Below are 57,671 nucleotides of genomic sequence, written 5' to 3' on the forward strand. Positions count from 1 at the left end.
TCTAAACACCCAACAGCAAAATTATTGTTACTGATGGTAAAACTCCACTTCTTCTAAACGATTGATTTCATCAATTATTTACTTAAAAAAAAGCATCTGTTTTACTACAGATGCTTTTCTAAATTAAACTACGATAAACTAACTAAACTATATATTTTTAAAATTCGTTTTTCCCAAATTCACTTTCAATAAACTTAGATTTGTTTCTTAATTTGTTAAAGGTATACGTTAAGTTTAAGCTTACAATATCTACTTCGTATACATAGTTAGTGGTGGTATAAAACTCATCAGGCCTCCATGTAGTAATACGTTGTTCGTTAGATTTTAACAAGCCCATGTCTATGTTTTGCCATTGTAAAGTAGCAGTTAAACTATCATCCAAAAACGATTTTCTAAAGGTTAGATTTGGTGTGTAAAACCTTGAATCTTCTCCCATCGCTGTATTTCTATCCGATATGTAATTCAATGCTAACTGTACAGAAGCATTTTCCCAAAAATTGTAGGTAGAGTTAAAGTTTACAGAGTAAATGGTCGATTCACTATCAATTGTATACGATCTAGTGTTTCCATCTCTATGATCAAAATTAAATACACCATCAATTGCGTAATTGTACACGTTTGCACCAATAAAATTGGTCCAGTTTTTCGTAGGCTTTAACGTTGCCCCTACTTCTATACCAATAGCGTTGCTCTTTCCTACATTTGAAAACACACGGTTGATGATGCTATCATTAACCACATAATTCCCCGGATTGTTTGCATCTTCTTCATAAGCCAAAGCATTTACACGGTTGATGACATTTTTGGTATGTCTGTAATAAGCCGTTGCATAAATAGAATTTCCTCCTTTAAACTTTTTATTTACTCCCAATTCTACCAAATCGATAAACTCAGGTCTCAATTGGTTGTCCCCTTGCTCGTACACTTCTGAGTGCTCACGCTCTGCAAAACTGTTCATTTTAAAGGTGGTGGTACGCTGAACTCTTTTACTATAGGCAGCTTTTACGCTTGTTTTTTTGTTGATATTGTACTGCAAAGATGCCGAAGGAAACAATTTGAAATAATCGTAATTATACACGTTGTTTTCTGTATCTGAGGCTAATTTCTCTTTGTACTCTCTGTCCATATATTCTCCACGTACACCTGCTGCATAATCCCAGTTATTTTTGCTTCCAGACAATTGCGCATAAGCAGAGTGAATGATTCTTTTCAACTCAATATCACTAGAGAACTCTTTCACTTGGCTAAAATCACTTACAGGTCTTCTGTCTCCTGAATTATTTCTTAAGTAAGTAAAGTCTCCCTCGTGGTTTAAATGTCTAAACTGGTATCCTGTTTCAATTTTACCAATTGTCATGGGTTTCCATTCATAATCTAAGTTGTAACGGATTCCATTTAATGGATTGTCGTTGGTGTTGTATTCTTGCTGGTAAATGGTTTGGTAGTCAGTATCATTTACGTTGTCATTTTCGGTTGGCCCTCCTAAAAACGTGTACTCGTACAAGAAAGAAGTTGACAGTTTAGATTTGTTATCAAATGTATGTGCATAATCAAAACTACCCAAAGCAAAATCTCCTTTACGAGTTCTTAAGTTGTGGTTGTAGTAGGCAAACCTTGATGCAGGGTCTATAGTTGCTGCTCCTTTAGGATCGTTTACTGTGTAATTATCGTAGTAAATGTCTGCCAAACGATCTTTTTGTTTTTTCCCAGCATACACCCCAACAGAAAACTCATCTTTGTCATTTGGTGTATAATCTACTGTAAAACGACCGTTATAACTAACATCATCAAAACTACGCTCCCCATCCGAAGGTAAAAAACGTTGAGTATCGTCCGAAGTGTCGTTTGGTGTTCCTTGATTGTTGTAAATATTCAATCCTCCTTCTCTTCTACCCGATTTGTCGTTTCGTTGGTAACTTGCTCCTACAGAAAAATTCCATTTGTCTGTTCTAGTGTTATACGTTACATCAGCACCATAACGTTGTGGGTACTCTTTGGTATCATAGTCTTGTATTGGAGGAAAACCACCACGTACACTTACTTGAAAATAATCACCGTTAGTTGCTCCTTTCTTAGTGATGATGTTTAAAATACCTCCCGCTCCTTCTGGATCGTATTTTGCAGACGGTGCTGTAATTAGCTCTACTTTTTCTAATGCGTTGGCAGGCAATTGTGCCAAAATAGAAGCTGCATCTCCTTGGGTAGGTTTTCCGTTTAACAACACCGCAAAGCTATTACTTCCTCTTACGCTAATATCGCCTTCTACATTCATGGTAACAGAAGGCAAGTTTTTAATTACATCCACAGCACTTCCTCCTTGGCTCGCTTGGAACTTATTGGCTTCAAATACTTGTCTGTCAATTTTATTTACCATAGTGGCTGCTTCTGCTTTTAACACTACAGCATCCAGTTCATTTCCGTTAATTCCCAATGCAATTGTACCTAAATCTACAAAAGCATTGTTTTTAGCAACTACCACATTACTTATAGTTTGTGGTAAATATCCCATAAAAGAGGCTTCTACTTTATAAGTTCCTTCTTTAATTCCTTTTAATAAAAAATTTCCACTAGCTTCACTTATCGTTCCTGTAACTAGCTGTCCACTTTCAGTGTTGAATAAAGTAATGGTGGCATACTCTAATGCTTGATTGTTACTTTTATCAACTACTTTTCCTGCAATTTGTGCTTGTGCCCATCCTGTAAATAAAAAAAAGGCTGCAAGCAACCATACGGTTCGTATCAAACCTTCTTTTGTCTGTTTCAATCTATTCATTTTTTTGTTTGTTATTTTTTATGCTACAATATTACAAAGCATTCTTAGCTAAACCATGGTGTATTTGTAAAAGCTAAGGTATATTATTGTATGGCGTTTTTAAACTGTACAGGAGTTAGCCCTGTATGCCTTTTAAAGTATTTTACAAAGTGAGATACGTCTTTAAAATTTAAATCAAACGCAATTTCTCCAACAGATTTATTAGTATACACAAGCAATCTCTTGATTTCTTGCACCATATGATCAGCAATAATCTGTGAGGCCGTTTTACCAAGTTTTCTTTTGCAGATTTGATTTAAGTTTTGAGCACTAATATGTAGTTGATCTGCATAAAAAGCCACGTTGTTTTTTAAGCAATCGTTGAGTAAATTTACAAACTGAGTCATTTTATCCTTTTTGTCTACCGTAGTAATGTCTTGGGTATAAGAGAGTATTTTAGACAATAAAGCTTTTAACATTCCCTCTATCAGCTCTACAGAACTTTTAGGATTTTTATTTTCTTGGCTCAACATGTCAAACAACGAGCAAATGACAGCATCTTCTTCGTGAATTTCTATTTTTTGATTTTCTGATAAACGTAACAACTGAGTATTGATGTGTTTGTCTAAAGTGTGAGCTAAAAAATCTTCTTTAATAATCATTACATAGCCTTCAGGTTCGCTAGTAATCTCCCAATGATGTACTTCTTCTTTTTTGATGAGAAATACCACAGGCGGAGCAATTTTATAGCTATTTAAATCCATATGATGAAAACCTGTTCCTTGAGTAAAATAAACCAACTCTAGATATTTGCTATGCCTATGAGGTTTTGTGTAACGTTTGCTTTTGTCAAAAGGTTCTATTTTAATATTTTCTACAGCGGCTAACTTATTGTATGTAATAATTTCAGAAGTCAAAATAAAAGTGGGGATTAGTGTTTAAAACAAACGAATATCTTTGATTTGATGTAAGACGTTAATTATATGCAAAGGTTTAACATAAAATGGTATTTATTTTTTAATGTACACTCCTGTTTCTTTATAAAAAAACAATGGTTTGGTAAACCACCAAACCATTGCTGAAAAAAGAAAATAAAAATTTTTTGAAAAAATTTGTATTGCTATACAAACGTATTAGTCGTAAAATTATTTGATTTCTAACACATTTTTTTTCACTTTTTGTTTGGTCAAGGCTATTTCAATTACTTGTTTCATTTCTGTAACATAATGAAATTTTAGACCTTTTAAATAGGATTCTTTTATTTCTTCAATATCTTTTCTATTAGCTTCGCACAATACAATTTCTTTGATATTGGCTCTTTTTGCTGCTAAAATTTTTTCTTTAATTCCTCCTACAGGCAACACCTTTCCTCGCAAAGTAATTTCTCCTGTCATCGCTATTTTAGACTTTACTTTACGATTGGTAAACACAGACACTAAGGAAGTAAGCATGGTAACTCCTGCACTTGGACCATCTTTTGGAGTAGCTCCTTCTGGTACGTGAATGTGCACTTTGTTCTCATCCAACGTCTTTTGTTTAATTCCAAACTCTTCTGCATTAGCTTTTATGTATTCCAAAGCAATTGTAGCAGACTCTTTCATTACGTTTCCTAAATTTCCTGTAATACTAAGGCCTTTCCCTTTAGATAATATCGATTCAATAAACAAAATATCTCCTCCAACGCTAGTCCAAGCCAAACCAGTTACAACACCCGCAACATCATTGTTTTCGTATTTGTCTCTTTCCAATTTAGCAGCTCCCAAAATTTCTAGTACTTTTTCTTGACTTAAGCTACTTTCGTACTCTTGTTCTAAAGCGATGGACTTAGCTGCGTAACGCACCAATTTGGCAATTACCTTTTCTAAGCTACGGACTCCAGATTCTCTAGTATATCCTGTAACAACAAACTCTAAAACTTGTTTGTTAATTTTTAAATGACTGGATTTAAGTCCATGCTCTTTTAACTGTTTTGGTAACAAGTGACGTTTGGCAATTTCTATTTTTTCTTCAATGGTATATCCAGAAACATTAATCATTTCCATACGGTCTCTTAAAGCCCATGGAATATCTCCAATACTGTTTGCAGTGGCAATAAACATTACTTTAGACAAATCGTAACCTATTTCTAAAAAGTTATCGTAAAATGCTGCGTTTTGTTCAGGATCTAATACTTCCAACATTGCAGAAGAAGGATCTCCTTGAATTCCAGAAGCCATTTTATCTATCTCATCCAACACAAATACAGGATTGCTGGTTCCTGCTTTTTTTAAGTTCTGAATCAATCTACCTGGCATTGCACCAATATAAGTTTTACGATGACCTCTAATTTCAGACTCATCTCTTAATCCTCCCAAGGCAATTCGTACATATTTTCTACCCAAGGCTTCTGCAACCGATTTTCCCAGAGATGTTTTTCCCACACCTGGAGGTCCGTACAAACAGATAATCGGAGATTTCATATCACCTTTTAACTTTAGTACAGCCAAATGTTCTATAATTCGCTCTTTTACTTTTTCAAGCCCAAAGTGTTCGCGTTCTAAAATTTCCTCGGCAGCATTCAAATCAAATTTGTCTTTAGAATAAGTATCCCAAGGCAAATCTAACATCAATTCTAAGTAATTTCTTTGAATAGAATACTCGGGCATTTGTGGATTTAAACGTTTCATTCGGGCAACTTCTTTCTCAAAAGTTTCCCTTACCTCTTTGCTCCACTTTTTCTTTTTTCCTTTAGTGATGAGTTCTTGTACCTCGGCTTCCTGAGAATTTCCACCCAATTCTTCTTGAATGGTTTTTAGTTGCTGATGCAAGTAATACTCTCGCTGTTGCTGATCTAAATCTACGCGGGTTTTGTTCTGTATATCGTTACGCAATTCCAATCGTTGCAACTCTACATTCAACTTTTTTAGAGTAGCAATTGCTCGGTCTTTTAAATTGTTGATTTCTAAGAGTTCTTGTTTTTCATCAACTGACAAATCAATATTAGAAGAAATAAAATTAATTAGAAACGAATTGCTTTGTATGTTTTTAATTGCAAACGTTCCTTCGGTGGGTATGTTTGGATTTTCTTCTACTACATTTAAAGCCGTTTCTTTTACCGTTTCTATAATCTCTTTAAACTCGTTACTATCTTCTACAAACAAATCGTCTAGCATTTCTACAGCAGTTGCTTTTAAATAAGGCTCTTGCTGCACAACTTCTTTAATTTGCATGCGTTTTTTTCCTTGAATAATTACCGTTGTATTTCCATCGGGCATTTTTAGCACACGTAAAATTTGTGCCACCACTCCTGTGTGGTAAATATCATCAAAGGTTGGATTTTTACTTGCAGGATCTTTTTGTGCAACAATTCCCAAGGTCTTGTCTCCTTTATTTACCTCTTTGATTAACGCAATTGCTTTGTCTCTTGTTGCTGTTATAGGAATTACAACACCCGGAAACAAAACCGTGTTTCTTAAAGGCAAAATGGGCAGTATTTCAGGAACCACCTCTTTGTTCATTTCTGCTTCGTCTTCTGGAGTTAATAAAGGTATTAAATCCGAATCTTCATCAATGATGTTGTGCATAGACAAGGTGTTTATTTTTATGTTTTTGTATTTACTCATAGGGCATAATGTCATTTTGACACAAAAAAGTTAAAGAACCACTTGGTCGATTTGCAAAAGTACAAAAAAACAAGCATGTATCTGTGTCTACCATAGGTAATTCAATATTAATGCCAATTGTCAAGAACTGACAAAATGTAAAATCACCTTATATTGTACTTTGGCTTTTGGTTTGAAAGCGTATTTTTGCTTTATGAAACGAGTTTATCTAGACAATGCTGCAACCACTCCCCTATTGCCACAAGTAACAGAGGCTATGGTGCAAACGATGCAAACTATTTTTGGAAACCCTTCTTCTACACACGCCTTTGGAAGAAGCGCAAGAGCTGTTATAGAAAATGCTAGAAAAAGTATTGCTCTTTATATGGGTTGTGCTACTTCCGAATTGGTATTTACCTCCGGAGGCACCGAAGCAGATAATTTGATTCTAAAAAATGCCGTTTACCATTTAGGGGTGGATCACATTATTACCTCAGCCATTGAACACCACGCGGTACTACATACTGTTGATTTTTTAGCAACTAAGGGAGTTCACGTTTCTTATGTAAATATTTTGCCTAATGGTACCTTAGATTATCAACATTTAGAGCATTTGTTACAAAAACCATCTACAAAAACCCTTGTTTCTTTAATGCACGTAAACAATGAAATAGGAACTATTTTAGATTTAGAAAAAGTCATACAACTAAAAAAAGATTATCAAGCTTTGTTTCATAGTGATACTGTGCAATCTGTGGGGCATTTTAACATTAACCTAACTAAAATAGACATTGATTTTATTGCTGCCTCTGCACATAAATTTCATGGACCTAAAGGAATTGGTTTTGCTTTTTTTAGAAAAGGTACTGCCATACACCCCGAAATTTTAGGAGGGGAACAAGAACGAGGTACCAGAGCAGGTACTGAAAATATCGCTGCAATTGTAGGAATGGAAAAAGCATTGAGCTGTTGTGTAAAAAACTTAGATAGTGATGTTGCTTATTTAAAAGATCTTAAAAGCTACTTTGTTTCTCAAATCCAAAAAGAGCTTCCCAATATTCGGTTTAACGCCAACAGCAACAACCTAAATTCTAGTACACACACCATTGTTAATATTCAGTTTGCAAAGGACTTTCCTATGTTGCTCTTTCAGCTTGATTTAAAAGGAATTGCTGTTTCTGGAGGATCTGCTTGTCAGAGTGGAAGTCACAAAGGATCGCACGTATTGCAAAGCTTTTTAGAGGATGCTGCACAACAAAACACATCGGTTCGTTTTTCGTTTTCTAAGCTCACCAACAAAGAAGAAATTGATCATACCATCACTATCTTAAAAGAATTAAATTTATAAGCTAGCTAATTCTTATTTATTAGTTGCCTTTACCCTTTTTTTATTATTCCTGCTTCTTGTACTTACTATTAATCGTGCTTGATGTGCATAAGAATTTAAGCTAGTTTCATCAAAGGGCAATTCCATTACCTGTTTCCAATCTCTTAAAAAATGTCTGTAATGATAATACCCTATGTCTTTCCAGTGCAACTCGGGTTTATAAAAAGCCAATGCCTCTATAAACTTTTTGTTTCTTAAATATTGTTTGGGGGTAATTCCTATCTTTTTTTTGAACTCTTTTTCTATATACCTTGTAGAGCAATTTAAGTAACTGGCCAGTTCTTTAACCTTTACTTCTGTTTTTTGTGTATTGACAATATATTTTACTGCTCCTAAAAAAGAAGAATCTTTGTACTCAAAGTGATTTATAAATGTTTGTAAAGCCTCAAACTTTTTTTGTTGACAAGCGTGTTTTAAAATTTCTAAAACTTCTTTAGGATAATAATTAGCCAAATCTACCACTTGATTCTTGGGTGTAATATGCATACGATATACTCCATCAATAGGCAATCTTACTCCGTATATTTTACAAGGTTTTAGGACTTTATATTTTAATGCTCTAGATAAAATAGGTTGTACATATATACTTGTAGTTTTAATTTTTTCTCCTTCTAACTCTATTGTATCTTTTTCAAAAAAATACAAGTAGCAATTGTTAGACATTAATATTCTTTCTAACAATATCAACTCTTTAGAATCTTGCTCAAAACTGACACTTTTTATATTCATTGGCTTACAAACAACAAAAACCCCAACATTCATGTATTGGGATCTTTGTTTGACTAAATTACCTCTTTTTTATAATATTACCTTTTTACCAATTTATAGGTAAAAGCGGTCTTGCTACCCTCCACAAACTTTAGCACATACAAACCTGCTGGCAAATTGGAAATTGCTATTTCATGTTCATTCTTTCCTGACTTTACTATATTTCCAAGCACATCATACAATTGGTACTTAAAAGAAAGAACTTCTGTCTGAATTAAAATTTGTTCTAATTTTGCATTATAAATAACCTGAGCTTTATCCTTTTTTAATGTATCTGTGGTTAAAGAACTGGCATACTTCCAAACAAAAGTATCTAAAGCAAGGTAGTCTATGTCTCCCGAAGCAGTAAAAATCAATTCGTCTATTTCTTTAGTGGCATTGTTTACTCCCCCTTCTATTTCAAAGTCAATATACGTAAATCCGTTGTTAGGACTAAATGTTTCAGTATTCGAAAAGCCTGTGTTTTTTTGAATAGTATACACTGTTCCTCCATTTTTCTTTCCAGTAATGGTTATCCCTCCTGTTGAAAAATTATTCAATTTTCTGTCAGAACAAAACAAATACAAACTGGCAACAGTTATTTTGGTTCCATCATTTGTTTTAATACCAAAACTAGTCCCATCATTCCACCTAAAATCTATCTCATTAGAATTATCTATAAAAACATTATCGGCTGTAGTTCCTCCCCATCCGCAAGCAGTACACTCTGATGGTTTGTTATAAATATCAAAAGTTTCGTCTGTTATATTGCTTAAAATATCAAACTGAAGTCCATCACTAATAAAGATAGTACTAGCACTGGTTTCATCTTCAAAATTTTCGGTTATTTGCCCGTAGGCTGTATGTGCTGATATCCATAGCAGCCCAAGTATACAGTGTAATTTTCTTTTCATTTTATTTTTTTTTGATTTATTCTCTTGATGGATAAACACCTGCTATGGCGATACAATAATTTAAGCCCAGATAAGGATTTCTATTGTTAAAAGGAGTCCCATTACCTGTATTGTTTATCGCAATTGATTCTTGATGCAAAGAAGTATTAGGTGATGATTGGTTGTAATTTTCTATGGCATTAAAAGTTCTTCCTTGATGCGTTCCACTTGTTGCAATAGAGGCATTGGAAGTTGCCGCATTTTGAGATGCATTTTGGTTGCTTACTTTGAGGCTTGCCGTATGATGATGTGCTGGTAAATTTTCTTTTAGAAGTACCTGATGATCCTTCCCTCCTTTTTCTCCAAAATTAATTGTTTGCAAACCCGTACCTGAACCAAAACCAACAGGAGTTCTTCCTCTTAAATCTGGCAAAGCAAACGTAGTTCTTCCATCACCTCCGTACGTTGTTCCTAGTAAAGAAAACAAAGCCTGATTTAACGTAATTGACATTAATTGTCCTTTGCACTGTACCCAACCTCTGGGTGTAAACCCAAATCCGAACAATCTTATTTCTCCTAATAATATCATGCTTAGCTATCTTTAATAATTAATTCATTCAATTCAATCTCTATCAACGTTCCATTGTTACCTTTTACAGAACATCCTCCGTATTTATCAATTACGAGTTCTAAACTTCCCAGATTGTCAAATCGATAATAAACTTCAGAAGTGTGTACACGCAACAAAACTCCGTATTTTTCTATAGGATATTTTTCGTAATTAGAAATTTTTTCTTCTCCTAAATACGTAAAGTTTACCTGACCAATTCCTGGAATTGCAATATAACCATTGGTTAAATTTTGATATGTAAACTGATAGTGTTTGTTGATAATAGCTTGTTGTTGATGTCCATCCTTATCATAGTAAAACAGACATTCGTAATAGTAATTGTTGACTACTTTTAATTGAAACATACGCTCTATTTGGTGATTTTTTATAACATCTATCACCAAAGTTATTTCAAGTCAAATACTTTGTTTAAAAAAACACGAACAAACTTTTCTTTCAATAAAAAGATAAAACTCTTACACCAAAGCTTCCCTTAATACCGTTACAGGATGTAAGCTAGTTCTTTGGGTTCCATCTTTTATCTGATGCCTACAACTTGTTCCTGCTGCAACCAAAATAGTTTCCGAAGATGTATTTCTAATTTTAGGGAACAAAGTATCTTCTCCCATTTGCATACTAATAGAATAGTGTTCCTTTTCATAACCAAAAGACCCAGCCATTCCGCAACAACCCGAATTGATTAAGGTGACTTTGTAATTAGGTATTACATTTAGCATATCAAACGTAGACTTGCTAGTGCTTAAGGCTTTTTGATGACAATGAACGTGAATTTTTACTTCTCTTGACTTTTGAGTAAAAGCGGTTTCATCTATATTTCCTAGTGCTATTTCTTTGGCTAAAAATTCTTCTATTGTAAAAGTGTAAGTAGCTAGTTCTTTTGCTATTTTTGGGTCATTTGCAAGTTTTAAGTATTCATCTCTAAAAGACAAAATTGCCGATGGTTCTATTCCCACTAATGGATTTTCTCTTGAAGTTACGGAAGAAAAAATACTGATATTTTCTTCTGCTACTTGTTTTGCTTCTTTTAAAAAACCTTTAGACAAATAAGCTCTTCCGCTTTGTTCATGATTGATAAACACAGATTGATATCCCAACCGTGTCAATAACAACAAGGCATCTTTCCCTACAGATACATCGTAGTAATTGGTAAACTCGTCATTAAAAAAGTAAATGGTTTTTATAGGGTCTGTTACCTGTAATTCTTCTTCATTATTTTCAATCCAGTCCCATAAAGTTATCCTTTTTAGACTAGGTAATTTTCTTTCTTTGGCAATTCCCACAAAAGACTTAGACAATTTGGTATTGCTAATAAAATTGACACTCCTAGCTCCAAACGTTAAATATTGGTTGATTTTTACCAAATTAGCAAAAAGACGATCTCTTAACCGATATCCGTTTGCTTGCTGATATTGATACAAAAACTCTGTTTTTAATGCTGTTACATCTACATTGCTAGGACATTCGCTTGCACAAGCTTTGCATCCCACACAATAATCGAAAACCTGCTTTAAAGTTTCGCTATTAAATTTATTCTGATGCGTATTGTTTGTTAAAACCTCTCTAAGGGCATTGGCTCTGGCTCTTGTTGTGTCTTTCTCGTTTTTAGTTGCTCTGTAACTGGGGCACATTACTCCGCCAGCAGCAATTGACTTTCTGCAATCTCCAGATCCATTGCATTGTTCTGCCAAGCTTAGAATTCCGTTGTTTTCAGAAAAATTTAGCTTGGTTTTAACTATAGGCTCTATTCTATCGGTTTCGTACCTTAGAGATTCATCCATTTTAAAAGGATAGACTATTTTCCCATTATTAAATATGTAATCGGAATCAAAGACTTCTTTTAGCTGAACTAGAAGTGTGTAGTTTTTTTCGTCTATCATTGTCGGAATAAACTCTGCTCTTACAATTCCATCTCCATGTTCTCCGCTTAGAGACCCTTGGTATTTTTTTACCAACAAAGCTACACGTGTGGTAATGGTTCTAAATAGAGCAACGTCCTCTTTTATTTTTAAATTTAATATAGGTCGTAAATGAATTTCTCCTGCCCCTGCATGTGCATAGTACACTGCTTTTTGCCCATATTCTTTCATCATTTTTGTAAAATCTGCAATATAGTTGGCTAAGTCTGATAATGCAACCGCTGTATCCTCAACACAAGCCACAGCTTTTTTATCACCTACCATATTACCTAAAGCTCCCAAACCTGCTTTTCTTAGCTCGTGTACTCCTTCAATTTTTTTGCCTTTTATAATAGGATGTGCATAACCAAAATTGGCTGTTTTTAAATCGTCAATAAGTACTTGTGCCTTTTCTAATGCTTTTTCTAAACTATCGTCCGCTACTTCTAACATTAGAATTGCCGATGGATTGCCTTGTAAAAAACTTCTATTCTGTTCTTGAGATCGAATATTTTTTGTGCAATCTAAAATAATTTTATCCATCAATTCACAATTATACAGTTCGTGTTGCATAGCCACGTTTACTGCTTGTAAAGAGCTTTCTATAGACTTAAAATGTGACGCTACCATAACATGATGTTTGGGCGGAAGCACATCTAATTGTAACGTAATTTCCGTAATAAAAGCCAAGGTGCCTTCACTACCACAAAGCACTTTAGCCAGATTGATGTTTTTTTGTGTTCCACCAAATAGTTCAAACTTTAAAAACTCATCTATGGCATATCCTGTGTTTCGTCTGTGAATTTCGGGTTTGGGAAACTTTTGATGTATTTCTTGCTGAATCTCTTTTTGCTGATAGGTTTCTAATATATGTCTATAAATTTTACCTTCTAAGTTCTGTTGTTTGGCTTTTTGTAAAAATTTTGCAGCGTTTACCTCTTCAAAAACCACCTCACTAGCATCACTTAGCAAGGCTTTCATTTTTTGCACTTTATCTCTTGTTACTCCATATCGGATGGAAGTGGTTCCAGAACTATTGTTTCCGACCATCCCTCCTATCATACAACGATTGGCCGTAGAAGTATTAGGTCCAAAAAACAATCCCTCTTGTTTTACCATTCTATTTAAGTCGTCTCTAATAACACCTGGCTGGACTGTTACTGTTTTGTTACTAGGGTTGTATGATACTATTTTTGTAAAGTATTTAGACACATCTACCACCAATCCCTCTCCAACACATTGTCCTGCTAAGGAAGTTCCTGCAGTTCTAGCAATTAATGTTATTTGTTGTTCTTTGGCAAAAAGAATAATTTTTTTTAGATCTGAAATGGATTTAGGCAAGGCCACTCCCATTGGAATCTTTCTATAAACGGAAGCATCCGTAGCATATATTTTTTGATGTAAGTCATCTGTGTGTAATTCCCCTTCTAACTGAGTGGAAAGTGAGTTTAGTGCTGTCTCCATGAATATCAAAAATAAGAAACCTAAACTTTTATAGTTCCATTAAACAGATAAAATCCATCGTTTAGACCTTTTGTTTTGTGTAGTGATTTAATTTTACACCAAGCCCTATCATTTTTTATAAAAAAAGCCCCATCGCTAAAATGGATGAGGCTTTGTGAAAAAAGTAAAATTTATTTAAACCTTATTCTGCTGGTAACAACAAGTTTGGATTTAAAACGGTTTCTGTATCTGGTATTGGAGTAAACCAAAGACTATTGTCATATGGATCTCCAACCAATGGAATGTCTGCTGTATCTATTGGGTCTCGTAAGTCATTAACAGGTCCTACCAATTCATGTCTAACCAAATCAAACCATCTTACTCCTCCTATCTCTCCTAAAAACTCATAGGCTTTTTCAGTTAAAATTGCATCTACAATTGCATCTTTGTCTGGCAATGAAATCGCCGTGTAGTCAATAAGAGCATTTGGTAATTTCCAAAATTCAGTAGGTAACAATGCTACATCTGCTTGTTTTGTTGCCCCACCAGCGTAAGCTCTTCTTTTTACATAATTCAGTTTTTCCCTTGCTTCTGGCAAATCTCCTGTATTGGCACAAGCTTCTGCATAGATTAACAAAATTTCGGCATAACGAATGGCTATGTTATCATTTGAAGTTTGCCACCTATGTTCAAAAACATGATCTACTGGATCTGTTGAATTAGGAGCTTGTGTTCCCCAAGTAAATTTAGTTACTACAGGGTTTCCAAACTGATCAAAAAATGGATTTCCTGTGGTAGCTGTTGAATATTCTTTTCTATACCCTTCAGGAAAATTGTTAAAGTAGGTCCATTCCATATAAAAGTCCATCCAATTAGCCCATCTTAGACCATAGCTTCTATTATGAGTTGCAAAAGGCCAAGGATCTTTTTGACAATAGTGCGAAAAAATAACCTCTTTGTTAATTTGGTGTGGATCCTGAAAACTATGTGCAAAATCATCTGTAAGTGAGTACACTCCACCATCTATAATTTCTTTAGTTAATTGTTTCACTTGAGCCCACTTATCTGCTTCATTATAGGGCCAACCAGTTAGGTGTAAATAAACTTTCGCTAGATAAGCTTTGGCCGCTGTTTTAGAAGCATGCCCATCAGCTACCATTGGATCTGTATCTCTTGGGTTTGCAGCCCATTGCATTGCAAAAGTTAAATCATCTATAGCTTGTTGCATTACTTTTCTTTTCTGTGTCTTTTTAATCGTTAAATCTACAGCAGAAACTAAAGGCATAGGAACATCTCCAAAAGTACTAGCTAATTTGTAATAAATTACTCCTCTTACAAACCTAGCATTTGCAATATAATAGTTTAACACATCTTCCTCTAAATCCGTTATTTGCTCTGCATTTTCTAATACAGAATTACAATTAGCAATAGTTTGGTAGCTTGTGTTCCAATTGTTTGTTACCCACGAATTTCCTCCTGTTAATCCAAAACGATCAGCTTCAATTAAAGGAATTTTATTACTTCCTGTTCTAGATGTCAAATCATCAGCACCCATATAAGATGAAAGCATTTCTAGAGACCAGGTATTTCTATGCCATACTCCAAAAATCCCTACCAATCCAGACTCTAATGTCTTATCATCAGAGTAATAACTTTGAGGAATTTCAACTCCTGACAAATCTTCATCTAAATCCTCACAACTTGTTAATGTAATACTACAACTTGCTAAGGCAACGTATATATATTTTAATATTTTATTTTTCATTTGTGTCTCTTTTTAGTTATTTAATGAATCTTAGAATGACAATTTAGCTCCAAAAGATACTGTTCTTGTTAGTGGATAAGAAAAAGCATCAATCCCTGCCTGTGCATCACTATTGATAGCTGTACTAGATGCTTCTGGGTCTAAACCACTGTAATTTGTAAAGGTTACTACATTGTCTACACTTCCATAAAACCTTAAAGAGCTTATTTTTAACTTATCAGTAATTGTCTTCGGAAAATTATATCCTAATGTGATATTACTAATTTTAAAGAAAGATGCATCTTCAACATACTGACTTACCACATAATTCCCCGTATAATCATTCCCAACAGGATAACTTTGTTGTGATGAACCAGTGTTTGTAGGTGTCCATCTATTTCTATAATCTGCATGAGATAACATTTGATTCATAAAATTTCTTGACCAATTGTAAGTCTCATTTCCAATAGAACCTACGCACTGGACTGCTGCATCAAATCCTTTGTACGACATATTGGTTCCCAATCCAAAAACAACATCTGGCATTGTATTACCAATAATCTGTCTATCGCTTGCTGAATAATTTCCACTATTATCTACATCTTCGTACTTAACCTCTCCTGGTTTTGATCCATAGTTCGCTGCTTCTGCAGCCTCATCTTCTTGCCAAATTCCTATAGCTTTTAACCCATACAAACTTCCCATTTCTTCACCTTTTTTTACAATAAATTTAGAATTTCCTCCTACCAAACTCCATATACCTAATGGCTCTTCATTGGCTAAAAAGGTTTCATCTAAACCACCTAAATCTTTTACTATGTTCACATTTCTAGATACATTTACGTAAGCATCCCAATGTAAATCTTGACTATCCATTACATTAAAGTTTACCCCTAACTCAATACCATTGTTATGAATTTCAGCTAGGTTAGCTCCAAACGATGGACTTCCTGTATATCTTGGGATCGATTTTTCCAATACAATATCTGATGTTTGTTTTGAGTATAAGTCTAACGTTACACTCAAACGGTTGTTCAACATTCCTGATTCCACACCAAAATTGTACTGAGTTGTTCTTTCCCACTTAATAAATGGATCTGTTGGGCTTCCTAAGATTTTACCTGTTGTTGTATTTTGTCCGTCTAACAAAGAAGAACCAAATCCTGCTGCAACGTTGGGATCTGTTTCAAATTTTGTAAACCTATAATAATTATCTACAGAGCTGTTTGCTGTTGAACCAAAACCTACTCTTAACTTTAACCTACTTAACCACTCAGAATTTTTTACAAATTCTTCTTTTGTAGCATTCCATGCCAATGCTGCTGATGGAAAGTAATCCCATCTGTGATCTGGATGTAATACAGAGTGCCCATCTGCTCTTAACGAAGCTGTTAGCAAATACTTCCCTTTGTAACTGTAATTTAAACGTCCCATATAAGATCGTATTTTTCTTGCCCCTCCTAGCCCTGTAGAAACTATTCTTGAAGGCTCTGCACTTCCTAAAAAATACCATTCGTTAGAAAGTGTAGGCAAGTTGCTAACGTTTGCTAATGTATTTTGTCCTGTTGTTTTTTGATATTCATAAACAACTGTTGCTTTAATTTTATGATCTCCAAGCTCATTTTCATAATTCAGCATACTTGTGGTCATGTATCTTTTTCCTCTTCTGTATACGTGTTGAGCAGTTACATCATCTCTATCTACATTTACATTATCAATTAAAGTTCTTTGTCCTGTAAACCCGGTGGTAAACCTACCTGAATTGTTAAAATCAAAAGAAAATCCATTTCTTAAGTTGAAATGCAAATCTAAATTAGATAATAAACTCTCATTTTCAGTCTCTTGATTTTGCTTAATTGCTTGTTCAGGATGTACATCACGCCCTACCAAAAATGCTCCATTATAACTGTTGTAATTATTAGGGTTCATTATATTTCCTTGATCATCTCTTGCAGGCCAAAACTGAGGAAAAATTACAGCACGTCCTAAAGCATTATTTCTACCTCCTGTCCCTACTCCATTTGCCTGACTATCAGTCATTGTTCCATAGGTATTGAATTTAAAATCTATGTTTTTCCCAATTTTTCCTGCAATATTAGATCTCAAAGATTTTCTTTTATAAAAAGAGTTCTTAATTACTCCCTCATCATCTAAGCTATTAGCAGAAAAATAATATCTTAGATTCTCACCTCCACCATTTAGGGTTAATGTATGATTTTTTCTTATTCCATCTCTTGTTACTAAATCTTGCCAGTCAGTTCCCCCGTTTTGTTTAAAATAATCTACCTCTTCTGGAGTAAAAGCTGCTGGATTTCCTAAAGCATCTCTTTGTTCATTAATCAATTCAGCCATTTCTCCTGCTGAAAGTAATTGGTATTTATTGACCATATTACTAATGCTGTAATTGGTATCAAAAGTTACTTTAAAAGGTCCACCTTCTGGTTTTACTGTAGAAATCAACACAACTCCGTTTGCTCCTAAAGAACCATAAACTGCTGTTGCTGAAGCATCTTTTAAAATATCAATCTTAGCTATATCTGCAGGGTTTATTGTAGAAATATCTGCACCAATAAAACCATCTATTACATACAAAGGCTCATTAGACCCATTAATAGAACCTGCTCCACGTATTCTCATCTTCATTCTTTGTCCTGGTGCACCCGTATTTTGCTTAATTGCTACCCCAGCCACTCTTCCTTGCATTCCTGTTTCCATTTTTACAATAGGAGCTTTTAATAATTTTTCTGATGTAATAGAAGAGATAGCTCCAGTAACATCACTCCTCTTTTGTGTACCATATCCCACCAACACAATTTCATCTAAATCTGCGGTAGAAGCTTTCATAGTTACATTAATAGTGTTGCTATCTTTTACCAAAACTTCTTGAGTTACATAACCCATAAAAGAAAAAATCAGTACTGCTGGCTTTTCATTTACAAGAATAGAATAGTTCCCATCAAAATCAGAATTTACTCCTAAAGAAGTTCCTTTTACCATTACGGTTACTCCAATCATTGGAGTTCCTCCTTCATCCGTAATGGTTCCAGTAATTTTTTGACTTTGTTCATTAGCAAACCCAGACAGGGCATACATTTTTTGCGCATTGCTTGTCAACACAATCTGCTTGTCTAACACATCGTATGTAATTTGTGTGTCTTTAAAAATTCTGTCCAAAACTTTATGCACACGTGTTTCTTTAAAATCAACAGAAACTTTTTTGGCATAATCTACTTCATTGTCGTTGTACAGAAATTTGAATTCCGTTTTAGATTCTATTTCATGCAGCACATTTTCAATACTAGTATTTTCTAACTTTAGAGTAATTTTAGTGTTTTGCGAATACGTATTGGCATGGATTTGAAACAGAGAAAAAATGAATAAATAAATAGTTAGTTTCATCTTTAAATCCAACTTTAGGGTGTAGCGAGTACTCCTCACTACATTAATGAGATTTTTCATACTTTTGTTTTTTCGTTTAGTGTTTAATTAATTGTTAGTTAGCACTATAATTATGGATCGGGAAATGTGGCCGCATTTCTCGATTTTTTTTATAGCACTTAAAGTGATTGGTCATCTCTTATAAGTCAAGTCATAAAATTTAGTTTTTAGGTTTGTAAATGTGAATGATATTCTCTTCTTTGGTATAGTCAATTTTAAAACTTTTGCTAAAAGTATTTAACACCTGTTCAATGGTTTCTATATCAAACCTTGCAGTAAACCTTTTTTCAGACAATTCTGTGTAGTGATTGTTAATTTTCACATTGTAGTGTCTTTCTAATTTTTTAAGTATATTTTTAAACTTTAAGTGTTTAAAAACTATTTTCCCATCAATCCAACAAGTATATATAGAAGTGTCATACACATTACCTACTTTCATCACTTTTTTAGTATTTATCCAACTAGCTCTTTGATTGGGGTATAGGGTAAATGGTTTTAGTACAGATTTAGATTTCTTGTCATTGTACAAGCTTACTGCTCCCTCTACCAATACTGTATTGATTGCCCAGTCTTCTGGATAACATGAAACATTGAATTTTGTTCCTAATACTTTTATATTAAGATCATTAGACTTTACTATAAACGGATGCTTTTTATCTTTATAAACTTCAAAAAAAGCTTCTCCTACCAAAGAGACTTCTCTTTTTTGATTGGGTAAAAATCGGATTGGATATTTTAAAGTGGTACCCGAATTTAAGTAAACTTTTGTGCTATCGGATAAAAGCAATTGAAATTGTTTTCCGTAAGGAACTGTAATGACATTAAACTTCAGCTCCGTTGTTTGTGTATCTCCTATATATGCCAGTTGTTGCCCTTTTTGTACCCCAATCACTTCGCCCTTTTTGTTGACTAAAGTTCTGGTTCCATCCTCAGAAATTACTTCTACTTTACCATCATCGTGTTTTAGTATAATTTCATTTTCTGCATATTGATACGTTTCTGGAGCTGTATAATAATAGTCATAAAAAAAGTAAGAAACACCAGCCAGCCCAACAAACACAGCTGCATACTTTACACTTTTTTTTAAGTAGTAAAGTTTTGTTTTAGGAGCCACCAGTTCTTCAATTTCTTTCCATTGTTGTTTTTTATCTTGTTTTAGTTTTTTGATAAACGAATTTCTTTGGTCTTTTTCTTTTTGATTGCTTAGCCTGTAAAAAATTTCTTTAGTATCTGCAGGATTGAAAAGACTTCCTATCTCATCTTCATTCACCTTTTTGTCCTTTAACATAGACAATGCTATTTTTTTAGCAAGGACAATAATATTTTCTATTCTTTTCATTTTTCAGCTTAAAAATTAACACATTCTTAAACTAAGACGACAAAAAAAACGAATAGGGTTAAAAAAAATGTTTTTTTATAGAAAAAATAAAAAAAGAAAGAATTATACAAATAAATACCAAAACAATCCTAGGATAGATTCTTTTAAAATAGGTCGCAATTTTTGGTACGCAATTCTTTTTTGTGCTTTTACCGTATTGATAGAAAGAGACAATTCTTCTGAAATCTGCGCATTTTCTAGGCCACTTAAACTCAGTTTCATAATTTGCTTACAACGTTCTGGTAAGGTATTAACAGCTTTGTAAAGTACTCTGTTTACTTCTTCAATCATTACTTCTTTTTCAAAATAATTTTCTGAAGTAAGTAAAGTCAGCTCATGTTCAGATAGCAGAGCTTTATTTTTATAAGCTTTACTTTTTAGCAAATCTAAACACTTATTTCTTACCGAAGTATACAAATACGTTTTTACAGCCAATCGATTCTCAAACTCTACCTCTTGTTTCCAAACCTTTACAAAAACATCCTGAACCACATCTTTAGAATGTTCTAAGTCTTCTACATATTTGTTCGCAAACAAACACAACGAGTAGTAGTACGAATGATAGAACTCTTTGTATTCTTTAAGTGATAGTTTTATTTTTTTAGAGGATGATGTCAAATTAAAATCAATTGAATTACTAAAAAAAAGCTTCTTTAGCTACATATTTATCAAGCGGTTTGTAAATATATTTAAAAAAAACCAACAATCAAGCATTCTGTTTTAATTCTGTTTGCTTTCAACACACCCAGCCCCTACTTACTTTATTATCTTTGCTTGCATAAATAAACCTTGTATTTAATGAATCAAACTAGCTTAAAATCTTTTTTAGATCAGAAAGTAATACAATACAATAACACCGATTTTATTGATAGCGACCCCGTTCAAATTCCGCATAGATATACACAAAAAGAAGATATTGAAATTGCTGGTTTTTTAGCAGCTACTATCTCTTGGGGCAAACGACCTATGATTATTAAAAACTGCCTAAAAATGATGGAACTATTAGAAAACTCTCCTTATGATTTTATCCTCCATCATCAGCAAAAAGATTTAGACACTCTTTCTGACTTTAAACACAGAACTTTTAACGGTATCGATTTGCAATTTTTTATACAAGCTTTACACCACATCTATACACATCACTACGGATTGGAAGCTGTATTTAACAAATTCCGAACAGATAATTCTTTACAACCTGCTATACACCAATTTAAGAATCTTTTTTTTGAAATACCTCATCCTGCAAGAACCACCAAACATATTTCTGACCCCAATAAAGGTTCTGCTGCCAAAAGAATTAATATGTTTTTACGTTGGATGGTTAGAAAAGATCCTTTGGGTGTAGATTTAGGGATTTGGAAAAGCATTCCCACCGCTTGTTTATCTTGCCCGCTAGATGTGCACACAGGCAATGTAGGAAGAAAACTAGGGCTAATTACGCGTAAACAAAACGATGCCAAAACTCTTGCTGAATTGGATGCCAATCTAAGAATATTAGATCCTATAGATCCAGTAAAATACGATTTTGCTTTGTTTGGATTAGGAGTTTTTGAAAACTTTTAAAACACAACCATTTTCTCCCAATTATTCTAATTTTACACTTGTCTTTAGTATCTTGGTACTACTTATAAACCTTCTTTAAACAATTGTTTTACACTAAAAACACATTGCTATTTATGAAAATAGATTTTAAGAACACCTTTCAAATTTTAGTACAGACATATCAAAACTGGATAAAAAATGATCCTTTTCAAATGAGTGCTGCGGTAAGCTATTACGCATTGTTTTCTTTTCCTGCTTTGTTGATTATTATTGTACAATCTATTGGTTTATTTTACAGCAAAACAGAAATTAAATCTAAAATAATTGATGAAATTTCTTCAGTATTAGGTCAAGAGACTGGAGTTTTAGTCGAAAATATCTTACGCAATTCTTTTGACGAACACCAAACTAAAATTGCATTGTATATAGGAATAGCTACATTAATTTATGGGGCAACTGGATTGTTTATTTCTCTCCAAAAGTCGTTGAACAAAATTTGGGGAATGCCCAAAAACACAAATCAAAGTTTTTTTAAGTTGATTAAAAACCGTTTGTTTTCTTTAAGTCTAATACTTATCATTGGTTTTTTATTGTTGACTTCTTTGGTACTAACTTCCATTATCAATGCACTAACAGATTGGATTCGTGGTTTTTTACCAGAATTTGTTATCCTTTTATTCCAAGTAATCAACTTTGTAATTCCTCTGTTGTTAATTACGGTTTTGTTTGCTTTAATTTTTAAAATCTTACCCGATGCCATCATCAAATGGAAAGATGTTTGGCTTGGTGCGTTTGTAACTAGTTTGTTGTTTAGTATTGGAAAAATGGGATTGGGAATTTATTTTGGAACCGCCAACCCCGAATCTTCTTTTGGTGCTGCTGGATCGGTTATTTTAGTATTGCTTTGGGTTTCGTATTCCAGCATTATTTTGTTTTTTGGAGCTGAGTTTACTAAAGTTTATGCTTCTAAATATGGTGATGGTATTATTACATAAAAAAGCTAAAATTAAATGTAGTATTACCAGTCCTATCCCCCTTATCAAAATGCAATAGCAGAAAGAGTGTATGGTATTTTAAAACAAGAGTTCTTAAGCAATACTTCAAAATTGAATATTAGATTAATGTCAAAGGTTGTAGAAGAAGCTATTGAAATATACAATACTCAAAGACCTAAGTTGTCTTGTTTGATGAAGACTCCTGAACAAATGCATAAACAGGATAGAATAAACATAAAATCATATAAAAACAAAATATCATCACAAAACATGATTTGTGATGATATTTAATAAATTTTATCTTTTATAAAACTATAACGCTTTTTTAGGACGTTACAGAATTATCAGAATTAATTCTGTAATCTTTTGTTTTCTTCTTCAATACGCTTTTTTTGTTTTCCATTTAAGCCCATTTTGTAAAAGAATTCGGGTTTTAAATAAACATGATTCTTTTTCATATCCAGATCGTTTACGTCTTGGCTTAAATCACAATCAAATCGAGCTAAAATAGCATGATTGGTTTTCCACCCATTTACTGCTGTAAAATGGCATATACCCCAAGTAATTCCTCTACCGTTTTGTGTATCTGTAAATGCATCTGGAATAAAAGGTCCTGCTGCATTAGGCAAAAACTCTGTTATAGAAGCAACTTTAAAGTTCACCCCATCTTCTGCATATTGAATGGTGTTGTGTTCATTTCCATCTCTAATAACAATAGAAGCTATTCCTTCTTTAAAAGGGAACATTGTTGTTTCATGACCTGAACTAGAAATTGGGTTTAATGGATGTTTTTTAAAAGGCCCTAAAGGATTGTCTGCAATAGCTAAACCATGCATACGAATTAAATCGGGTTGTCCGTTTGAATCTGATTTGTAATACAAGTATATTTTACCATTGTGCACCAACGGATAAGGATCATGAATAGAGTATTGATCCCACTCTCCTGGTTTACCATTTGGTATTACAACTTTATTATAGGGAGTCCAAGGTCCGTCTGGTGAATCAGCCCAAGATACCGCTACAGGGCAATCGTCTCCTCTTTTCCCACTAGCTTCCATAAATCCTTGATAGTACAAGTAATACTTTCCTTTCCACTCTAAAATATCAGTAGTCGTTACAGATCTCCATCCTACGTTAGGTTTTGGAGGTCTTGGCACAGCCACTCCTTGTTCTTCCCAAGTAAAACCATCTTTACTTGTTGCATACCAAATTTCACACAAATCCCAGTCTGCCGATGGAATTTCATCCGTTGCTAAATGTGCATTTCTACCTCCTACAGGTGGTGTTTTGGTATTTCTATAGGTATACCAAACATAGTATTTTCCGTTCTTAAAAATCACTTTTGATGGATCTCTACGTGTAATCGTTCCATCGTGATTGCTATAATCTAAACCTTTAATTTCTGTATACTTAAACTGAGAATACAATTCATTATCTTGTGGTGTTGCTCCATATACATCATAACTTCTTTCCATAGAAGCACTCAAGGGTCTATTCGGTTTTTCTTTAGGCAATTTAAAAGGAAAAGCTTCTGTTTTTTCTTGAGAGAATCCTCCCAAACTCATAAAACACAAAGCAGCAAAGGCAGACACTTTCGTCAAATCCAGTTTTATCATTTTATCTATTTTTAATTATTGATTCGATACAAAAAAAATGAAATTTGTCTTTTTTCTCCAAAACATATTCTTATTTATCTAAACCATATGTTTAGAACTTAGGCATCTTTGCTTTGGGTAACTAGACAACAACACAACTTAGTCTTTAGTTACATGACTTCCCCACCAATCAGCATTAGGTTGATAGTCTTTTTTTAACATGTTTAAACGTTGTTTTTCTAAAGCTTGTAATTTCTTGGTTGCTATTTTTTTTAAGTATTTTTGTTCTTTTTGTACATCGTACAAAGGGTCTTTTTCTGGAAATTTTGCTCCTACCTTGTGCAAGTATTCAAATAGTTCTTTATGTAAACTCGCTACTAAATCTGGATGTTTTTGTGATACGTCTTTCTGCTCTCCCATATCCTTTTTTAATTGATACAATTCATTCCTTCCATCTTCGTAATAGTGAATCAATTTCCAATCCCCTTTTCTGATAATTGACGAAGGTTCTCCTCCTTGGTTTCCATAGTGTGGGTAATGCCAAATCAAAGATCTTTCTGTCAGTTTTTTTCCTTCTAGCACAGGCTTTAAACTCACACCATCTTGATGTGCATTTGGTTTCAAATCAACCCCGACCAAATCTAACAATGTAGGATAAAAATCTACCCCAGAAACAGGAACATTGGTTTGTTTTACCTGACTTTTCATCCAAGGAACTTTAATAAAGTAAGGTTCTTTAATTCCACCTTCGTATTGGTAACCTTTACCTCCACGTAAGGGCAAATTAGAAGTAGAGAATGCATCTCCGGCTGCCACCCCTCCATTATCGGATGTAAAAACAACCAAGGTATTTTCATCCAAACCTAAATCTTTTAACCCTTGCAATACACGCCCTACAGCATCGTCCATACTTTCCACCAAACCAGCATACACGGGGTTGTCTTGTGTGTGCCTTATGGGTAAATATTTCCCCATTTTATAAGAGTTGGTTGCAATTCCATTGACTGCTGCTTTATTTCTGTATTTTTCCCATTTTATTTGAGTAGTTTCTATGGGACCATGCACAGCATAAAAAGACAAATAGGCAAAAAAAGGTTGTTCTTTGTGTGTTTTCATAAATTGTACAGTTTCTTCTGCCAAACGCATGCTTAGGTTTTCTCCATCAGGTCCATCTTTTAAATTTGGATTTTTGTACGGAGCAAAATACCCTCCTTTAGGACCTCCTGCATGGTAACCACCAACATTAATATCAAATCCATGATCTTCTGGCCAAGAACCTTTTTCTCCCAAATGCCATTTTCCTGCAAAAAAAGTAGTATAGCCGGCTTCTTTTAACGCCTCTGGCAATGTAATATTTTCTTTGTTCAACTCGTGCTTATATTCTGCTGGCAACAATTTTGAAAATCGTTTTTTTTCTCTCCATTTTTCTCCTGATCTAGCTCCTATCCAATCCGTAATTCCGTGACGTGCCGGAAAAGTCCCCGTTAAAATACTTGCTCTAGAGGGGCTACAAACCTGACAAGCCGCATAGCCTTCGTTAAATGCAGTACCATCTTTTGCAATTTGGTCTATATTGGGTGTTTCATAAAATGAATCGTTTCTAAAACTCACGTCATTGTATCCATAGTCATCAGCCAAAATAAATAAGATATTTTTATGTGCTTTTTTTTGAGAAGAGGGAGTTGCTTCTTTTTTATTGTTGCAAGCCATCAAACTAGACAAGACAACTACTCCTAAAATAATTTTCATTGATTTCATTGCTATTCTTATTTATTTTGTGAATTCCACTGTATTGGAATGGCAATATTACCATTCACATTTTTATCGTAAACCGCCACGTATATCATTATGGGTTGCCCATTTTTATCTGTCAATACAAAAGGACGTTCTACACGTTTTGGTTTCCATACAGTACCATCGGTTAAAACAAATTCTTTTTTCATAAATACCGATCTTTTATCTTCTTGCCACGCTTTACCGTTGGTAGAACTAAACAAAGCCAAGTCTCTTTTGCCCATTACATGGCATACCATAAAATATTTTTTAAGAATGGTATCGTACCACAAAGTTGCATCTTCCGTTTGTGCCTTGGCATATACGGGTTCTGGATGAAATTCAAAGGGTCCTTCAGGGGAATCTGCATTTCCTACAAGCTGAATTCTAAATGGTTTTTTGTGTTTTAAATCGTCTCCTTTTACAATCATTTTATATTGCTTGTCTTTATAAATTACTGCTGGATTGACAGCAATTTTCTTAAAGAGCACATCATCAGGAGCCACCACCACTTTTTCTGATCGTACAAAAGGTCCATTAGGGTTATTTGCTAGAGCAACTCCTATACGCTGGCGATCTCTTACTTCCATTCTGTGCGCATCAAACCAAGTTTGGTCTGGATACACTAACGTATCACTAGACTGAAACAAACCTCCTAGATCATTAGCAATATAATATAAGGCAATTTTTCCATCTGCAACTACAGCGTAAGGATTGTGTGCATTGTTGGCATCCCATCCATTTTGTTTTTTACTCTCTAAAACCACGTTAACAAACTCAAAAGGTCCTTGTGGTGCATCGGCCACTGCATGCGCTATTTCACAATGAGTCATCCAACCTTTGTGTTCGTATTCTTTTTTCCAACGTGCATAATACGCATGGTATTTTCCCTCCCATTGTACTACGGAGAGTCCCCATACATAATAGCCTGGTTCTACCAAAACTTGTGCTTGTTTTTTATGGTTGAAAAAATTAGCAACAGCAGTTGTATCCAAAGGTTGAAAACTGATGTCTTGGTAATTGTTGAGTACCGTTTTTTGTGATTGACAAGCCGCAAATATACAAGCTAGCACACTACATACAACTAAGGATTTGATTTTCATTTTATGATTTTCATTTTTAGAATTGAATTCAAAAATAAAGCTTCAATATTTCTATACAGAACACCCTAGTCTAAAACTAGAGGACATATGATGAAAACAATCTAAAAATTAAAATCAACGATTACTCAACAACCTCTTCTGCATGGTAATACAAATCCAATATTTTTAAGCGGAATAACAAATTGTATTTTACACGTAACAGTTCTGTTTGACTTCTTTGGTAGTTAATTTTAGTTTGTGTATAATCTAGTAGATTGCTTTGACCAACATCAAAACGAGTTTGTTGGTATTCAAAGGCCAATTGTTGGGCTTGTGTATTTTTTTCGCTGGCCAAAAAAGTTTTATACATAGCTTGAGCATTTAAATAGGCCTCATACACATCTTGAGTAATACGTTGTTGACTTTGTTTTAGTTGGTATTGCGACTTGAGTACATTGATTTTACTTTTGGCTACTGCATTCTGAGTTTGAAAGCGATTAAAAATAGGAATGTTGAGTTGAAAACCATACACCCATCCATAGTTATTTTTTAATTGATCTATGTACGATATATCAAAAATATCCGATTCTCTGGTGTCAAAATTTAAAAATCCCGTTAGCGTAGGAAAATAAGCCGATTTTGCAATTTCCACTCCTTTTTCTGCAATCTGTATGTTCAGTTCTGCCCATTTTAGCTCATTTCTATTTTTCAACACCTTGGTAACTATGCTATCTATTGGTCTTTCCATTTGAGCTCTATCATCCAAATCAATCTCTATTTCTTTAAAATCCATCTCTTCATTTAACTCAAGATTTAACAACCTTTTTAAACTCAATTTGGCAATGGTAAAACTGTTTTCTGCCTCAGCAATTCTTTGTACATCATTGGCTGCAGTAGCTTCAAGTTGTAACACTTCTCCTTTAGCCAAAGTTCCTGCTTCTACTTGTTGCTGAGCTTGCTGCAATTGCTCTTGTGTTAATTGGTATTGATTTTCTAAAATAGCAACGTTTTCTTTTTGCAATAAAACTTCTAAAAAAGCATTGGCTACTTGCAACATTAAATCATCCTTACTTTTGTCTATGTTAAACTGTGCTGCTACTTGTTGCAACTTAGCTTGTTGTAATTGATGATAGTTTCTAAACCCTGTAAACAAAGGAACGTTGGAATTAAAACCATAGCTAGAATTACGTGTGGTTTGATTTTGCAACACTCCTGTTGTAACATTCTGACTTAGTCCGTTATTCCAAGCATTGTTTGCCGAAGCCTGCAAATTGGGTAAGAAAGCCCCTTTAGCACCTTTTATATCAATGGCAGCTTCTTGCAAGGTTAGCAATTGCTGTTGTATCTCTATATTATGCGTTATGGCATATTGGATGCAATCTTCTAATGACCATTTTTTGGTTTGTGCCACCCCAGAAGTCAATCCACAAAGCAAAAACGCAGTTCCAGTAATGATTTGTTTCAACTTCATACTACTTCTTTTTTTCTTTTTTATCATTTGGGATGATGGCATTCCAATCTTTGATTTTATCTTCTTTAGAAATTCCACTTTTAATTTCTACAGTAATTCCATCACTTACCCCTAAAACCACATCTTTACGTTTAAACTCTTGTTCGCCAATAAGCACCTCTACATAGGGCTTTTTTGTTTTTTTATCAAACTGCAATAAAGATTCTTTAATAGCCAAAACTTTTTCTGCCTTATCTAAAATAATAGAAGCATTGGCACTTAATCCCGCACGAATAACCGTATTACTTGGTATTTTTAAAGCCGATTCAATATCAAACTGCACTGCTCCATTTTCTTCTACTCCTTTGGGGGCAATATAGTCTAAAGTAGATTGAAACTTTACATCTGGCAAAGCTCCAATGCTAATATCAATAGGCATTCCTTCTTTAATTTTTCCCACCTCACTTTCATCAATAGTTCCTTCAAAAATCATTTTATTACTATCTGCTATGGTAGCTAGTTTGGTTCCTTCATTAAAATTGTTACTTGGAATTACCTGAAAACCATTCTTTACGGGTACTTCTAAAACCACACCTCCTATGGTTGCTTTTACTAAGGTATTGGCTAAATTTTCAAAACCACGTGTAGTTCCTGTTTTAATGATTTGGTAGTTTTCTGTGGCAGAAACCCATTTTTGTTTTGATTGTTGATAGGTAGCTTTGCTCTTGTCATAATCGTTTGCCGAAATCACTCCTTTGTTGAACAAAAGTTGCTGACGATCAAAAATCTTTTGTTGGGCATCTAAATCTATTTTAGCACTAGACACCGCATTGGCAGCAGCTTGTATATTATCTACCGTTGGAATGACTTTAATTTTAGCAATCAAATCTCCTATTTGTATAGTATCTCCTGCTTCTACATAAATTTCATCAATAATTCCCGGAATATTAGGTCGGATAATAACCTCTTCTTTGGGAGTAATTTTCCCCGAGGCCACTGTACTCTGAACAATGGTTTCTACCGTAGCTTTTTTGGTTTGATATACCACTGGTTTTTTCTGGTCTCTTTGCCACAAATAGCCCAATGCTAATACAAATACAATGACAATGATGAGAAGGATAAAAATAGTTTTTGATTTTTTCATGTGCTAGGTTGTTATTCTGTTCTTATTGCGTCTATAGGTTTCATTTTTACAGCCTTTCTAGCAGGAATCATTCCTGCAAACAAGCCAAAAATAATTAAGATACCAAACAGTAACAATACAGTAGATATTGATACCGTAGGGTTGATGACCATAATTTCAAAAGGATCCAAACCATCAATCCAAATATTGACTAGAGATAAAAGTAGGGTAGCAAAACTAATGCCTCCCATACCTGAAAGTACTGTTAAAAAAACGGATTCTAATAAAATTTGTTTTTTAATGACATAGGGGGTTGCTCCTAACGCTCTACGAATTCCTATTTCTTTGGTTCGTTCCTTTATAACAATCAACATAATATTGCTAATTCCAATAACTCCAGACAATAAAATCATCAAACCGACAAAAAAAGACACGGCCGTTAATGTGGTAAAAAGCAGGTTGAATTTTTCAAATTGACTGTTCAAATCAAAATTACCAATAGCTCTTTTATCCAAAGGATTGATTTTATGATTTTTCTGTAAAACATCTATAATTTGCTCCTTAAGTTTAGACACAGACTGTCCATCTTCGGCAGTTATAAAAAAATAATTTACCTGATCGGCCATGTTAAAAACCTGAGAAAAAGTATTGAATGGTATGTGTATTTTTTGCTGAGCCTGTACATTGTTATTTCCTTCTATTGAAGTATCTTTATACACCCCAACCACTTTAAAATTCACCCCTTTTATCTGAATATAGCTTCCAATAACAGGTTCGTCTTTTTCATACAACTCATCAATCAAGGCCCACCCCAATACGGCAACTTTACGTTTTTGATCTATATCTTCTTGGTTTACATAGCGTCCTTGGGTAAGTTTGATTGCAATTTGAGTTAAAAATTGAGCTGTATTTCCTTCAACATTAAAGCTTCCACTTTTTAATCCGTGTACAATGTTGGTGTTAAAATCGTTTCTAGGTGAAACTACTTTAAGACCTTTTACATTTTCTTTGATAGCTTGCTCATCTTTTAAATTGAAACGATACCATCTATTTTTGGGCATTCCCTGATATTCCATAGAAGTTTTTTGAGCCCACACAAAAAGTGAGTTGGTCGCAATTCCACTAAACTTATGTTTGATTCCTGTTTCAAAACCTCTTGAAGCAGCCAACAAGAGCACCATGATAAAAATTCCCCAAAAGACACCAAAAGCTGTCACCATAGTACGCAACACGTTTGATTTTAACGAAGCGAGTATTTCTTTCCATAAATCTCTATTCATCATGCTACTCATCTCTTAAGGCAATTATAGGTTTTATTTTAGAAGCATATTTGGCAGGAAAATAACCTGCTATCACCCCCGCAATAACTAAAAGAATTACGGTAGAAATGGCTATAGAAAAATTAACAGAAGGTTGATAAATAAAATCGGTTTGTAAGTTTTTTCCAATCAACTCCAACACCAAAAAACCTAAAAACAAGCCCGATACACCAGAAAGAGAAGTTATAAATATAGCTTCGTGTAAAATCATCACCACAATAGCTTTTGGTTGTGCTCCCAAAGCTTTTCTAATTCCTATCTCTTTGGTACGTTCTTTTACAATAATAAGCATAATGTTGCCCACCCCTACAATACCTGCTATAAGCGTTAGAATACCTACCACCCAAAAAAATAGTTTCATTCCAAAAATCAACTGATACAAATCCTTACTATTCTTTACTGAATTGAAATAACGAATACCTGTAGGATCATCTGGATGCACTTGATGGATTTTCTGCAATTTAGCTTTTACTTGGGCTGCAAAAGTTTCGGATTTTGCCAAAGCATCTTCATACCTTTCTTCAGGATGCAACGTATATAAGAAAGAGCTTCCTTGTCTTTCTCTATGATACAACTGTAGCATGGTACTATGTGGCAAATAAACTCGTTCATTTTCACGTTCATTTGGGTCTTTAAAAACGCCCACTACAACAAATTGTATTTTATTTACTTGCACTCGTTTTCCTAACGCTTGTTGATGAGTTTCAAAAAGCGTTTCAGACACTTGAGTACCAATAACAATCGTCTTATTTTTTTGATCGTAATCTTTTTGGTTGATGAATCTACCTGCAACCAAATCGGCACTTTCTAAAAACTGTCTATCGGGCATAACTCCAGTAAATTGGTAACTTCCCGATTTATCTTTGTAATTAAATGTCATCCCAAAACGACGGTAATCTGCCGATTTGTACTCGATATATTCCTGATATTGTTTTTCTATCAGCTCATAGTTGTCTATCGTTAATTTAATAGACCTTCCTGCATTAAGTCCGTTGTATTCTTTAGAAGTATTCCCCGACCAAAAGTGCATCAAAGTTGCAGCATCTCTACTAAATTGTTTTTCAGTTCCTTTTTTAAACCCATTGGCAACTCCAAGAAGAATAATCAAAATAAAAATACCTGAGCCTACAGAAACTCCCGTTAAAAAAGTACGGAGCTTGTTTTTTGCTATTGCATCAAATATTTCTTGCCAACGGTCTATATTAAACATAATCTTTTGCTAAAACAGGTTCAATACGCTTATCACTTATCATAATTCCGTCACGCAGTTCTACATTACGTTTGGTCATCTGAGCAATGTCTGGCTCGTGGGTAACGATAATAATGGTTTTGCCTTCGTTATTTATTTTTTGCAAAATTTCCATGACTTCGTACGACGTTTTGGTATCTAAAGCTCCTGTGGGTTCATCGGCCAACAAAACCTTTGGATCCGATGCCAAAGCACGTGCAATAGCCACACGTTGTTTTTGTCCTCCAGACAGCTCGTTGGGCAAATGGTGTGCCCACTTGGCCAACCCTACTTTTTCTAAATAATATAGTGATCTTTCTTCTCTTTCTTTTCGTGATACACCCTGATAGTACAAAGGCAAACTAACATTGTCTATTGCGGTTTTGTAATTGATAAGATTGAAAGACTGAAAAATAAAACCTAAAAATTTATTTCGGTATTGGGCTGCTATTTTTTCGTTTAAATTTTTTACTTCTAAGCCATCTAAATGATAGGTTCCTTGGTCTAGCTCATCCAAAATTCCGATGATGTTTAGCAAGGTAGATTTTCCAGACCCCGAAGACCCCATGATAGAAACCATTTCGCCTTTTTGTACACTAAAATTAATTCCCTTAAGTACAGGCAATACATTTTTTCCCATTTGATAGGATTTGTATAGGTCTTTAATTTCTATCATATCTAAGAAGTTACTTGGTAGCGAATAAAATAAGATGCACTAAATTTATTCTTTTTTTGATGAAAACCTAGTGTTTCCTATGTTAAAATGATGTAAAATAATATCTTTGAACTACTGACAAATCCCCATTATTTTGATTTCATTTCTTATCAAAAACATCTTAAAAGGCATTTTGAGTTTATTTGGAGTAGCCACACTCTTGTTTTTTCTATTTCATTTGTTGGGTGATCCTTCAAGAATGTTGCTAGACCAAAGAGAAGATGAACAGCAATTAAAAAACATCAAAGCAAAATATGGTTTGGATTTGCCTATTTTATCACAATACAGTCATTACATAAACGACCTGTCCCCTATCTCATTCCACAGCAAAAACAAAGAAGATTACAGTTATATAGCCCCTGAAAAAACAATTTTAATTTGGTGGCAAACCTCACAAAGCATGGCTGTTGTTAAATTGCCCAATTTGAGAAATTCATTTCAAAAAAACGACAAACCTGTTATTGACATACTCTCAGAAACACTTCCCAACACTTTTTTACTTGCTACAAGTGCCATAACTATTGCTTTTTTTATAGGCTTGCTACTAGGAATTGTTTCTGCTTTAAACGCAAATACTTGGTTAGACAGAAGTATTATGGTGGTAAGTACTTTGGGAATGAGTCTGCCTTCTTTTTTCTCTGCTATTTTAGTTGCTTGGCTATTTGGCTTTGTACTGCATAGTTATACAGGTTTGGGGATGACAGGTACTTTATTAGAAGTTGATGATTTTGGTGAAGGCACACACATTGTTTGGAAAAATGCCATTTTACCTAGTTTGGTTTTAGGAATTCGTCCTTTGGCTGTTATAGTACAGTTAACAAGAAACTCTCTTTTAGATGTACTTAACAAAGACTACATACGTACAGCCAAAGCTAAAGGACTTAGTACTTATCAAATTGTAAAAAAACATGCCTTAAAAAACTCACTAAACCCTGTAATCACTACACTTTCAGGATGGTTTGCTTCTTTGCTGGCAGGAGCTGTTTTTGTAGAATACATCTTTAACTGGAACGGTTTGGGCAAAGAAATTGTAAACGCACTCAATTCTTCCGACTTACCTGTTATCTCAGGGAGTATCCTGACCATTGCTGCATTTTTTATTTTCCTTAATATTCTGGTAGATATTTCTTACAGTATTTTAGACCCAAGTGTAACATTAAACTAACTCATTATATGAAACATTGTTTTCTTTTATTTATCGGATTTTTATTTCTTAGCTGTCATCCACCCAACAACAAGCAGTTTAGCACCAAAGCTTTAAAAGCTCCTTTGAAAACCCTTGATGGACAACAACAAACTTTAGAAAATGTTTTAAACCAATATCAAGGAAAAACTATTTTGATAGATGTTTGGGCCTCTTGGTGTGGAGACTGTATAAAAGGCCTTCCTTTGCTTAAAGAACTTCAACAAAAACATCCAGAACTCAGTTATCTTTTTATTTCTTTAGACAAAAATCCATCGGCCTGGAAACAAGGTATCAAACGTTATCGTATAAAAGGAACACATTATTATGCAGAAGGAGGTTGGAAAAGTATATTTGCACAAAACGTAGATTTGGATTGGATTCCTAGATACATACTCATCAATAACAAGGGTGATGTGGTACTTTACAGAGCCATCCATGCAGACGATAAAAAACTACTAGAATTTATAAACACATCCATATAAAACAAAATAAAATGAGAAGCAAAATTGTAGCAGGTAACTGGAAAATGAACAAAAACGTAAGCGAATCTAAAGCTTTGGCAGAAGGATTGGTAAACGAATTAAAAGATGTTACTTTAGAAAACACACGAGTAATTGTAGCTCCGACTTTTGTAAACCTTACCACAGTAACGGCTGTAACCGAAAATTCTGCTGTTGAAGTTGCTGCACAAAACATGCATCAAGAAGCTAGTGGTGCTTACACAGGAGAAATTTCTGCAGAAATGTTGACTAGTATTGGAGTGAAAACTGTGATTTTAGGTCATTCTGAAAGACGTGAATACTTTGGTGAAAACGAAACTTTATTAGCCAAAAAAACCGATGCTGCCTTGGCAAACGGATTGGAAGTAATATACTGTTTTGGAGAAGTAAAAGAAGAAAGAGAATCTAACACTCAAGAAGCTGTGGTGAAAAAACAAATTTCTGAAGCTTTATTTCACTTAGATGCAGCTGCATGGTCTAACATTGTATTGGCTTACGAACCCGTTTGGGCTATTGGAACAGGGTTGACTGCTTCTGCAGATCAAGCTCAAGAAATGCACGCTTTTATCCGTGGATTGATTGCTGATAAATACGGAGCTGATGTTGCTGAAAACGTATCTATTTTATACGGAGGATCTTGTAAACCATCAAACGCAGAAGAAATTTTTTCTAAACCAGATGTAGATGGTGGATTGATTGGTGGTGCATCATTAAAAGCTGAAGATTTTGCTGCAGTAATCAAAGCCATTTAATTAAAAAATATTTTCAATTTAAGAATAGCTAAAAGTGTTTTGCTTTTAGCTATTTTTGTATGCCCAAAACTGAAGACATGAATTATATAGGATATACTTTTACCATTAGTCCACTACAACCTGCTACAGAAATTTTAATTGCCGAACTAGCAGAAGTTGGCTTTGAAAGCTTTGAAGAAACCTCCGAAGGCTTAAAAGCATATATTCAAACTGAATTTTGGAATGAAAATGTATTGGATGATCTATTTGTATTGCAATCTAACGAATTTGACATTGAATACACTCATCAAGAAATTGCTCAGGTAAACTGGAACGAAGAATGGGAAAAAAACTTTGAACCAATTCATGTAGATAACAAGGTTAGTGTAATTGCTCCTTTCCATAAAAAAACTGGAATGGATTATGAAATAATTATTGAACCTAAAATGAGTTTTGGTACAGGACACCATGAAACCACCCATTTGATGTTGCAGCATTTGCTAGCATTGGATTTGACAGATAAATCAGTTTTGGACATGGGAACTGGAACAGGTATTCTAGCTATTTTTGCAGAAATGAAAGGTGCAAAAAAAATTGATGCCATTGATATTGACGAATGGTGCTACATAAACACTCAGGAAAACTTAGCTAAAAACCACTGTAAAAACATTATTGCTTATCAAGGTGATGCCACGCTACTGACCACTCAAAAATACGAAGTGATTATTGCCAACATCAACCGAAATATTTTATTGAATGACATGGAGACATATGTAAAATGCTTGGTAGAAAATGGTCAAATTTTATTCAGTGGATTTTACACAGAAGATCTTACATTTATAGAACAAAGAGCTAATGATTTAGAATTGACACTAATAAAAACCTACACCAAAAACAATTGGGTTGGTGTGTTATTTAGCAAATAATTTCTAATTTTGTATTGGTTATGAGCACTATAGAAAAAACTTTAGAAGAATTAGACCTCCTTGAAGAGTTAGTAAAGGAACACGAAATAATTTTATACAACGACGATGTAAATACGTTCGATTTTGTAATTGATGCCCTTATGAATGTCTGCGATCATGATCCCATACAAGCAGAACAATGTACCATGCTCGTTCATTACAAAGGAAAATGCACTGTAAAAACTGGGGCATACCAAGATTTAGAGCCTAGATGTACCAAACTTTTAGAGTTAGGTCTTTCTGCAGAGATTCAATAAAACTTATGGAACAACTTTTAGCTTACTACAACTTTTCACCCTTTGTGAAAGATAAATCACGATTCTTTGATCACATTGCCTATGTGTCTATTAAAGACGATTTATATTTGTTATTTGAAAAAAAAGACAACCTAATCAACTTACATTTTACCAGTTACGCTAATCCTGATTTTATTGGAAAACAAAAACCATCGGGCTTAAATACCCTGATTGAAAATTTTGAAATAGACAATAATCAACATAGAAAAATAGTACAGCAATATCTGGATTATAATTAAAATTCTGCGGTAATTGTAATACCACTAAAACGAGTAGAAATGGAAGGTGTATAATTGATGGTATAATTTTTTTGCTTGCCTTTAGGCAAAATACCCCTTGCTTTCCAGCTACTTCTTACAATAGAACGCCCTATTACAGTCCCAACAATTCCTCCTGCAACCATGTCAGACAACCAGTGCTGATGCCCTTTGATACTAGAACAAAAAATAGCTGTCATGAATCCGTAGGGAATCCAGTAATTATCAAATTCCATTTGAAAAACCTTTGCCATGGCAAAAAAAGCGGTAGCATGCAATGAAGGCATTCCTGTACCATGCGGACTTGAAAAAATATACTCTCCCTGTCTACTGTTAAAAAAATCATAAGGATTGCTTGTTTTATCTACTGTATCAGGACCTCCTGCTCTTAAGTCATCCAAAGGGCGTTTTCTACCAAAAATAGTTTTTAATACTGTATGAGAAATGGCAATAGAATAAATCAAAGCCTTCATTCCGTTAATAGCCGCATACTGTCCCTTTTCGTTTCCATTAAACAAAGAAGTTACATATACCCCAGACATGGTATAAAACATATAAGCATCCTCACCTGCCAGCCATGGAAAGTCTGCTTTATTTACAGTAATAGATGGCACAGCGTACTGAATATTATCTTCTACATGTACTTGATACATTTCAGTTATCGGTTTATCAAATACAACCATAGCCCCAACAATACCAGTATATAGTGCAGTCTTTTTCCAATCTTCAGTTACACTTTTTCCCATATAACTAAAATCTGAAGGAATGGTTTTTAAAGACGTTTTTAAAACTTCTCCTGCAAGACTAAATCTAGATTTTTCTACCTGAGCTTGTGTACTAAAGACAATAAATATGAAAAGAAAATAGCAACGTTTCATTCAGTTTTTATTTTAGCAATTACAATTTCAAAAATAAATAAAAAAGTAGGGCTAGCTCAAAAAATAAGCCCTTAATAATTAAAATTATTAAGGGCTTTTGTGACTCCGGGAGGATTCAAACCTCCAACCTCTTGAGCCGTAATCAAGTGCACTATTCAGTTATGCTACGGAGCCTTTTGCGGGTGCAAATATAAAGCTTATTTACGTTATACCAAAAATAATTTCATCTTTTTTTACGTTTCTATTTACATCTAATTCTTTTTACTCTTCTTAGTAATAATTGTATTTTTGATCACTTGTTATTTCTAATCAAATTAAAAGATTTAAGCAAATCAAAAACACTTCGTTTTCAAGCCACTATCATTTATCTTTGGCATAGAATAACAACAACTTTTTAATTCAAACATTCTGTATGGCATTATTATTTATTGTTTTGGGCTTAACTTTATTAATTTTTGGAGGTGATTGGCTGCTTAAAGGTTCGGTTGCAATTTCTACCAAATTAAATTTATCGCGTGTTGTGATTGGAATGACAGTAGTTTCTTTTGCAACATCTGCTCCAGAATTGATTGTAAGCGTAAGATCTGCCTTAGATGGCTTTTCCGATATTGCATTAGGAAATGTTATCGGCTCTAATATTGCTAATTTAGCTTTGGTGTTGGGTGTTACTGTTTGCTTAAGTAGCATTCAAATTCAATCTTCTTTTTACAAATTAGACTGGCCTATTATGATGATTTCATCAGTATTGTTATATGTATTTATCTTTAAGGATCATGAACTTGATAGTTATGAAGGGATCATTCTATTTGGCTTTTTAATTGTTTTTTTAATCTACTTAATCAAATTCCAAAAGAACAAAACTCTAGAGGTTATGGAAGATGTAGAAACAGAAGATATAAGCAGTGCAAAAACAAGCATCTACCTTATATTAGGTGGTGTTGGTTTATGGGGAGGCTCTGAATTACTAATTAATGGAGCTGTAGATTTGGCTTCTAAGCTTGGGATTAGTGAACGTATTATTGCTGTAACTGTGGTTTCTGTTGGAACTAGCATACCTGAACTTGCAGCCTCGGTAATAGCTATTTTAAAAAACGAAAAAGCAATCTCTTTAGGAAATCTTGTAGGATCTAATATTTTTAATATACTAGCTGTTTTAGGAATTACTTCTTTAATTCATCCTGTAAAAGTAAATGATCTGCAAATTGTAACCAATGATATTTACTGGATGCTCTTTATAGCATTATTAATCCTTCTTTTAAGTTTGCTGCCCAAAACAAAACACTTAGGATTAAAAGAAGGAATTGTACTGCTTGCTTCTTACATAAGCTTTGTAGTAATTACACTTAACTAAATAAAAAAAGGGAAGTTTTAATAAAACTTCCCTTTTTGAATATTATTAGTTTTTTGATTATTCTAACAATCTAAACTCTGTTCTTCTATTTTTTTCATGTTGTGCTTCCGAACAAGAAACCTCATCAGTACAATCATTAATCAATCTAGTTTCTCCATATCCTACAGGTACCAACAGTTCTTCTTGAATTCCTTTAGACACCAAATACTTTGCCACCGCCTTAGCTCTTTGCTCCGACAACGTTTTGTTTACGCTACCATTTCCTCTTGAGTCTGTATGCGAAGCTATTTCTAATTTTACTCCTGGGTTGTATATCAATATGGGCATTAAAGTCGCATCAATGGTTGTTTTTGCAATTCCTGTTAGTTCAGCACTGTTATACTCCCAAATAATAGGCAATGGTTGGTATTGCAATAAAGAACAGTCTACCCCTTTCCAACTTACTTTTCCTCCTTTTTCTACCAAAACTTTTCTTGTGATGGTTTCTTTTACTGCAGGAACAAATTTTTCTTCTACATAAGAATCACTTACCAATATCTTTTTTTCGATGTTTTCATACTCCGCAGGAACCACAACTTCTTCTACTCTAGCAGGCTCTAACAACACGTATTTCTCATAACTTGTGGTCGATTTATTTCCTACAGAAGTTACAATTCTTGATTCTTTAGCAACATATTTAACTTCGTGAGTTTCTATTTTTGCAGGATATTCTTTGTATCTCCAAAACTTACAAGCATCAGGATCTGGGTCAAAACAATTTGGTTTTCTTCCTCCTACTTCCCAACGACTGTAGGCTGGACTTACCACAACTGTATCTGTTTTAGTATCAAATACAGGTGGGGTTACTCTCATTACAGATGCCATGTCTTGATTTACAAAAGATGCCAACTCTGTTCCCCAAACTTCTGGTACTACAACCAACTTTTTATAAGAGGGTTTTACCAAAACCTTTTTAACAATGGTTTCGTATTTTGGCGGAACTACACTCAAAATTTTGTGTTCAGGTTCTTTTACAATCTCGATATTTTTATACTCATATCGATCTGGAGTAGTTACCTTAATATAACATTTGTTAGGATCAGGATTTTCAGGAAAATTTTGCCCTGTTGATGCAAACCAACACAACAATAAAAATGAAAATAATATTTTTTTCATGTAAAAATGATTGAGTTATAATTTCATGTTGTGCCCAAATATACAAAATGAATCTACAAATCTTATCAAATAATAGCTAATAATCTTTTCACTCAAAAACAACAATACCAAACACTTGATTTACAATTAAATAAACCAAAACACATCTTATTTACAAGCACTTTAAAAACCTGTTTTTAACAAGCTAAAAATTGCTATAAAACAGTTGGAAAAACTTTCTATCGGCCCTCTATTTTTTATTAATCAAAAGGTGTTTTAAAAAGTATTCATTTTTAATTTTTCGTAATTTTAGGTTCTCGTTAATATTTAAATTATATGTTGTCAGCAATAGAAAACAGGAATGATGTATCGCTTTTAGTACATACATTTTATCAAAAAATAAGAAAAGATAGTTTGTTAGGTCCTATTTTCAACCAAATGATTCCAAATGAGGCTTGGCCAGCTCATCTAAATAAACTAACTGATTTTTGGGAAACCAATTTGTTTGGAATTCCAAAATTTAAAGGAAAACCAACTCAGAAACATTTAGAAACAGATCGATTGTTTAAATACCAAATAAGTCAAAAACATTTCAATCAATGGTTATTCCTTTGGGGTGCCACCGTAGATGAACTTTTTACTGGAGATAGAGCTACTAGAGCTAAAGCAGCTGCTCATCAAATTGCTGTGGCTCAAAAAATGATTTTAGACAAAAGCAAGCCCATTACCAATCAATAGGCTTGTAATCTTTTAAGAATTTTCCACACCAATGTTTTCCTGTATTAATTCCATCAAACAACGGGTCTATTACTCTTGCTGCTCCATCAACAATATCTAACGGAGGCTGAAAATCGTGTACTTGTTCTTTCTTTTTAGACAATTCCGCAGGATCTTCATCCGTTACCCAACCTGTATCTACAGCATTCATGTAAATTCCAAACTTTGCTAAAGTTGATGCCGAAGTGTGCGTTAACATATTTAGGGCTGCTTTGGCCATATTGGTATGTGGATGCCTATCTTCTTTTTTAAATCGATAAAATTTACCCTCCATAGCAGACACGTTAATAATGTGTTTTTTTCCTGTGTTGTCTTTCTTCATTAATTCTGATAAACGATTGATTAACACAAAAGGTGCTACAGAATTTACCAGTTGCACTTCTAACATTTCTGTAGTTTCAATTTCTCCAATTTTCAACCTCCAGCTATTTGTTTTTCTTAAATCAACCTGTTGTAAATCTGCATCTAATTTTCCTTCTGGAAATACTTCCGACGTACTTAAAGAATTGTCAAAACTATACGGAATCTGAGAAAGTTTTGCGGATGCTCTTAGTCCTACTCCTGGCTCTTCTCCGTGCCAAGTTACAGGTACATTTTTGTTGTTAGACACAACGGTGCCACTTAATTGTTTTAATTCTGCCAAACAATTATGATGATCTTTTAATAGCTCTTGTGCCAAAATAGGAAGTTGTTCTAAAGGTAACTCTTCTACTTGCATTAAATGTTTGTAAAACCCTGATGGCCTTCTTACTGTTTGCGCTGCATTGTTGATTAAAATATCTAGTCTGTTGTATTTTTGCTCTATATAATTACAAAAAATTTCAACACTTGGAATATGTCTCAAATCCAATCCATGAATTTTTAAACGATGCCCCCATTTGTGATAATCTTCTTCTTTGGCAAACCTTACGGCAGAATCTGCAGGAAATCTTGTGGTAGCCACTACAGTAGCCCCTGCCCTTAGTAACATTAAGGTAATATGATAGCCTATTTTTAATCTAGATCCTGTAATAACAGCAACTTGTCCTTTTAAATCTGCATTTTGGAAACGTTTAACATAGTTAAAATCTCCACATTCAGTACACATACTATCATAAAAATGATGAAGCTTTGTGTACATCTTTTTACAGACATAACAGTTTCTAGGAGATTCTAGTTCTGGAGTATCTTCCTTAGCTACCTCTGTATATGTTAGCATTTTAGGAGCTTGAAATACTGCTGCTGCTCTAGCCGATCTTATTCCCGTTTCTTTCCTTGCATGCTTATCTCTTTCTTGTTGTTTTCTTTTGATGGCCTTTTTGGCATCCTTTCTTCTTCGTTCTTGCTCATCTTTAGAAGGCCTGCTTAGCAAACCTGCTGTTTTCATTAAATCTACTCGCTGTTGTTCAGTAAGTTGAAACAATTGATTGGTATCTTGTAACAAAACTTGCATGGTATCTATACATGCTTGGATTTCTTTTTCAGAAAGATGTTTTGAGGTGCTTTTATCAGACATGGATTAAAAAAATAATGGGCAAATATACTATTAAAATATGGTCTTAGCCCACTAAAAATCAATTTGCAAAACCTATTTAAAGCTCCTAAAAATTAAACATTTTATTTTTTTCTAACCATTCCAATCAAAACCCTACTAAATTACTGATATAGTTCGTCTTTTTTTTGTAACTTTAGTACACCCCTTAGCAGGATAAAATCGTCCTAGTATTGCACTTTTACATTCTAATTTGGTACAGTATACACAAGATATTTTACAGATTAACTGTAGAATTTTTATTGTACATAATACGCTGTACACATTTGTTTGCTAACAATTTTACAGCGAAATATCAAAAAAAATGTAAGCCTAAAACAAAAAAAATGCACTATGAATTCTAAAGTAAAAGAATACGATTTCCGTAAAAACTTTATGGAATTCGGTTTTGAAATAAGAAAACTAGAATATTTCTTTCAACAACACAGCGAGAAAGAAAAAACCACGCCTCATAAAGTGAACTTTTATGTATTGGTGTTTGCTACTAACGGACAAGGTAAACAGCTGATAGATTTTACAACCTATAATTACGGAAAAAATAAAATGCTTTTGGTGGGTAAAAATCAAGTGCATGCTTGGCTAGAACAAGATCAGATAGAAGGATATATTTTATTTTTTACACAACAATTTTTATATCAAAACCAAATACATTTTAACGATTTAAGTTATGAATTCCCATACAATCCATATATAAACACACCTACATTAGAAATTAAACAAAATTCTGATTACGAACTTTTAAAGTCTCTTATAGAAATTACATATACAATGTTTATTTATAACGAGGACAAAACTCCTAATCATGAAATATTACAGTGTATGCTGCGTGTTATTCTTTTAAAAATTCGTAGTTTATCCAAGGTCAATGGTCAAAATTTTCCAAAAACCCAATTTGAACTTTTTGTCCGATTTCAACAAGAATTGGATCTGAATTACGCTAGTACAAGAAATGCAAGTGATTATTGCAAAATTCTAAAAGTTTCTTACAAAGAATTGAACAATACTTGCAAAAATCTAACTCAAAAAACTATAAAAGAATTTATTGATGATTATTTGATTCTTAAAGCAAAACGTTTTTTATCACATCCTACTGAAAACGTTAGTACCACCTCGTATCAGTTAGGGTTTGATGAAGTTTCTAACTTTTCTAAATTTTTTAAAAAACACACAAAAAAAACACCCAAACAATTTATCACTGAAATGAACTATAATTAGATCAACGTTTTGCAGTGTATTTTACCCATTATTGACTATTATTTTCCTACTCTATATTTAAAAACACCTAGCTATTTTGCTGGGTGTTTATTTTAAGAGTTTGTGTTACAATCTTTACAGGTACCTGTTAGCAAACAATTGGCATGCTCTACTTGATATCCACTAGGAACTGTATACTGAACAGGAGTTTTTAAACACTCTATAGTACCACAGGACAAGCATCTAAAATGATAGTGGTAAATCAGCTTTTCTTCAGGATGTTTGCATTTCTTACAAATAGAAAAATATTGTTTTCCATCCTCTGCTACAATTTTATGTGCTATGCCATCTTCACAAAAACTATTTAAAACCCTGTAAATAGTAGCTCTGTTCACAGCAATTTCTATCTGGCTTTCTATAGCATCCTGACTCAAAGCTTTTTGAGACTTTACTAACAATTCTAAAACCGCTTCTTTGGCGGGTGTATTTCTTCTCTTCATCAACTACTGCAAATTAGTCGCAATTATTTAATGCGATTGTTTCGCAATAATACAAAAAAGAGTTTATATTTGCTTTTACTAATGCAACATAATCGCGTTAATATTTCAGATGAAAACTAAAAATTTTGATGTAATTATTATTGGTGGAAGTTACGCTGGTTTATCCGCTGCTTTAGCCTTAGGTAGATCGTTAAGAAAAGTATTGGTTATTGATGCAGGGAAACCATGCAACCGTCAAACCCCACATTCTCATAATTTTTTAACGCAAGACGGAAGTACTCCGAAACAAATAGCAGAAATAGCGAAAAATCAAATTCTAAATTATAAAAATGTAGTGTTTTATAATGGAATAGCCACTGGGGCTAAAAAGATAAATTCTGACTTTGAAGTTAACACCGACAAACAGATGGTATTTACAGCTAAAAAGTTAATTCTTGCAACGGGAATTAAAGATTTGTTTCCTAACATAAAAGGTTTTAAAGAATGTTGGGGAATCTCTGTTGTACATTGTCCATATTGTCACGGTTATGAAATTAGAAATCAAAAAACGGCTCTTATTGCAAACGGAGACCATGCCATGCATTTGTTAGGATTGATTCAGAATTTAGGAAACCAAGTTACCATCACAACTCATGGAAAAGCAAAATTCACAGAAGAACAACAATCTAAATTAGAGCAACATCAAATTGAGGTTATTGAAAAAGAAATTGCAGAAATTAATCATCATAATGGCTTTGTAGAATCAATTCGTTTTTCGGATAATTCTATTGTTTCTTATCAATCTGCATATACAGTGGTTCCGTTTGAACAAAACACACAAATTCCTAAATTATTAGGATGCGAAATAAATGAGCAAGGTTACATAAAGGTAGATGCCATGCAAAAAACCAACATTACGGGGGTATATGCTTGTGGAGATAATAGCTCTATGCGATCTGTTGCAACTGCTGTTTATACAGGAAATATTGCTGGAGTAGTGGCGAATAAAGAACTGGTTAATGACGAGTTTTAGAAATAGTAAAGGTAGTTGCAAACAGGAGCACAAGAAATCAAACATTTAAAATTCTTACTATCAATAAAAACGATAGCACTGAAAATTAGCTTATGTAACACAAAGCCCAATCATTACATTATTCTTAAAACAATAGCTTTTTGTCAAGAAAAGAATACAGAATACACAATTAAAAACAGGTAGGGTTACAAGATTAACAAATTTTATCAAAGATTAACCTTTTACAGTCTTTGTATATTAACAATCTTTGTAATGTGAAAACGATAATTGATTCACCTTTTTTTTATTTTAACCTACCTTTACCCCAAAGTAAAACACTCAACATATTATTTATGCTGAGTGTTTATTTTTTTATAATTCTTTATTTACATCCCAGGCCTCTAGGTAATCTTTAATTTCTTTGATAAACATACCTCCTAGTGCACCATTTATAACACGATGGTCGTAAGAATGCGTAATGTACATTTTTTGACGGATTCCTATAAAATCACCTTCTGGAGTTTCTATTACCGCAGGAACTTTTCTTATGGCTCCCAAAGCCAAAATAGCACTTTCTGGTTGATTGATAATTGGTGTTCCAAATATAGACCCAAAGCTACCAATATTAGTAACCGTATAGGTTCCTCCTTTTATGTCGTCTGGTTTTAATTCATTATTCTTAGATCTGTTTGCCAAATCATTCACCGCTTTTACCATTCCGTTTAAGCTTAAATTTTCGGCATTTTTTATTACAGGAACTATTAAATTCCCATCAGGCAAAGCAGAAGCCATTCCTAGGTTAATTGCTTTTTTTACGACTACTTCTTGCACACCATCAAAAGAAATATTGACCAGCGGATATTTTTGAATAGCTTTGGTAACCGCTATCATAAATATTGGAGTAAAGGTTAGTTTTTGTCCTTGTTTTTTGTAGTAAGCATCCTTTACTTTATTTCTCCAGTTTACCAAATTTGTCACATCTACTTCTATAAAAGACTGAACATGTGCCGCTTTTTGCTTGGAGTGAACCATATGATCTGAAATCAACTTTCCCATTCTAGAAAGGGTAATCAACTCATCCCCTTCTTGCAACACCTTACTTGTGATTGTGTTTTGATTTGTTTTTGAATCTGATGCTGCTGCTTTTTGTTCTTGTAAAGCTGTTGTTTTTTTTCCTCTATTTTTTACATAAGTCAACATATCCTCTTTGGTAACCCTACCTGCCAATCCTGTTCCTTGAATTGCATCTAGTTCTTGTTGCGATATATTTTCGGCATTGGCTATACTTTTTACTAAAGGAGAATAAAACTTATCCTCGCTACTTTCTACAGTAGGAGGTTTTTGTGTGGTCGACGTTTGTTCAATCAACTGCGTTACTTCTTCCTCTACTTTAGCAATTGCATCATCGGTCGTTTTTTCTTTTGATGCTGAGCTAGCTTCCGAAGATGTGTTTTTAGTCTCTCCTTCTGTTTGGATTATTGCAAACGTCTGACCTACCTGAACAACATCTCCTTCTTGATACAATTTTTCTACCAGAACACCTTCTACTTCACAAGGAACATCAGAATCTACTTTATCTGTAGCTATTTCCACTACCGATTCGTCCATTTCTATCGAATCTCCAACTTCTTTTAACCACGCAGTAATGGTTGCCTCAGCAACGCTTTCTCCCATCTGAGGTAATTTCAATTCAAATCTAGACATGTATGCTTTATTTTTTGTTTTGCGAATTTAATAAATATGACGGTCTTTTTTACAGATTCAAAAAAATAAACCCGATAGCCAAATAGCTATCGGGTTTATCAAAATTTAGTTTAAGCTTCTATTAGAACACAATGTGAATTGATAACTCAAATTCATCATCAATAGCTTTGTCTTTTAAGTTGTCAAAAAACGATTTAGATCCATAACGAATTCCAAATTTTGTTCTATCAATTTTTACATCTCCAGAAATAGTTTTTCCTTTTTTAACCAAAGTAAAAGCTTTTTTTACGGTTTTTCCTTTAATTGTTAAGTCACCTTTTACAGTATTTCCTTCTACACTAGTAATTAAAAATTTTGCTACAGGATACTTGTCTACACCAAAAAAGTCATCATTTTTTAAGTGTCCTTCTAATTTTGCTTTCATATCACCATCCAAATCTGTAACATTAATAGAGTTCATATCTACCGTAAATGTTCCTCCTACTAATTTTCCTTCCTTTAGCTCTACAACACCACTTTTAAAGTTGATGGTTCCATTATGTTGTCCGGTTACTTTTTTACCCACCCACTTAATCGTACTTTTTTTTACATCAATAGGCTTTTTGTTTCCAGCATGTAAAGTCACAGTAAATAAAGCTACAATAGCTAAAATTGTTGATTTGATTGTTGTTTTCATTTTTTAATTGATTTTTGTGATTAATAATTATTGTTTTATTTTTTCTAATAAACTTGTTAATAAAGATAGTTCTTCTTTGTTATAATTGGCTGTTAATTTTTGTTCATATTTTATTAAAGAATGATCTATACCTGCTAACAACCCCAACCCTTTGTCGGTAATAAAAATTTCAATCTTACGTCTGTTTTCTTGACACTCTTTACGTTGTACCAACCCCTTTTTTCTTAGCTTATCTACCAACCTTGTAGTATTGCTCATTTTATGAATCATATGACTTTGCAATGTATTTAGATTGATGGGCAATCCGTCTTGACCTCTTAGTATACGTAAAATATTAAACTGCTGTATGGTTAAATCATATATTTTAAAAAAGCTATTCATCTTTTCCACAACATAATTTCCAGCAACAATGAGTTGTATCACAGCTTTATTTGATTCGCTTTGCATTATTTTGACAGTTTTTAGTTATTGTTCCTACAACAAATGTATATACAACAGTCATAAAAAACAAAGAAATTTTCACTTTTTTTTTAGGCTACTTAGTATGTAAACTAAGGGACTACGTATAAAACTGCGAAAAAACATATGCCTTTTTTCGTTTGCAATACGTATTTATACGTAGCTTTGTCCACAGGTAAAACATAAAACATTAAAAACTTTATCATGAAAAAAATTATTTTATCTGCATTAATGTTAACAGGAGCGTTGACATTCGCACAAGAGGGAAAATTAAGCGTATCTGGAACAGTAGATGTTTATGGAACTGCTAATTTCGGAGAAACAGGAACTCCAGGATTATTAGTAGACACACCAGAAAATGCTACCATGTTTGGTTTAGGTATGGCAAACACTATTTTTGCTTATGAAAAAGGGAAAGCAGGAGCTGTTGTTGACTTAGCTTATGGACCTAGATCTGCAGATGCATCAGGATGGGAAGGAATTGTAAACCAAATGTACGCATACTATAATGTAAGTGAATCTGTAACAATTACAGCTGGACAATTTAATACATTCTTAGGATATGAAGTAATTTCACCAGCCTCTAACTTTAACTACACAGTATCTTATTTGTTTAACGAAGGTCCTTTTACACATGTAGGTGCAAAAATTGACTATGCAGTGAACGATGACTTGTCTTTAATGTTAGCAGTTACCAATCCACACGGAGATTTTGGAACTGGATATGGAAATGAATACGCACAGTTAGGTTTCCAATTAGGATACAAAGGACAATACTTAAACATTGCTTATGGAGCTGATGGATTTGGTGCAGATGACCAATTGTACATAGACTATACTGGAGGGTTTGATTTATCTGACACTTTCTACTTAGGAATTAACGCTGCTTATTCTGAATCTTCTGAAACTGAAGCTGGATATACAGGTGCTGCTTTGTACTTACAAAATGCATTTTCAGACAGTTTCTCTTTAGGGTTACGTCCTGAATACTTTGAAAGATTTGCTGGAGACGACAGTGTATCTGTAACTGCATTTACTTTAACAGCAAACACTGCATTAACAGAAAACTTATCTTTTATTACTGACTTAAGAATCGATTCTTCTGATGATGGAATTATTGAAACTAGTACTGAAGACTCTGTTACTACTTTAACTTTTGCAGCAGTATACTCTTTCTAAGCTGTAGAAAACATATTACATATCAGACAAAACCTAAGTGTTTTGTCTGATATCAAAAAATATTCAACCTAAATTTTAAACCTTCTATTATGAAAAAAATCGAAGCGATCATCAGAAAATCTAAGTTTTCTGAAGTGAAAGAAGCGCTACACGAAGTAGGTGTTAACTTCTTCTCTTACTGGGACGTAACTGGACTTGGAAACGAAAAAGTAGGAAAAGTATACCGTGGTGTATCTTTCAGCACTAATGATATTCAAAGACGTTATTTATCAATCATCGTAAACGATGATTTTGAACAAATCACAGTTGAAACTTTATTAAAAACAGCTGCTACAGGTGAAGTTGGAGACGGAAAATTATTTGTATCAGATGTAAAAGAAACTTACCGAATTCGTACTGGGGAAAAAGGTGGGGAAACATTAAAATAAAACACAAACTAAACTATTAAAAAATATATAAATTATGGATACAAGTGCAATTTTAGGAGCTTTGTGGATCATCATATCAGGAATCTTGGTGTTCTTTATGCAAGCTGGATTTACATTAGTCGAAACAGGTTTTACACGTTCTAAGAACGCAGGAAACATCATCATGAAAAACATTATGGATTTAATTGTAGGATCTATTGGATTCTGGGCAATTGGGTACTCTGTAATGTATGGTCAATCAATCGCTGGATTTATCGGAACTCCAGAAATCTTTGGTTTGGCTGGAACAAAAAATTACGAATTATTCTTCCAAACAGTATTTGCTGCAACTGCTGCAACAATTGTATCTGGAGCAGTAGCTGGAAGAACTAAATTCTCTACATACATCATTTTCTCTGTGATTATGACTGTTATTATTTATCCAATTGCTGGTAGCTGGCAATGGAACGGTGATGGATGGTTGGCTCAAATGGGATTCATTGACTTTGCTGGATCTTCAATTGTACACGCTGTAGGTGGATGGGCTGCTTTGATTGGTGCTATTATGGTAGGACCAAGAATTGGAAAATATAAAGATGGTGTTTCTCAAGCAATTCCAGGACACAACTTGTTATTAGGAGCTTTAGGAGTATTTATTCTATGGTTAGGATGGTTTGGATTTAACGGAGGTTCTCAATTAGCTTTCGGTTCTGAAGAAGATGTAGATGCAGTTGGTAAAGTAATCATCAACACCAACTTAGCTGCTGCTGCTGGTGCTGCTGCTGCCTTGTTCTACACTTGGATACGTTACGGTCAACCTGATGTTTCTATGACATTAAACGGTGCTTTAGCAGGATTGGTTTGTATTACTGCAGGATGTGGTGATGTAGAACCTGGAGCTGCTGCTATTATGGGTATGATTGCTGGTGTTGTGGTAGTAATTTCTATTACTTTTATTGATGAAAAGTTAAAAATTGACGATCCTGTAGGAGCTGTTTCTGTACACGGTGTATGTGGTACTTTAGGAACTATTTTATTAGGAGTATTTGCAGAAAGTGCAGACTTAGTAACTCAAATCATTGGTGCAGTAGCATACATGGTATGGGCAATCGTATTAGCTGCTATCGTATTCACAATCTTAAAAGTTACAATGGGACTTAGAGTTTCAGAAAAAGAAGAGATTGAAGGATTGGATAAAGCTGAGCACGGAATTGGAGTTTACAACGATTAATCTTCGTTTTTAACAATAACTTATTCAGCCTGATTCTTTTACAGAATTAGGCTGTTTTGTATCTTACCTTTCTTAAAATACCTAAAAACACAAATCATGAAAAAAATAGAAGCAATTATCAGAAAATCTAAATTTGACAAAGTTAAAAAAGCCCTACACGATGTAGGTGTAAACTTCTTTTCTTACTGGGACGTTACAGCCTTGGGAAATGAAAAAATAGGGAGAGTATATCGTGGTATTTCTTTTAGCACAGCAGACATCCAAAGACGTTTTTTATCTATTGTTGTAAATGATGATTTTGAAGAGATTACCATTAAAACTATTTTAGAAAACGCTGCTTCTGGAGAAGTAGGTGATGGAAAAATATTTGTTTACGATGTAAAAGATACTTACCGAATCCGCACAGGAGAAAAAGGTAGCGAAACACTTAGATAACTCATAAAAATACGTAGTTTTACGATTTTACAAAAAATACGTACTCCAAATTAAGGAGTACGTATTTTTTTTACGTTTATATTCTTAAAACATATCGTATTATATTTGCACTCGATAATCTAAATCAAACATCAATGAAAAAAATAGAAGCAATTATCAGAAAATCTAAATTTTCTGAGGTTAAAAAAGCGCTACACGATGTAGGAGTCAATTTTTTCTCTTATTGGGACGTTACAGCGTTAGGTAATGAAAGAATCGGTAAAGTATATCGTGGTATTTCTTTTAGCACAGCAGACATTCAAAGACGTTTTTTATCTATTGTCGTAAATGATGACTTTGAACAAATCACCATAGACACCATTCTAAAGCATGGAGCTACAGGAGAGGTAGGTGATGGAAAAATATTTGTATACGACGTAAAAGAAACTTACAGAATCCGAACGGGAGAAAAAGGAGGAGAAACACTGAGATAAACTAAAACTATGGAAACTACACTGAACTTTACAATCAACAATGTATGGATGATGATTTCTATTGCATTGGTATTTATAATGCACTTAGGATTTTCTGCTTTGGAAGTTGGATTGGCAAGATCTAAGAACGCAATAAACATATTATTTAAAAACTTTATGATTGTAGCCATTGGGCTACTTACCTACACCCTATGTGGGTTTAATTTAATGTACCCTGGTTTTGAAGAAGGTGCCACAGGAGTATTTGGATTTGCAGGATGGGGAGTTGTACTTCCTGAAGGAGGAACGACTTCTGCTTACAACGAAGGATATACTTATTGGACTGACTTTTTATTTCAAGGAATGTTTGCTGCCACTGCTGCAACCATTGTTTCTGGTGCAGTAGCAGAACGTATCAAACTTAACTCTTTCTTAATTTTCTCACTATTGTATGTAGGAATCGTATATCCTATTGTCGGTTCTTGGAAATGGGGTGGTGGATTTTTAGATCAAATGGGATTCTACGACTTTGCAGGTTCTACTTTAGTACACTCTGTAGGAGGATGGGCTGCTGTAATAGCTGTTATTTTGTTAGGACCTCGTTTGGGTAAATATTTACCTGATGGTACTATTAAACCTATCGTAGGTCATAACATTCCCCTTGCTGCTTTAGGTATTTTCTTACTGTGGTTTGGATGGTTTGGATTTAACGGAGGTTCTGTACTTTCTGCAGATCCTGCATTGGTATCTTTGGTATTGGTAACAACTTCTTTAGCTGCTGCATCTGGAATTGTTGCTGCTTTTATTACTTCTTACCTAAAGTTTAAAACTTATGACATCACAATGGCTTTTAACGGTTCTTTGGCTGGTTTGGTAGGAATTACAGCCGGTGCAGATTTAATGTCTCCGTTAGATGCAATTATTATTGGATTTATTGCTGGGGTAATTATTGTTTTTGCTATTGGTATTATTGACCGTTTAAAATTAGACGATCCAGTAGGGGCTATTGGTGTGCACTTAATTTGTGGAGCTTTTGGAACCTTAGCTGTAGGAATTTGGGGAGAAAGAGGTTTCTTAACTACTGGTTCTTTTGTTCAACTAGGTACACAAGCTTACGGAATTATGGTTGTTGGAATTACTTGTTTAATTACTTCGTTCATCATTCTATTCACGATTAAAAAAACAATTGGATTGCGTGTTTCTGAAAAAGAAGAAAAACAAGGTTTGGACATACACGAACATGGAATGAATGCCTACGAAGACATCAATCTAAACGACAACGATTAAAAACACTTTTTTACATAAAGCAAAAGCATCTGGTTTTAGTACTAGATGCTTTTTTTCTTCCTTAGAAGGATATTTTAAATCCATAAAAAAACCTTGTGTAAAATACACAAGGCTTTGATACTGTCAAAAAAAATTAAAATTTTATAAAACTCTAACGTCTACTGCGTTTAATCCTTTTCTACCTTCTTTTAAATCATACTCAACTGCATCTCCTTCACGAACTTCATCAACCAATCCTGAGATGTGTACGAAATAATCTTGTTTTGTTTCTTCATCAACAATAAATCCAAATCCTTTTGATTCATTGAAGAATTTTACTGTACCTTTTTTCACTTTGTAATAAATATGTTTTAATATATCACAAACATAGTGTTTCATAAATGAATCACACCATAATATCGTATTTATTTCAATAAAATTCTGTGGCTCAGCAAAAAAACAGTAGAAACACGTACTTTATCAACCGTGTTTACATACATAAAAAGCTTAGAGTTAGATACAATATAGGCAATCCCTCTACCCAAAAAGAAGCATAATATCGGGATTGGTTTTTGCCTGATTTCCATAAAAGAAATAACAAAAGAATACTAAACAAGCCAAAAGGCAACCACCCTACTCTTCTAAAAATAAAATAATGGATTAAGTTGGCCAAAAGCATCAGCAAAGTTGCAAGTATTTTTGTTTTTTTCATTCCAAAAATCATAGGTAGTGTTTTTATTTTTCCTTTGTCAAACTGTATATCCCTAATATCAAAAGGCAAGGTTAAAACAACTACTGAAAAAAAGACCTGTACAAAATACAATACTGATTTTAAACTGTAAGGCAATATAAAAAAAACAGTAACCCCAGCCCAAACCAAAGCAATTACAAAAATTTTTAGTCCAGCAATATAACGAATTGAAGTTCTTTTTCCGTTGATTTTAATGATACCTATACCATACAGTACCGTTAGCAAACCAAAAGGGACTAGTTTTAACCAACGAACCAATGGCAACTTGAGCAACAAATAAATAATACCTAAAACAAACAAACACAATAGGGTTATTATACTAGGCAAATACTGATTGCTAAACGGGTCTAACAAATGTGTTTTACCATATTTATCTCTGTTAAAAAAACGCACAAAATGATAAGCAACAAACGTAAGTAAAAACAAAAACAAAGCCTCTATCCTAACGTCTTTTTGAAACAGAATTCCAGTAACTCCCACCCAACTAGCAACAGCAAAAGAAACATGTAAATTGCTGTTTACGTAAAACTGTATTAACCTTTGTATAAAAAGCATGCAAACCGTAGTTATCAACAATACAACCTTAAATTGGTTATAACATTTAGAAAGAGAACAAAAATAAGACTTTTACAATCATTACTTTTGTGCTTTTCAAATATTTATCCTTTTGAGTATGAGAACTGATGTTTTTTCCCAAAGACATATTGGAAGCAATGAAGAAGAACAAAAACAATTATTAAAAGCACTTAATCTAGATCATATAGATCAATTAATTGCACAGACCATTCCTCAAAACATAAGGTTGCAAAAAGATTTAGACCTTGCCCCTGCCCTTAGTGAGCATGAGTATCTAAATCATATTCAGCAACTATCTGTAAAAAATAAATTGTTTAAAAATTACATCGGATTGGGCTACCACCCCACAATTACCCCAGGTGTTATTCAACGAAATATTTTAGAAAATCCAGGTTGGTACACTGCTTACACACCTTATCAAGCAGAAATTGCTCAAGGTAGATTAGAGGCTTTGCTTAATTTTCAGACCATGGTTAGTGATTTAACGGGTATGGAACTTGCCAACGCATCTTTGTTGGATGAGGGAACCGCTGCTGCAGAAGCTATGATTTTGTTGTTTAACACACGAACTCGAAACCAAAAGAAAAACAATGCTTTACAGTTTTGGGTTTCAGAAAATGTTTTGCCTCAAACTCTAGATATCTTAAAAAGTAGAGCCACTCCTTTAGGGATTGAATTGCATATTGGAAACCATGAAGAATTCGATTTTACAGAGCACGTTTTTGGAACATTGGTTCAATATCCTGGTAAAAACGGTAAGGTTTGCGACTATCAAGAATTTGTTAAGCAAGCCAACACAAAAGAAGTCCGTGTAGCTGTAGCCGCAGACTTATTAAGCTTAACGCTCTTAACTCCTCCAGGTACCTGGGGAGCTGATGTTGTAGTAGGAACCACACAACGTTTTGGAATTCCAATGGGATATGGTGGTCCTCACGCTGCTTTTTTTGCAACTAAGGAAGCTTACAAAAGATCTATACCCGGTAGAATTATTGGAGTAACTAAAGACAAGAACGGAAACAGAGCTTTACGTATGGCTTTGCAAACAAGAGAACAACATATTAAAAGAGAAAAAGCTACCTCTAACATTTGTACCGCACAAGTATTGTTAGCAGTAATGGCAGGAATGTATGGTGTTTATCACGGACCTAAAGGTCTTACTTATATTGCACAAAGCATTCTAAATCGAACATATACTCTTAATTTGGCTATTAAGAAGTTAGGACTACCGCAAGTAAATGATGTTTTTTTTGACACCCTAAACATTACGGTGCCATCGGCAAGTAAAGTAAGAGTTCTAGCACTAAATCAACAAGTTAATTTTTTATACAATTCAGAAACCTCGGTAAGCATTTCCATAAACGAAGCAACCAATTTAGAGGACTTGAATGAGATACTAGAAATACTAGCCAACGCTAGCGATCAAGAATTTATTCCCATCCAAACAATTCAAGAAGTTTCGGTAAAGCCACACTTAAAAAGAGCTGGTGATTTTTTAACCAATCCTGTGTTCAATACTTATCATTCAGAAACTGCAATGATGCGTTATATAAAAAAACTAGAACGCAAAGATTTGTCCTTAAATCATTCCATGATTTCTTTAGGTTCGTGCACTATGAAACTAAATGCTGCATCCGAAATGTTGCCTTTAAGCTGGCCAAACTGGGGCAACATCCATCCTTTTGTTCCTGTTGATCAAGCACAAGGATACCAGGAAATGTTGAAAGGGTTAGAAAAGGATTTGAATGAAATTACTGGGTTCTATGCTACTTCCTTACAACCCAACTCTGGAGCTCAAGGAGAATATGCCGGACTTATGGTGATTAAAGCCTATCACGAATCTAGAGGTGATAAACACAGAAACATCTGTTTAATCCCTTCATCTGCTCATGGTACCAATCCTGCATCAGCAGTAATGGCAGGAATGAGAGTAGTAGTAACAAAAGCTACCGAAGAAGGAAATATTGACCTTGACGATTTACGAGAAAAAGCTACTATACACAAAAATAATTTATCTTGTTTAATGGTAACTTACCCTTCTACACACGGAGTATTTGAAAGCGGTATACAAGAAATCACAAAAATAATTCACGATTGTGGTGGGCAAGTTTATATGGATGGTGCTAATATGAATGCACAGGTAGGCTTAACCAACCCAGCAACCATTGGTGCCGATGTATGTCATCTAAACCTTCATAAAACATTTGCCATTCCTCACGGAGGGGGTGGTCCAGGTGTTGGTCCTATTTGCGTTGTAAAACACTTAGCTCCTTTCTTACCAGGAAATCCAATAATCAAAACAGGAGGAACTTCTGGGATTGATGCCATTTCATCTGCACCATGGGGTTCTGCATTGGTTTGTTTAATCTCTTACGGTTACATTAAAATGCTCGGTGCTAAAGGGTTAAAATCAGCTACCGAAAATGCCATTTTAAACGCCAATTATTTAAAGACAAAACTACAACCTGCATACAACATTTTGTATTCAGGTGAAAACGGATACTGTGCTCATGAAATGATTGTAGACTTTAGAAGTTTTAAAACTAAAGGAATTGAAGTGTCTGATATTGCCAAACGATTAATGGATTATGGCTTTCACGCTCCAACCGTTTCATTCCCTGTAGCAGGAACTTTGATGATAGAACCTACTGAAAGTGAAAATAAAGAAGAATTAGATCGATTTGTAGAAGCGTTGCTTAGTATTAAAAAGGAAATTGAAGAACTAGACACACACGATGATAGCTCTTCTGTTCTAAAAAACGCTCCGCACACTTTGCAAATGCTAACAGACAATAATTGGACACTTCCATACTCTAGACAAAAAGCAGCTTACCCGATAGCAACAATTGCCGAAAACAAATTTTGGCCAACCGTTAGAAGAGTAGACGATGCATTTGGAGATCGAAATTTGGTTTGTTCGTGCGAACCGATAGAAAACTATTTATAATTAAACAATCCTCAAAAAAAAATCCAAAAAGCAGTTTGTCATTACAAACTGCTTTTTTTTAGTTTTATTTTATTCCTTTTTTGACAAAATCAAACAAAAAATCATCTACCGATATTCAAACCCATACACAACAACTTACACAAACCCCAATAACCTAAAAAACAAACACTTAACAAAACCCCTGATTACGATTGTCATTAAATTCAATCTATCTAAACTCTTTTTCCTGTAAAATCTTAGCTTCTAAGCTGTAAAAAAGTTTTTTACTTATCTGTAATGTCTTATTTTTGCTTGAAATTGACATAAATTTTATTGCGTATTACAGCGTAATTTTTAGTATAACTTTAAAATTAATCATGAAAGAAATCACCAAAGAAACCTATATCAACTGGTATAAGGACATGCTTTTCTGGAGAAAATTTGAGGACAAATTAGCCGCAGTTTACATTCAACAAAAAGTTAGAGGATTTTTGCACTTGTACAATGGACAAGAAGCAATTTTAGCAGGTTGTCTACACGTAATGGATTTAAAACACGATAAAATGATTACTGCATACCGTAATCACGTGCAACCTATCGGTATGGGTGT

General features: G+C 33.9%; 50 protein-coding genes, 1 tRNA gene and 1 pseudogene (1 of these 52 running past the window's edge). 22 read left to right on the plus strand and 30 right to left on the minus strand.

The window, feature by feature from the left end:
• Positions 1 to 157: 157 nt before the first annotated feature.
• From FS85_RS0103550 to lon, 3 genes are all read right to left on the minus strand, one after another.
• Positions 158 to 2,773 (minus strand): TonB-dependent receptor domain-containing protein, encoded by a 2,616-nt coding sequence (locus tag FS85_RS0103550; RefSeq protein ID WP_010134667.1) that lies wholly within the window; start codon positions 2,771 to 2,773, stop codon positions 158 to 160.
• A gap of 83 nt (positions 2,774 to 2,856) precedes the next feature.
• The gene (locus FS85_RS0103555) at positions 2,857 to 3,669 is read right to left on the minus strand and encodes an AraC family transcriptional regulator (protein WP_010134668.1); all 813 of its coding nucleotides are present in this window, start codon (positions 3,667 to 3,669) and stop codon (positions 2,857 to 2,859) included.
• 228 nt (positions 3,670 to 3,897) lie between these two features.
• Positions 3,898 to 6,354 (minus strand): endopeptidase La, encoded by a 2,457-nt coding sequence (gene lon / locus FS85_RS0103560; RefSeq protein WP_010134669.1) that lies wholly within the window; start codon positions 6,352 to 6,354, stop codon positions 3,898 to 3,900.
• Positions 6,355 to 6,547: 193 nt separating this feature from the next.
• Between lon and FS85_RS0103565 the strand changes: the two genes are divergently transcribed.
• The gene (locus FS85_RS0103565; protein ID WP_029489248.1) at positions 6,548 to 7,681 is read left to right on the plus strand and encodes a cysteine desulfurase family protein; all 1,134 of its coding nucleotides are present in this window, start codon (positions 6,548 to 6,550) and stop codon (positions 7,679 to 7,681) included.
• Positions 7,682 to 7,693: 12 nt separating this feature from the next.
• Here FS85_RS0103565 and FS85_RS0103570 read toward each other — a convergent pair whose 3' ends face one another.
• From FS85_RS0103570 to FS85_RS0103610, 9 genes are all read right to left on the minus strand, one after another.
• Positions 7,694 to 8,449: a helix-turn-helix domain-containing protein gene (locus tag FS85_RS0103570; RefSeq protein ID WP_029489249.1), complete on the minus strand. Its 756-nt coding sequence runs from the start codon at positions 8,447 to 8,449 to the stop codon at positions 7,694 to 7,696.
• A 77-nt stretch (positions 8,450 to 8,526) separates the two neighbouring features.
• Positions 8,527 to 9,381, minus strand: coding sequence for a T9SS type A sorting domain-containing protein (locus FS85_RS0103575; protein ID WP_010134673.1), 855 nt, complete (start codon positions 9,379 to 9,381; stop codon positions 8,527 to 8,529).
• A gap of 16 nt (positions 9,382 to 9,397) precedes the next feature.
• Positions 9,398 to 9,949: a phage tail protein gene (locus FS85_RS0103580; protein WP_010134674.1), complete on the minus strand. Its 552-nt coding sequence runs from the start codon at positions 9,947 to 9,949 to the stop codon at positions 9,398 to 9,400.
• A gap of 2 nt (positions 9,950 to 9,951) precedes the next feature.
• Positions 9,952 to 10,335: a hypothetical protein gene (locus tag FS85_RS0103585; protein WP_010134675.1), complete on the minus strand. Its 384-nt coding sequence runs from the start codon at positions 10,333 to 10,335 to the stop codon at positions 9,952 to 9,954.
• Between the two features lie 111 nt (positions 10,336 to 10,446).
• Positions 10,447 to 13,350, minus strand: a complete 2,904-nt coding sequence (locus tag FS85_RS0103590) for an FAD-binding and (Fe-S)-binding domain-containing protein (RefSeq protein WP_029489251.1) — start codon at positions 13,348 to 13,350, stop codon at positions 10,447 to 10,449.
• 181 nt (positions 13,351 to 13,531) lie between these two features.
• Entirely contained in the window at positions 13,532 to 15,094 is a 1,563-nt protein-coding gene (locus FS85_RS0103595; RefSeq protein WP_010134677.1) for a RagB/SusD family nutrient uptake outer membrane protein, read from the minus strand.
• Between the two features lie 30 nt (positions 15,095 to 15,124).
• Positions 15,125 to 18,532: a TonB-dependent receptor gene (locus FS85_RS0103600; RefSeq protein ID WP_083823625.1), complete on the minus strand. Its 3,408-nt coding sequence runs from the start codon at positions 18,530 to 18,532 to the stop codon at positions 15,125 to 15,127.
• A 139-nt stretch (positions 18,533 to 18,671) separates the two neighbouring features.
• Positions 18,672 to 19,850, minus strand: coding sequence for a FecR family protein (locus FS85_RS15055; protein WP_050809610.1), 1,179 nt, complete (start codon positions 19,848 to 19,850; stop codon positions 18,672 to 18,674).
• 102 nt (positions 19,851 to 19,952) lie between these two features.
• Positions 19,953 to 20,507, minus strand: a complete 555-nt coding sequence (locus FS85_RS0103610) for an RNA polymerase sigma-70 factor (protein ID WP_237706937.1) — start codon at positions 20,505 to 20,507, stop codon at positions 19,953 to 19,955.
• A 180-nt stretch (positions 20,508 to 20,687) separates the two neighbouring features.
• On the opposite strand from FS85_RS0103610, the gene FS85_RS0103615 reads away from it, so the two are divergent.
• The 3 genes and pseudogenes from FS85_RS0103615 to FS85_RS16345 form a co-directional block, all read left to right on the plus strand.
• Positions 20,688 to 21,452, plus strand: coding sequence for a TIGR02757 family protein (locus tag FS85_RS0103615; protein ID WP_010134682.1), 765 nt, complete (start codon positions 20,688 to 20,690; stop codon positions 21,450 to 21,452).
• 113 nt (positions 21,453 to 21,565) lie between these two features.
• Positions 21,566 to 22,426 carry a YihY/virulence factor BrkB family protein gene (locus FS85_RS0103620; protein ID WP_010134683.1) on the plus strand — a complete coding sequence of 287 codons (861 nt, stop codon included), beginning with the start codon at positions 21,566 to 21,568 and terminating at the stop codon, positions 22,424 to 22,426.
• Positions 22,427 to 22,465: 39 nt separating this feature from the next.
• Positions 22,466 to 22,717 (plus strand): annotated as a pseudogene (locus tag FS85_RS16345) (integrase core domain-containing protein); the annotation flags it as partial.
• A gap of 59 nt (positions 22,718 to 22,776) precedes the next feature.
• Here the strand turns inward: FS85_RS16345 and FS85_RS0103625 are convergent.
• From FS85_RS0103625 to FS85_RS0103660, 8 genes are all read right to left on the minus strand, one after another.
• Complete coding sequence (locus FS85_RS0103625; RefSeq protein ID WP_010134684.1) at positions 22,777 to 24,042, minus strand: glycoside hydrolase family 117 protein; 1,266 nt, start codon at positions 24,040 to 24,042, stop codon at positions 22,777 to 22,779.
• 138 nt (positions 24,043 to 24,180) lie between these two features.
• On the minus strand, positions 24,181 to 25,779 hold the full coding sequence (locus FS85_RS0103630) for a sulfatase (protein WP_237706938.1): 1,599 nt from the start codon (positions 25,777 to 25,779) through the stop codon (positions 24,181 to 24,183).
• A gap of 8 nt (positions 25,780 to 25,787) precedes the next feature.
• Complete coding sequence (locus FS85_RS0103635) at positions 25,788 to 26,897, minus strand: glycoside hydrolase family protein (RefSeq protein ID WP_010134686.1); 1,110 nt, start codon at positions 26,895 to 26,897, stop codon at positions 25,788 to 25,790.
• Positions 26,898 to 27,018: 121 nt separating this feature from the next.
• Positions 27,019 to 28,347: a TolC family protein gene (locus tag FS85_RS0103640; RefSeq protein WP_033194556.1), complete on the minus strand. Its 1,329-nt coding sequence runs from the start codon at positions 28,345 to 28,347 to the stop codon at positions 27,019 to 27,021.
• Between the two features lies 1 nt (position 28,348).
• The gene (locus FS85_RS0103645; protein ID WP_010134688.1) at positions 28,349 to 29,470 is read right to left on the minus strand and encodes an efflux RND transporter periplasmic adaptor subunit; all 1,122 of its coding nucleotides are present in this window, start codon (positions 29,468 to 29,470) and stop codon (positions 28,349 to 28,351) included.
• Positions 29,471 to 29,481: 11 nt separating this feature from the next.
• Positions 29,482 to 30,741, minus strand: a complete 1,260-nt coding sequence (locus tag FS85_RS0103650; RefSeq protein ID WP_010134689.1) for an ABC transporter permease — start codon at positions 30,739 to 30,741, stop codon at positions 29,482 to 29,484.
• Positions 30,734 to 31,978 (minus strand): ABC transporter permease, encoded by a 1,245-nt coding sequence (locus FS85_RS0103655; RefSeq protein ID WP_010134690.1) that lies wholly within the window; start codon positions 31,976 to 31,978, stop codon positions 30,734 to 30,736. The genes FS85_RS0103650 and FS85_RS0103655 overlap by 8 nt, the downstream gene beginning before the upstream one ends.
• Positions 31,971 to 32,672 carry an ABC transporter ATP-binding protein gene (locus tag FS85_RS0103660; protein ID WP_010134691.1) on the minus strand — a complete coding sequence of 234 codons (702 nt, stop codon included), beginning with the start codon at positions 32,670 to 32,672 and terminating at the stop codon, positions 31,971 to 31,973. Before FS85_RS0103660 ends, FS85_RS0103655 begins: the two co-directional genes overlap by 8 nt.
• 133 nt (positions 32,673 to 32,805) lie before the next feature.
• Here FS85_RS0103660 and FS85_RS0103665 point away from each other — a divergent pair, with 133 nt between their 5' ends.
• The 6 genes from FS85_RS0103665 to FS85_RS0103690 all read left to right on the plus strand — a co-directional run bounded on the left by FS85_RS0103665 (position 32,806) and on the right by FS85_RS0103690 (position 36,628).
• Positions 32,806 to 33,876, plus strand: a complete 1,071-nt coding sequence (locus FS85_RS0103665) for an ABC transporter permease (protein WP_029489254.1) — start codon at positions 32,806 to 32,808, stop codon at positions 33,874 to 33,876.
• A gap of 8 nt (positions 33,877 to 33,884) precedes the next feature.
• A complete protein-coding gene (locus FS85_RS0103670; RefSeq protein WP_010134693.1) occupies positions 33,885 to 34,379 on the plus strand; it encodes a TlpA family protein disulfide reductase in 495 nt (164 codons plus the stop codon).
• Positions 34,380 to 34,390: 11 nt separating this feature from the next.
• Positions 34,391 to 35,149, plus strand: a complete 759-nt coding sequence (gene tpiA / locus FS85_RS0103675) for a triose-phosphate isomerase (protein WP_010134695.1) — start codon at positions 34,391 to 34,393, stop codon at positions 35,147 to 35,149.
• A gap of 77 nt (positions 35,150 to 35,226) precedes the next feature.
• Positions 35,227 to 36,054, plus strand: coding sequence for a 50S ribosomal protein L11 methyltransferase (gene prmA, locus FS85_RS0103680; RefSeq protein WP_010134696.1), 828 nt, complete (start codon positions 35,227 to 35,229; stop codon positions 36,052 to 36,054).
• Positions 36,055 to 36,074: 20 nt separating this feature from the next.
• Positions 36,075 to 36,350 carry an ATP-dependent Clp protease adaptor ClpS gene (locus tag FS85_RS0103685; RefSeq protein ID WP_010134697.1) on the plus strand — a complete coding sequence of 92 codons (276 nt, stop codon included), beginning with the start codon at positions 36,075 to 36,077 and terminating at the stop codon, positions 36,348 to 36,350.
• Between the two features lie 5 nt (positions 36,351 to 36,355).
• Positions 36,356 to 36,628, plus strand: coding sequence for a hypothetical protein (locus FS85_RS0103690; RefSeq protein WP_010134698.1), 273 nt, complete (start codon positions 36,356 to 36,358; stop codon positions 36,626 to 36,628).
• Here the strand turns inward: FS85_RS0103690 and FS85_RS15060 are convergent.
• On the minus strand, positions 36,625 to 37,524 hold the full coding sequence (locus FS85_RS15060; protein ID WP_010134699.1) for a phosphatase PAP2 family protein: 900 nt from the start codon (positions 37,522 to 37,524) through the stop codon (positions 36,625 to 36,627). The two genes, FS85_RS0103690 and FS85_RS15060, sit on opposite strands and share 4 nt — an antisense overlap.
• Before the next feature lie 100 nt (positions 37,525 to 37,624).
• Positions 37,625 to 37,698 (minus strand) — tRNA-Arg (locus FS85_RS0103700).
• A gap of 238 nt (positions 37,699 to 37,936) precedes the next feature.
• On the opposite strand from FS85_RS0103700, the gene FS85_RS0103705 reads away from it, so the two are divergent.
• Complete coding sequence (locus FS85_RS0103705) at positions 37,937 to 38,875, plus strand: calcium/sodium antiporter (RefSeq protein ID WP_010134700.1); 939 nt, start codon at positions 37,937 to 37,939, stop codon at positions 38,873 to 38,875.
• Positions 38,876 to 38,932: 57 nt separating this feature from the next.
• Here the strand turns inward: FS85_RS0103705 and FS85_RS0103710 are convergent, their stop codons facing one another.
• Complete coding sequence (locus tag FS85_RS0103710; RefSeq protein WP_010134701.1) at positions 38,933 to 40,030, minus strand: OmpA family protein; 1,098 nt, start codon at positions 40,028 to 40,030, stop codon at positions 38,933 to 38,935.
• Between the two features lie 315 nt (positions 40,031 to 40,345).
• Between FS85_RS0103710 and FS85_RS0103715 the strand changes: the two genes are divergently transcribed.
• The gene (locus FS85_RS0103715) at positions 40,346 to 40,747 is read left to right on the plus strand and encodes a group III truncated hemoglobin (protein ID WP_010134702.1); all 402 of its coding nucleotides are present in this window, start codon (positions 40,346 to 40,348) and stop codon (positions 40,745 to 40,747) included.
• Here FS85_RS0103715 and FS85_RS0103720 read toward each other — a convergent pair.
• Positions 40,734 to 42,281 (minus strand): SDR family NAD(P)-dependent oxidoreductase, encoded by a 1,548-nt coding sequence (locus FS85_RS0103720; RefSeq protein WP_010134703.1) that lies wholly within the window; start codon positions 42,279 to 42,281, stop codon positions 40,734 to 40,736. The genes FS85_RS0103715 and FS85_RS0103720 overlap by 14 nt on opposite strands.
• 369 nt (positions 42,282 to 42,650) lie before the next feature.
• On the opposite strand from FS85_RS0103720, the gene FS85_RS16060 reads away from it, so the two are divergent.
• The gene (locus tag FS85_RS16060; protein WP_010134704.1) at positions 42,651 to 43,532 is read left to right on the plus strand and encodes a helix-turn-helix domain-containing protein; all 882 of its coding nucleotides are present in this window, start codon (positions 42,651 to 42,653) and stop codon (positions 43,530 to 43,532) included.
• Positions 43,533 to 43,624: 92 nt separating this feature from the next.
• Here FS85_RS16060 and FS85_RS0103730 read toward each other — a convergent pair whose 3' ends face one another.
• Positions 43,625 to 44,011: a Fur family transcriptional regulator gene (locus FS85_RS0103730; protein WP_010134706.1), complete on the minus strand. Its 387-nt coding sequence runs from the start codon at positions 44,009 to 44,011 to the stop codon at positions 43,625 to 43,627.
• Positions 44,012 to 44,120: 109 nt separating this feature from the next.
• Between FS85_RS0103730 and FS85_RS0103735 the strand changes: the two genes are divergently transcribed.
• Entirely contained in the window at positions 44,121 to 45,023 is a 903-nt protein-coding gene (locus tag FS85_RS0103735) for an NAD(P)/FAD-dependent oxidoreductase (RefSeq protein ID WP_010134707.1), read from the plus strand.
• 351 nt (positions 45,024 to 45,374) lie between these two features.
• Here the strand turns inward: FS85_RS0103735 and FS85_RS0103740 are convergent, their stop codons facing one another.
• The 3 genes from FS85_RS0103740 to FS85_RS0103750 form a co-directional block, all read right to left on the minus strand.
• Positions 45,375 to 46,706, minus strand: coding sequence for a dihydrolipoamide acetyltransferase family protein (locus FS85_RS0103740; RefSeq protein ID WP_010134708.1), 1,332 nt, complete (start codon positions 46,704 to 46,706; stop codon positions 45,375 to 45,377).
• 121 nt (positions 46,707 to 46,827) lie between these two features.
• Positions 46,828 to 47,382 carry a YceI family protein gene (locus FS85_RS0103745; RefSeq protein ID WP_010134709.1) on the minus strand — a complete coding sequence of 185 codons (555 nt, stop codon included), beginning with the start codon at positions 47,380 to 47,382 and terminating at the stop codon, positions 46,828 to 46,830.
• A 27-nt stretch (positions 47,383 to 47,409) separates the two neighbouring features.
• Positions 47,410 to 47,829 (minus strand): MarR family winged helix-turn-helix transcriptional regulator, encoded by a 420-nt coding sequence (locus FS85_RS0103750; protein ID WP_010134710.1) that lies wholly within the window; start codon positions 47,827 to 47,829, stop codon positions 47,410 to 47,412.
• Positions 47,830 to 48,045: 216 nt separating this feature from the next.
• On the opposite strand from FS85_RS0103750, the gene FS85_RS0103755 reads away from it, so the two are divergent.
• The 6 genes from FS85_RS0103755 (at position 48,046) to FS85_RS0103780 (ending at position 52,832) form a co-directional block, all read left to right on the plus strand.
• Positions 48,046 to 49,020 carry an outer membrane beta-barrel protein gene (locus FS85_RS0103755; RefSeq protein WP_010134711.1) on the plus strand — a complete coding sequence of 325 codons (975 nt, stop codon included), beginning with the start codon at positions 48,046 to 48,048 and terminating at the stop codon, positions 49,018 to 49,020.
• Between the two features lie 89 nt (positions 49,021 to 49,109).
• Entirely contained in the window at positions 49,110 to 49,448 is a 339-nt protein-coding gene (locus tag FS85_RS0103760; protein WP_010134712.1) for a P-II family nitrogen regulator, read from the plus strand.
• A 34-nt stretch (positions 49,449 to 49,482) separates the two neighbouring features.
• Positions 49,483 to 50,658: an ammonium transporter gene (locus FS85_RS0103765; RefSeq protein ID WP_010134713.1), complete on the plus strand. Its 1,176-nt coding sequence runs from the start codon at positions 49,483 to 49,485 to the stop codon at positions 50,656 to 50,658.
• A gap of 96 nt (positions 50,659 to 50,754) precedes the next feature.
• Positions 50,755 to 51,093, plus strand: coding sequence for a P-II family nitrogen regulator (locus FS85_RS0103770; protein ID WP_010134714.1), 339 nt, complete (start codon positions 50,755 to 50,757; stop codon positions 51,091 to 51,093).
• Between the two features lie 134 nt (positions 51,094 to 51,227).
• Positions 51,228 to 51,566 (plus strand): P-II family nitrogen regulator, encoded by a 339-nt coding sequence (locus tag FS85_RS0103775; RefSeq protein WP_010134715.1) that lies wholly within the window; start codon positions 51,228 to 51,230, stop codon positions 51,564 to 51,566.
• 9 nt (positions 51,567 to 51,575) lie between these two features.
• Positions 51,576 to 52,832: an ammonium transporter gene (locus FS85_RS0103780; RefSeq protein ID WP_010134716.1), complete on the plus strand. Its 1,257-nt coding sequence runs from the start codon at positions 51,576 to 51,578 to the stop codon at positions 52,830 to 52,832.
• A gap of 141 nt (positions 52,833 to 52,973) precedes the next feature.
• Here FS85_RS0103780 and FS85_RS0103790 read toward each other — a convergent pair whose 3' ends face one another.
• A complete protein-coding gene (locus tag FS85_RS0103790; protein ID WP_010134717.1) occupies positions 52,974 to 53,165 on the minus strand; it encodes a cold-shock protein in 192 nt (63 codons plus the stop codon).
• 136 nt (positions 53,166 to 53,301) lie between these two features.
• Positions 53,302 to 54,117 (minus strand): UbiA prenyltransferase family protein, encoded by an 816-nt coding sequence (locus tag FS85_RS0103795; RefSeq protein ID WP_010134718.1) that lies wholly within the window; start codon positions 54,115 to 54,117, stop codon positions 53,302 to 53,304.
• A gap of 118 nt (positions 54,118 to 54,235) precedes the next feature.
• On the opposite strand from FS85_RS0103795, the gene gcvP reads away from it, so the two are divergent.
• The gene (gene gcvP, locus FS85_RS0103800; RefSeq protein WP_010134720.1) at positions 54,236 to 57,082 is read left to right on the plus strand and encodes an aminomethyl-transferring glycine dehydrogenase; all 2,847 of its coding nucleotides are present in this window, start codon (positions 54,236 to 54,238) and stop codon (positions 57,080 to 57,082) included.
• A gap of 356 nt (positions 57,083 to 57,438) precedes the next feature.
• Positions 57,439 to 57,671: the 5' portion of a pyruvate dehydrogenase (acetyl-transferring) E1 component subunit alpha gene (pdhA, locus tag FS85_RS0103805; RefSeq protein WP_010134721.1), read on the plus strand. It continues 763 nt past the right edge of the window; only the first 233 of its 996 coding nucleotides appear in the window; its start codon is at positions 57,439 to 57,441; its stop codon lies beyond the right edge, outside the window.

The organism is Ochrovirga pacifica, assembly GCF_000220525.1.
Taxonomy (GTDB): domain Bacteria; phylum Bacteroidota; class Bacteroidia; order Flavobacteriales; family Flavobacteriaceae; genus Ochrovirga; species Ochrovirga pacifica.

Bases quoted from the DNA above. Each gene is read 5' to 3' on its own strand.
- FS85_RS0103550 (WP_010134667.1), bottom strand. From the start codon at position 2,773: ATGAATAGATTGAAACAGACAAAAGAAGGTTTGATACGAACCGTATGG.
- lon (WP_010134669.1), bottom strand. From the start codon at position 6,354: ATGAGTAAATACAAAAACATAAAAATAAACACCTTGTCTATGCACAAC.
- FS85_RS0103565 (WP_029489248.1), top strand. From the start codon at position 6,548: ATGAAACGAGTTTATCTAGACAATGCTGCAACCACTCCCCTATTGCCA.
- FS85_RS0103570 (WP_029489249.1), bottom strand. From the start codon at position 8,449: ATGAATATAAAAAGTGTCAGTTTTGAGCAAGATTCTAAAGAGTTGATA.
- FS85_RS0103575 (WP_010134673.1), bottom strand. From the start codon at position 9,381: ATGAAAAGAAAATTACACTGTATACTTGGGCTGCTATGGATATCAGCA.
- FS85_RS0103580 (WP_010134674.1), bottom strand. From the start codon at position 9,949: ATGATATTATTAGGAGAAATAAGATTGTTCGGATTTGGGTTTACACCC.
- FS85_RS0103585 (WP_010134675.1), bottom strand. From the start codon at position 10,335: ATGTTTCAATTAAAAGTAGTCAACAATTACTATTACGAATGTCTGTTT.
- FS85_RS0103590 (WP_029489251.1), bottom strand. From the start codon at position 13,350: ATGGAGACAGCACTAAACTCACTTTCCACTCAGTTAGAAGGGGAATTA.
- FS85_RS0103595 (WP_010134677.1), bottom strand. From the start codon at position 15,094: ATGAAAAATAAAATATTAAAATATATATACGTTGCCTTAGCAAGTTGT.
- FS85_RS0103600 (WP_083823625.1), bottom strand. From the start codon at position 18,532: ATGAAAAATCTCATTAATGTAGTGAGGAGTACTCGCTACACCCTAAAG.
- FS85_RS15055 (WP_050809610.1), bottom strand. From the start codon at position 19,850: ATGAAAAGAATAGAAAATATTATTGTCCTTGCTAAAAAAATAGCATTG.
- FS85_RS0103615 (WP_010134682.1), top strand. From the start codon at position 20,688: ATGAATCAAACTAGCTTAAAATCTTTTTTAGATCAGAAAGTAATACAA.
- FS85_RS0103620 (WP_010134683.1), top strand. From the start codon at position 21,566: ATGAAAATAGATTTTAAGAACACCTTTCAAATTTTAGTACAGACATAT.
- FS85_RS0103625 (WP_010134684.1), bottom strand. From the start codon at position 24,042: ATGATAAAACTGGATTTGACGAAAGTGTCTGCCTTTGCTGCTTTGTGT.
- FS85_RS0103630 (WP_237706938.1), bottom strand. From the start codon at position 25,779: ATGAAATCAATGAAAATTATTTTAGGAGTAGTTGTCTTGTCTAGTTTG.
- FS85_RS0103635 (WP_010134686.1), bottom strand. From the start codon at position 26,897: ATGAAAATCAAATCCTTAGTTGTATGTAGTGTGCTAGCTTGTATATTT.
- FS85_RS0103640 (WP_033194556.1), bottom strand. From the start codon at position 28,347: ATGAAGTTGAAACAAATCATTACTGGAACTGCGTTTTTGCTTTGTGGA.
- FS85_RS0103645 (WP_010134688.1), bottom strand. From the start codon at position 29,470: ATGAAAAAATCAAAAACTATTTTTATCCTTCTCATCATTGTCATTGTA.
- FS85_RS0103650 (WP_010134689.1), bottom strand. From the start codon at position 30,741: ATGAGTAGCATGATGAATAGAGATTTATGGAAAGAAATACTCGCTTCG.
- FS85_RS0103655 (WP_010134690.1), bottom strand. From the start codon at position 31,978: ATGTTTAATATAGACCGTTGGCAAGAAATATTTGATGCAATAGCAAAA.
- FS85_RS0103660 (WP_010134691.1), bottom strand. From the start codon at position 32,672: ATGATAGAAATTAAAGACCTATACAAATCCTATCAAATGGGAAAAAAT.
- FS85_RS0103670 (WP_010134693.1), top strand. From the start codon at position 33,885: ATGAAACATTGTTTTCTTTTATTTATCGGATTTTTATTTCTTAGCTGT.
- tpiA (WP_010134695.1), top strand. From the start codon at position 34,391: ATGAGAAGCAAAATTGTAGCAGGTAACTGGAAAATGAACAAAAACGTA.
- prmA (WP_010134696.1), top strand. From the start codon at position 35,227: ATGAATTATATAGGATATACTTTTACCATTAGTCCACTACAACCTGCT.
- FS85_RS0103685 (WP_010134697.1), top strand. From the start codon at position 36,075: ATGAGCACTATAGAAAAAACTTTAGAAGAATTAGACCTCCTTGAAGAG.
- FS85_RS0103690 (WP_010134698.1), top strand. From the start codon at position 36,356: ATGGAACAACTTTTAGCTTACTACAACTTTTCACCCTTTGTGAAAGAT.
- FS85_RS15060 (WP_010134699.1), bottom strand. From the start codon at position 37,524: ATGAAACGTTGCTATTTTCTTTTCATATTTATTGTCTTTAGTACACAA.
- FS85_RS0103705 (WP_010134700.1), top strand. From the start codon at position 37,937: ATGGCATTATTATTTATTGTTTTGGGCTTAACTTTATTAATTTTTGGA.
- FS85_RS0103710 (WP_010134701.1), bottom strand. From the start codon at position 40,030: ATGAAAAAAATATTATTTTCATTTTTATTGTTGTGTTGGTTTGCATCA.
- FS85_RS0103715 (WP_010134702.1), top strand. From the start codon at position 40,346: ATGTTGTCAGCAATAGAAAACAGGAATGATGTATCGCTTTTAGTACAT.
- FS85_RS0103720 (WP_010134703.1), bottom strand. From the start codon at position 42,281: ATGTCTGATAAAAGCACCTCAAAACATCTTTCTGAAAAAGAAATCCAA.
- FS85_RS16060 (WP_010134704.1), top strand. From the start codon at position 42,651: ATGAATTCTAAAGTAAAAGAATACGATTTCCGTAAAAACTTTATGGAA.
- FS85_RS0103730 (WP_010134706.1), bottom strand. From the start codon at position 44,011: ATGAAGAGAAGAAATACACCCGCCAAAGAAGCGGTTTTAGAATTGTTA.
- FS85_RS0103735 (WP_010134707.1), top strand. From the start codon at position 44,121: ATGAAAACTAAAAATTTTGATGTAATTATTATTGGTGGAAGTTACGCT.
- FS85_RS0103740 (WP_010134708.1), bottom strand. From the start codon at position 46,706: ATGTCTAGATTTGAATTGAAATTACCTCAGATGGGAGAAAGCGTTGCT.
- FS85_RS0103745 (WP_010134709.1), bottom strand. From the start codon at position 47,382: ATGAAAACAACAATCAAATCAACAATTTTAGCTATTGTAGCTTTATTT.
- FS85_RS0103750 (WP_010134710.1), bottom strand. From the start codon at position 47,829: ATGCAAAGCGAATCAAATAAAGCTGTGATACAACTCATTGTTGCTGGA.
- FS85_RS0103755 (WP_010134711.1), top strand. From the start codon at position 48,046: ATGAAAAAAATTATTTTATCTGCATTAATGTTAACAGGAGCGTTGACA.
- FS85_RS0103760 (WP_010134712.1), top strand. From the start codon at position 49,110: ATGAAAAAAATCGAAGCGATCATCAGAAAATCTAAGTTTTCTGAAGTG.
- FS85_RS0103765 (WP_010134713.1), top strand. From the start codon at position 49,483: ATGGATACAAGTGCAATTTTAGGAGCTTTGTGGATCATCATATCAGGA.
- FS85_RS0103770 (WP_010134714.1), top strand. From the start codon at position 50,755: ATGAAAAAAATAGAAGCAATTATCAGAAAATCTAAATTTGACAAAGTT.
- FS85_RS0103775 (WP_010134715.1), top strand. From the start codon at position 51,228: ATGAAAAAAATAGAAGCAATTATCAGAAAATCTAAATTTTCTGAGGTT.
- FS85_RS0103780 (WP_010134716.1), top strand. From the start codon at position 51,576: ATGGAAACTACACTGAACTTTACAATCAACAATGTATGGATGATGATT.
- FS85_RS0103795 (WP_010134718.1), bottom strand. From the start codon at position 54,117: ATGCTTTTTATACAAAGGTTAATACAGTTTTACGTAAACAGCAATTTA.
- gcvP (WP_010134720.1), top strand. From the start codon at position 54,236: ATGAGAACTGATGTTTTTTCCCAAAGACATATTGGAAGCAATGAAGAA.